Raw genomic sequence first — 57,671 nt, 5'->3', positions numbered from 1 at the left:
GCGCTGCCCGCACCAGTTTTCGGGGCCGTGAGCTCGCGCGCACCCGAGGGCCCGGTCGAGATCGCGATCGCCGAACTGTTCACCCAGATCCTGGGTCTGGAGCAGATCGGCGCCGAGGACTCGTTCTTCGCCGCCGGTGGCGACAGTATTCTGTCGATTCAGCTCGTCTCGCGCGCCCGCAACGCCGGGATCTCGTTCACCCCGCAGGCCGTGTTCGAACATCGCACCGTCGCCGGACTAGCGCGAGTGGCCGTACTGGGTGCGGAGTCCGCGCCCACCCTGACCGAACTACCCGGTGGGGGTGCCGGCGAAATGCCGCTGACACCGGTGCTGGCCGCCGCGCTGGCCGGTGGACGGGTGTTCGCCAGGTTCACCCAGCAGATGGTGCTGACCCTGCCCGCCGGCATCGACCGACCTGCCCTGGTGGACACCCTCACCGCGGTGATCGATCACCACGACATGCTGCGCGCCGGCCTGCGGCAGGTCGACGGGCACTGGGAACTGCACGCGCTGCCGCCGGGTGCGGTGGAGGTGAACGACCTGCTCACGCGCGTCGATGTCCCCACCGGCGCCGACCTCGGTGACTACGCCGACGCGGCCATGGAATCCGTGCTGGCCTCGCTGGATCCGCAGGCGTACCGGATGATCGGCTTCGCCTGGCTCGCGCGCGAGGACGGTCCGGACGGGCTGGTCGTCGCGGCGAACCACGCGGCGATCGACGGCGTTTCCTGGCGAATCCTGTTGTCGGACTTGGTCGCCGCGTGGGCTCAGCACGGTCGACGGGTAACCCTGCCCCCGGTCGGCACATCGTTTCGACGATGGGCGCATGCCCTGACGGATGCGGCCACGACCAGGCGCGCGGAACTGGCCCACTGGCAGCAGACCTTGTCGGTACCCGACCCACTACTCGGCACCCGGGCGCTGGGCGCCGTCGACACCGCATCGACGGTGCGAACCATCAGCGTCGAAGTTCCCGCCGACATCACCCGGGCAGTCCTGACCGACCTGCCGACCATGTACCGCGCGGGCGCCGAAGACGGCCTGCTCGCCGCCCTGGCAATGGCCGTGCGCGCATGGCGGGCCCGACGTGGCGTCGACGCCCCCGCGACCCGCGTCCGCCTGGAGGGCCACGGCCGTGAGCAGTCCGCGGTCGACGGCGCCGATCTGACCCGCACGGTCGGCTGGTTCACCAGCATGTACCCGGTCGCACTAGACCTCGGCGACATCGACAACACCGCCGCATGGCACGGTGGCAGCGCGACCGCCGCAGTCGTCAAGGCGATCAAGGAACAGCTGCGTGCGGTGCCGCACAAGGGCATCGGCTTCGGCATGCTCCGCCACTTGGACCCGGAATCCGCCACGCAGCTCGAGGGTGACCTGGGCCAGATCGGGTTCAACTACCTGGGCCGCATCTCCGCAGGCGACGTCGCCGACACGCTCACCGACCACAGCTGGCTACCCACCGCCGACTGGGGTGAGCCCGTCGCCGAGCAGGACCCTGCCCTGCCCGCTGCCGCCGTCGTCGACATCAACGCCCTCGCCACCAGCACCGACGCCGGTCTGGCACTGCGCGCGTCGTTCTCCTATGCCTCCGAAATTCTCGACGAGGAATCGGTCCGGGAGCTGGCCGACGACTGGACCGCGGCCCTGACGATTCTCGCCGAGCACCTGCGCGACCCCGCGGCAGGTGGCCTCACACCCGCCGATGTCGCGCTGGTCCAGGTCACCCAGCCCGAACTCGACACCTGGCACAGCGAACGCGCGCACCTGACCGATGTGGTGCCGTTGGCGCCCCTGCAGCTCGGTTTGCTCTTCCTCGCCCAGATGTCGCCGACCGACCCCTACCTGGTCCAGCTGGCCGTGGAACTGACCGGCACGGTCGACACCGACCGCCTGCGGCGAGCCGCCCGAGCGGTCCTCGACCGCCACGCGATTCTGCGCACCGCCTTCGGGGCGTCCGCGGCGGGCACACCGGTCGGCTTCGTCACCGAGGGTGTCTCGGTGCCGTGGCACATCGTCGACTCCACCGATCGCGACGCCGACGAGTTCATGGCCGCCGAAGCGCGAATCGGTTTCGACCTCTCGACAGCGCCGCTGCTGCGCTTCACGCTGTACCGCCGCGCCGACGGCATGCACCTGGTGCTGACCGCACATCACCTGCTGGTCGACGGCTGGTCGATGCCGTTGCTGATGCAGGAACTGCTCCTCTGCTACGCCACCGACGGCGCCCCCACCGCCCTCCCACGCGTGCGCCCCTATCGCGACTACCTCGCCTGGCTCGCGGGCCAGGACCGTTCCGCCGCACTGCACAGGTGGCGCGAGGCGTTGTCCGGGGCCACGCCGACCCAGCTGACCGCCGCCGTCCCGTCGCCGCCCGAGCCCGTCCAGGCGCACGGGATGTGCACCGTGGAACTGTCACCGGCCGAGGCCGAGGAGCTGGCGGCCTGCGCCGCGGCCAATGACGTCACGGTCAACACCCTGTTCCAGGCGGCCTGGGGTGTGGTGCTGGCCGGTGCCATCGGACGCGACGATGTCGTGTTCGGTGCGGTGGTCTCGGGCCGCCCACCACAGTTGGACGGCGTCGACGGCATGGTCGGACTCTTCGCGAACACCATCCCCGTCCGGGTCCGCTACGACGCCGCCGCGCCCCTGCGAAACATGTTGTCGCCGTTGCAGTCCGAGCAGATCGCCCTGCTCGACGGCCACCACCTGGGCCTGGCCGAGATCCAGCGGGCCGCGGGCACCGGCGAGTTGTTCGACACGCTCATGGCCTACGAGTCCTACCCCGTCGACACCGAGGGGATGCGTCGCGCGCAAGGCTCGATCGACGGCCTCGAGATCGCCGACGTCCGAGCAGCCAACGCGACCCACTACCCGGTAGCGGTCGGTGTCGAGGTGGGCGAGGGGATCCGCGTCGGTGTGCAGTACCGCCTCGACCTGATCGACACCGGCATCGCCGCAGCCCTCGCCGACCGCCTGCGCACCACCCTCGACGCCTTCGTCCGAACGCCTGACCGCACCGCAGCGCAACTGCTGGACCAGCACGACGATCCGATCTCGGAGTCGACCTACTGGCGCACCGCTCTCGCGGACCTTCCCCGGGACCTGACCCTGCCCACCGATCGCGCCCGCCCCGCGGCTCCCGTAGTCACCGACGCCCGGTTGTCGTTCGACATTCCCGCCGATCTCGGACAGCGCTTGCGTGATTTCGCCGAATCTCATGACACGACGCTGTTCAGTCTCGTGCACACAGTCTTCGCGGTGTTGCTGGCTCGCCTGTCCGCCACCGACGACATCGCGATCGACACCCCCTGCCCGCATTCGCCGGACACCGAGCTGGTGCTCCGACTTCCGGTGCGCGGCGATCACCCTGTCGGGGACCTGCTGACGGAGGCGAACGCGGTCGCTCGCCGGGCATTCGGGCGTTCCGGTGTGTCCCGCACGGCCTCGACGCACCTGACGTCCGGGGCTGTGCCGCAAGCACTCGCCCACGCCACGGCGGATGCGCGGCCGTTGCCGGACGGAAGTTCTCCGGTGTGTGACGAGCATCCACTGGTGCGATTCAGGTTGCGACACCGCGAGTTCACCGATGACGTTCCCTCATCCGGGCCCGTCGACGCTTCGCCCTACGATCTCGTCCTTTCGTTGCACGCCGCGGGCTCCGCAGACCACGGTCGCATCCACACCGAAGGCGCCGACGGTCCGCACCTGGATGTCCGCAGTGACGGGCCGTCTGCCGTTTTCGGCGATCACCGACGGGCCGATCGTCTCGAATTCGCCTACGCCGGCGCCCTGTTCGACCGGGAAACGGTCGAGGTGTTCGCGCAACGCCTGATCCGGCTCCTGACGGACGCGATCGCACACCCCCACACCGCCGTCGGTGACCTCACGGTCCTCAGCGCCGCCGAAGAAGCGACCCTGACCACGCGCAACCCTGACACCGACACCGGCACCGCCCTGTTCCCCGACCTGGCGGGGCGCGGCAGTGCCCTCGGCCACGAGCGAGTCGCCGTGCGGCACGCTGGCAGGTCGACCACCTATGGCGAGTTGTCCGAGCGAACCGCGCGCTGGGCCCGCGCCCTGATCGACCGCGGCGTCGGACCGGAAGTCGCTGTCGCCGTTGCCCTTCCACGATCCTTCGATATGGTCGCCGCCGCACTCGCGATCGCCGCGGCGGGCGGAGTGTATGTGCCGATGGACCCTCGCAATCCCGCCCAGCGACTCCAGCACCTGGTCACCGACTCGGGCGCGACACTCGGCATCACCGCCTCCGCGCACCTCGACGACCTGCCCGACGACCTGACCTGGCTGACGATCGATGACCTGAACCGAGCCGGCGCACCACACCAGCCAACCCCGATCACCGACGCGGACCGCCTCTCGCCCCTGCGTATCGACCACCCCGCGTACATCATCTACACCTCCGGCTCCACGGGTCTACCCAAGGGAGTCACCGTGACTCACGCCGGCCTGGCTGCCTTGGTCGACGAAGCCGTCCGCCGCTACCGCCTCGAGTCGCACCACCGCTTCCTGCACATCTGTGCCCCCTGGTTCGACCCCTCTGTCCTGGAATGGCTGTGCGCCTTCGACACCGGAGCGACACTGGTGGTCGTGCCGTCCGACATCGCGGGCGGCGTCGAACTCGCCGATCTGCTGGCCGCCGAGTCCGTCACCCACGCCATCATCACCCCCGCGGTCCTGGGAACGCTCGATCCGGCCGGTCTCGATGCGCTGGAGTCGTTGTCGGTCGGTGGTGACGTGACCACCCCGGACCTGCTCGCCAAGTGGCAGCCGGGCCGCCGCTACCTCAACGGCTACGGCCCCACCGAAACCACGATCATCTCCTCCTACGCCGAACTCACTGCCGGACAACCCATCTCGATCGGCGCACCCGTGCACGGCACGCACGCGATGATCTTGGATGCCCGCCTGCACCCGGTTCCGCCGGGCGTCACCGGCGAGCTCTACCTGACCGGCCGCGCGCTGGCACGCGGCTACCGCAATCAGCCGACGACGACCGCGGCCCGCTTCGTCCCCGATCCGTGGGGTGCGCCCGGCACCCGCATGTACCGCACAGGCGACCTCGTTCGCCGTCGCGACACCGGCGACATCGACTACCTCGGCCGCGCCGACGCTCAGCTGAAGGTGCGCGGGTTCCGGATCGAGCCGGGCGAGATCGATGCCGTGCTCGCCGGCCACCCTGACGTCGAGTTCGCGGTCACGGTAGGCCGCAAGACCGCAGCGGGATCGACCACGCTGGTGTCCTATGTTCTGGCGGCACAGGATCATCCGGTCGACCCCCGCGCGCTCACCGAGTACGCCGCGGATCACCTGGCCGCCCATGCCGTGCCGTCCGCGATCGTGGTTCTCGACAAGCTGCCCCTGACCTCCAACGGCAAACTCGACCGCAACGCCCTGCCCGAACCCGTCACCGCGACCGAACCCGCCGCAGCCCCGAGCGGTGCGATGCAAACCCTGCTGGCCGACCTGTTCGCCCGCGTCCTCGGTGTACCGGAGGTCGGCGTGCACGATTCGTTCTTCTCGATCGGCGGCGACAGCATCCTGTCGATCCAGCTGGTCTCCCTTGCCCGCGCCGCGGGGATCGTCTTCACCACCCGCGATGTATTCGAACACCGCACCGTGGCAAAGCTTTCCGCGATCGCCGCCCTCGACAGCCCGAGCACACCGGTCCTGGCGGAACTGCCCGGCGGCGGCATCGGCGACGTCGTGTCGACGCCGGTCCTTGCCGATTTCCTGACCACCGGTTCGAGCGACCGCTTCGCCCAGACGATGGTCCTGGCCCTCCCTGAGAACATCGACCGCCCCGGCCTGGTCGCGACCATCGCCGCGGTCCTGCGCCACCACGACATGCTGCGCGCCCGGCTACGACAAGACGGTGATGATCACCGTCTGGAAGTCCTGCCGCCCCACGCTATCGATGTGGACGCGCTGATCACCGAGATCGACGCCGCACAGTCGGCGGCGGCCGCGACATCGCCCGACACCGGCCGCGCGGCAACGAGCACGTCCTTCGATGACGAAGCATCACGTTTCCTCGGCAACGCGGCGATCGCACCAGAGGTACTGACCCGAATCGGCACCGCCGCTATGGATTCGGCCCTCTCGGAGCTGGACCCCGCCGCCGCCCGCATGATCGCCTTCACCTGGATCCGCAGGCACGGCGCCCGCGATGTCCTCGCCGTCGCCGCCCACCATTACGTCATCGACGGCGTCTCGTGGCGAATCCTGCTGCCCGACCTCGTCATCGCCTGGGCACAGCACACCGCGGGCAAGCCGATCACCCTGCCGCCGGTCGGCACCTCGTTCCGCCGCTGGGCGCACGGTCTCGCCGCCGCCGACCGCACTGCCGAACTCGACCACTGGCAGCGGGTTCTGGCCACCCCCGACCCGTTGCTCGGCACCCGCGCGATCGACAGCGCCCTCGACACCGAGGCCACGATGCGGTCGATCACCGTGCAGATCCCCGCCGAGATCACCGAACCCCTACTCACGACGCTGCCCGCGCAATACCGCGCGGGCGCCGACCACCCACTGCTCGCCGCACTGGCCTTGGCCGTGCGCGTCTGGCGCGCCCGCCGCGGCATCGATTCCCCCACGCTGCGACTGCGACTCGAAGGCCACGGCCGCCAGGAAGACGCCGTCCCCGGCGCCGACCTGACCCGCACCGTCGGCTGGTTCACCACCGTCTATCCCGTCGCCCTCGACCTCTCCGCCATCACACCCGCCACCTTCGACGACGAAGCCCTGGCCGCCACGGTGCGCACCGTCAAAGAACAGCTCATGGCCGTGCCCGACAACGGCATCGGTTTCGGTCTACTGCGCCAGGCTCCCCGAACCCGAAACCTGTTGTCCGGCAACATCGGCCAGATCGGTTTCAACTACCTGGGCCGGGCCACCACCGCCGCCGGGCCCGCCGGCGACACCGCATGGCTGCCGACTGCCGACCTCGGCGACATCGAGGTCGAGTACGACCCCACCCTGCCCGCGCACACCGTCCTCGACATCAACGCGATCGCCGTCACCACCGACACCGGCCTGCGACTGCAGGCGAACTTCCGCTATGCCACCGGCATTCTCACCGAGTCCGCGGTTCAGGAACTGGCCGACGACTGGACGAGCTGGCTCACCGTACTGGCCGACCACACCCTGCATCCGTCCGCGGGTGGTCTGACCCCGTCCGACGTTGCGCTGGTACAGGTTTCGCAAACCGATCTCAACACCTGGCGCGATACCCACCCGGGCCTGTCGGATGTGCTGCCCCTGTCGCCGTTGCAGCACTCGCTGCTGGCGCTGGGCGACATGCTCGACGAATCGGTGCACGCCTACGTCATCCAGCTCATGGCCGAACTGACCGGCGACCTCGATATCGACCGGCTGCGCCACGCGGCCGCGACCGTCCTGAACCGGCACGCCAACTTGCGCTCGGCCTTCGTCACCGCGCCCGACGGCACCCCGGTCCAGTTGGTCTCCGAAACCGTCGACGCCCCGTTCCGGATCGTCGACACCGTCGACGCCGAACTGCCCGCCCTGCTCGCCGCCGATCAGCAGGCCGGCTTCGACCCGACGATCGCGCCGCTGCTGCGATTCACGGTGTACACCACCGGTTCCGGACGCAGCCACCTCGTCCTGACCGGCCACCACATCCTGCTCGACGGCTGGTCCATGCCGCTGCTGATGAAGGAACTGCTCGTCCTCTACGCCACCCACGGCGACGCGACCCCGCTGCCGCCGGTGCGCCCCTACCGCGACTACCTCGAATGGCTCACCCGCCAGGACCGCACAGCCGCCGAGCGCGCATGGTCCGAGGTCCTCGACGGGGTGCGCACGACCATGATCGCCCCTGAGCTGACCTGGCCGCCCGCGACGGGCACCGGCTACGGCCTGTGCGAGTTCGAACTCGACGCCGCGCGGACCTCCGCGCTGACCACCTTCGCCGCGGCCGCCGAGGTCACCCCGAACACTGTGTTCCAAACAGCCTGGGGGCTGGTGGTGGCCGCGACCACCGCGCGCGACGACGTCGTGTTCGGTGCCACCGTGTCCGGCCGCCCACCCCAGCTCGACGGTGTCGGTGACATGATCGGCCTGTTCGTCGACGCGGTCCCGGTGCGCGTGCGCATCGATCCCGCCGACACCGTCGGTGCTCTGATCCGCGCGGTCCAAGCCGAGCAGGCCTCCCTGCTCGAGCACCACCACCTCGGCCTCGGCGCGATCCAGCGCGTGGCGGGCCTGGGCGAACTGTTCGACACCATGCTCGCGTTCGAGTCCTACCCCGTCGACGTCGAGGGCCTGCAACAGGCAGGCGGCGCCCTCGACAACCTGAGCATCGACGACCTCCGAGGCGCCGACCACACCCACTACCCGCTCACGGTCCTGGTCTTCCTCGGCGCCCGCACCCAGGTGCAGCTGAAGTACCGCCGCGACCTCGTCTCCGATGCCGTGGCACAGGCGGTCACCGACCGGCTCCGCACCGCCCTCGACAACCTCGTCACCACACCGAACACCCGCGCGGCCGGTATCGCCGACACGCTCGCCGACGACCCGACCGATCCGATCACCCGGTCCCGTTTCTGGCGCCAGACCTTGGCGGACCTGCCTGCTCGACTGATCCTGCCCACCGATCGCCTCGCCTCGCAGGCGGCCCGCCCGATCACACAGCACGGACCCGACGTTCGCACCGCAGCTGAGCGGGGCCACGCCCGTTTCGTGGTTCCCCCGATGATCCACCGGGACCTACGCGAACTCGCCGACACCACGAACGTGAGCTGGCAGACGCTGCTGCGCACCGCCGTGGCAGTGCTGCTCGCCCGCCTCAGCGGCGCCGACGACATCGTGATCAGGACGGTCACCCCGGATCTCGTGCTCCGCACGACGATCGACCCGGCGGCCCGGTTCCTCGACCTCCTCCCGCAGGCGAACCGCCTCGGGGCCCGGTCCATGGCCCACGCCGGAATCCCCCTCGCCGAACTCGCCGATTTGCTCGGCGTCGCCCCCGATTCACTGGGACAGGTCTGCCTGACCTTCGCGCCGAACCCCGACCGCAGTGTCGCGAGCGCCGAGTCCCAGCTCCGTGCGTCATCGATCGAGCTGGACTCGAAACACACACTCCCACAGAATGACTCGCGATCGAAGGACCTGCCCTCCGACGTCGTCGACCGAACCTGTGCCGAGTTCGACACGGATAGCCAAGGCCTCGCCCTGACGGTGACCGAGTCCCGGTCGACCATGTCGATCGAGATGTCCTTCGCCCGCACCCTTTTCGACGAGCACGAGGCCGACACCTTCGGCCGGCGCCTGGTCCGCCTGCTCACCACCATCGCGCAGCACCCGCGGACTCCGGCGGGGGACCTCCCGCTGTCCGACCACGCCGAGTACACCTTCCTGACCCACCTCGGCGACGGCACGACACCGTCGACGACCGGCACCCTGCCCGCACTCCTCGTTCGCGGCACCGGCTTCGGCCAGCACCGAATCGCGGTGCGCGACAACGCGAACGCCTACACCTACGGCACCCTCGACGCCGACTCCTCCCGCCTGGCCCGAGTTCTCATCGCCGAGGGCATCGGTCCGGAAACCGTCGTCGCCTCGGCCATCCCACGCTCCTACGAGTCGATCCTGGCCTTCTGGGCGATCGCCAAAGCCGGCGGCGTGTACCTGCCGGTCGACCCGAACTACCCCGAAGACCGCGTCCGCCACATGCTCGACGACTCCCACGCGACAATCGGTCTCACCGTCACGGCCGAGGCGAACCGCCTGCCCGGTTCCGGTCGCTGGCTGGTCCTCGACGATCCCACCGTCCGGGCCCGCATCGCCACCTACTCGTCGACCCCGATCCGCGACCGCGACCGCCGAGCGCCTCTGCGCCGCGACAACATCGCCTACGTGATCTACACCTCCGGCTCCACGGGCGTGCCCAAGGGTGTCTCGGTCACCCACGCCGGTCTGGGTGCCCTCGTCGCCCACTCAGCGGCCCTGATGCGCCTGCGCCACGACCACCGCATGCTGCATGTCTGCTCGCCCAGCTTCGACCAGTCGATCGAAGAGCTCAGCACCGCGTTCCACCACGGCGCCACCCTCGTCATCGCACCACCGGACACCCTCGGCGGCACCGACCTCGACGACCTGCTGCGCACCGAACAGGTCACCCACACGATCATCACCCCGGCCCTGCTGAGCACCCTGGATCCGGCAGCACTGCCCGACCTGCGCTGTGTCTCGGCAGGCGGCGAAGCCACCACCCCCGAACTCCTGGCCACCTGGCAACCCGGGCGCAACTTCCTCAACGGCTACGGCCCCACCGAGGCAACCATCGGCGCGACCTACTCGGCCCTGCGTGCCGATGACCGCGTCACCATCGGTCGCCCCGTACCGGGCATGCGCGCGGTGGTCCTCGACGCCCGCCTGCACCCGGTTCCGGTGGGCGCCACCGGTGAGCTGTACCTGGCGGGTCCCGCACTCGCGCGCGGGTACCGCGGCCGCAGCGCCGCCACCGCGGACCGTTTCGTGGCCTGCCCCTGGGCCCAACCGGGCGAACGGATGTACCGGACCGGCGATCTCGTGCGCTGGGTGCACGGCGACACCTACGAGCTGGAATACCTGGGCCGCACCGACTTCCAGATCAAGATCCGCGGCTTCCGGATCGAACCCGGCGAGATCGACGCCGTCCTGCTGCGGCACCCGCAGGTGAGTTTCGCCCTCACCCTCGGCACCGAGAACCCGGCCGGTGAAACCGCGCTGGTCTCGTACGTGACCGGCCGCGAGATCGATCCCGCCGCCATCGCACGGTGGTCGTCGTCGATGCTGCCCGCGCACATGGTCCCCGCGGCCGTCGTCGTCCTGGACCGTATCCCGCTGTCGGCCGCCGGCAAGATCGACCGAAAAGCCCTGCCCGCACCGGAATTCACGTCCCGTACCTACCGCGAGCCGGGAACCGGCATGGAACGAGCGGTGGCCGAGGTCTTCACCGAGGTGCTCGGCGCCGAACGGGTCGGCGCCGACGACAACTTCTTCGATCTCGGCGGGAACTCGCTGCTCGCCACCCGACTGACCGCCCGCCTCAGCGCGGCGGTCGACATCCGGGTGCCGGTCCGAGTGCTGTTCGCCGCACCCACCGTCGCCGAATGCGCCGCGGCGATCACCGGATTGACCCGCGCAGCAGCTCGCCCGGCCCTGCAGGCCGGCCCGCGCCCGGCGCAGGTCCCACTCTCGCCTGCCCAGCAGCGGATGTGGTTCCTCAACCGCTTCGATACCGGCACCGCCGCCTACAACATCCCGGTGGTGCTCCGCCTCACCGGCGCGCTCGACACCACCGCGATGCAGCAGGCCTTCACCGACCTCATCGCACGCCACGAGATCCTGCGCACGATCTACCCGACCGTCGACCGCACACCGGCCCAGCTCGTGTTGCCGATCGACCACCCGGATGTCCCGCACCTCCAGATCACCACAATCGCCCGTGGTACCGGCACGGCGTCCGACCCTGCCGACAACGACATCGACGCGGATGTCAGCGACGGCGACGTGACATCCGCAGTGACAGCACTGGTTTCGACAGTCTTCGATGTCACCGCCGAGGTTCCCTTGCGCGCCACCCTGTTCGAACGCGGCCCGAACGATTACGTCCTGGCCATGGCCGTCCACCACATCGCCGGTGACGGCTTCTCCGGTGGCCCCCTCACTCGCGATCTCGTCAGCGCCTACACCGCACGCACCCAAGGGCAAGCCCCGACCTGGGCACCGCTGCCCGTGCAGTACGCCGACTACGCCATCTGGCAGCAACAACTACTGGGCGACGAAACCGACCCCACCGCTATGTCGGCCACCCAGCTCGCGTACTGGCGCCAGGCCCTGGCAGAGCTGCCCGACCAGCTCGAACTACCCCGCGACCGCCCGCGCCCGGCCATCCAGTCCTATGCGGGTGGCCGAGTCCCCTTCACCGTCGACACCGCCACCCACGCCGCGCTGGCCGAACTGTCCCGCACCCATGGCGCGACGCTGTTCATGGCCGTGCACACCGCCTTCGCGGTCGTCCTGGCCGAACTGTCGGGCACTCCCGACATCGCCATCGGCTCCCCGGTCGCGGGCCGTGGCGACGCCGTCCTCGACGACCTGATCGGCATGTTCGTCAACACCCTGGTCTTTCGCACCCGGGTCGACCCCGGCGCGAGCTTCACCGAGCAGTTGATCTGCCAGCGCGAGACCGACCTGGCCGCCTTCGCCAACGCCGATATCCCGTTCGAACGGCTCGTGGAAGTTCTCAACCCCGCCCGGTCCACCGCCCGCCACCCCCTGTTCCAGATCGGCCTGTCCTTCCAGAACCTGGCCGAGGTACGCATGGACCTGCCCGGCATGAGCGTCTCGTCGGTGGAGCTCGACCGTGCACTGTCCCAGTTCGACCTGCACCTGATCCTGGCCGACCGCTACACCGCCGAGGGTTCTCCCGCCGGCATCACCGGCTACTGCACCTTCGCCACCGACCTGTTCGACGCAGCCACGGTAGCAGGCTTCCTGGCCCGCCTCACCCGCCTCATCGCGGCGGTGGTCACCGACCCCGGCGCGCCGCTGCACACCATCGACCTGCTCGCCCCGGCCGAACGAACACAGATCCTCGACACCTGGAATCAGACTGCGCGCCAGGCGGATCCGAGCGCGACCCTCGCCTCGCTCTTCGGCGCCGGCGTCGCCCGCACCCCGGATGCCGTCGCCCTCGTCGCCGACGACATCCGGGTCACCTACGCCGACCTCGATGCCAGGGTGAACCGCCTGGCCCGCTACCTCATCGCCGCGGGCGCGGGCCCGGAAACCCGGGTGGCGCTGGCGATGCGCCGATCGGTCGATCTGGTCGTCGCGATGTACGCGGTCAGCACCGCGGGCGCCGCCTACGTCCCGATCGACCCCGACCAGCCACGATCGCGCACCCGATACATCCTCGACACGGCTACCCCACTGCTCGTCCTCACCGACGCCGATAGCTGGCTCGACGGCAGTGGCCGCCCGAGCTGCACCGTCAGCAGTGCGTCCGGCACCGACCACAGGGCGGCGACAACCTCGGACTACGACACCACGCCGAGGGGCTCGGCTGCGTTCGACACCGACAGTGCCCCCCCGGTTCGATCTGTCGAGCGCCTCGACCTGTCGACCCACAGCCCGGCCCCGGTCACCGACCGCGACCGTCGCGCACCCTTGCGCCCCGCGAACACCGCCTACGTGATCTTCACCTCGGGATCGACGGGCCGCCCGAAGGGGGTGGCCGTCTCGCATGCCGCGATCGTCAACCAGTTGCGCTGGAAGACCACCGAATTCGGCCTGACCGCACAGGACTCGGTACTTCTGAAGACGGCCGCCACCTTCGATCTGTCGGTCTGGGAATTCTGGTCCGCGGCGGTCTGCGGCGGCCGGCTGGTCCTCGCCGCCCCCGACGGACACCGCGATCCGGCCTACCTCGCCGAGCTGATCCGACGCGAGGAAGTCACGACCCTGCACGCCGTCCCCTCGATGCTCGACATCCTGCTCACCGAGCACCTCCCGCCGTCCCTACGCCGCGTCCTGGCCATCGGTGAAACCCTGCCGATAGCCCTCGCCCGCCGATTCGCCACCGCGGCACCGAGTACCGCCCTGTTCAACGTCTACGGCCCCACCGAGGCCGCGGTTTCGATCACCAGCCACCGAGTGAACGCCGCCGACACAACGACCGTCCCGATCGGCACACCGGTCTGGAACAGTCAGGTCTACGTCCTGGACGCCCGTCTGCGCCCGGTCCCCGCAGGTGTCCCGGGCGAGCTGTACCTGGCAGGCGCCCAGCTGGCCACCGGTTACCTCGCCCGCCCCGACCTCACCGCCGAACGCTTCGTCGCCGACCCGTTCCACGCAGGCACCCGCCTGTACCGCACCGGCGACCTCGCCGTCTGGAACGCCGACGGCGAACTCGAATACCGCGGCCGCACCGACTTCCAGCTCAAGATCCGTGGTCATCGCATCGAACTCGAGGAAATCGACGCCGTCCTGACCACCCACCCCGATGTCGCGTTCGCCGTCACCGTCGGCCGCGAGAACCAGGCGGGCGCAACAGTATTGGTGTCCTACGTGGTCGCCACACCGGGCCACGAGGTCGGCGTCGACAACCTCGGGCAGTGGGCGGCCCGAGCCCTGCCCACCCACATGGTTCCCACCACGATCATGGTCCTCGACGAGGTCCCCCTGACCCATGTCGGCAAACTCGACCGCGCCGCCCTGCCCGCACCGGAACTGGCCACCCGCGCCTACCGCGCCCCCGACACCGCCGTCGCGCACACCGTCTGCGATATCTTCGCCGACATTCTGCGCCTGGACCGCGTCGGCATGGACGACCACTTCTTCGAACTCGGCGGCACCTCCCTGAGCGCCACCCACCTGTCCGCCCAGCTCAGCACCGCGACCGCCGCGACCGTCCCGGTCACCTGGATCTTCACCACGCCGACCCCCGCGGGAATCGTCGCCGCGTTGCGCGCCGACGGCACCGACAGTGCGGGCACCGACGCCGCCTTCGATGTCCTGCTGCCCTTGCGCACCGAGGGCACCGGCGAACCGCTGTTCTGCATCCACCCCATCAGCGGCTTGGCCTGGTCCTTCAGCGGCCTGGCCGCCCACCTCGACCGCCCGCTCTACGGGCTCCAGTCACCGGCGTTGAGTTCGGTTGAGCCCCTGCCGGATTCGATCGAGGAATGGGCGCTGCTCTACCTCAAGCACCTCCGTGCCGTGCAACCCGAAGGCCCGTACCATCTGCTGGGCTGGTCGCTCGGCGGCGTCATCGCCCACGCCATGGCGGTGCAACTCCAGGAAGACGGCGAGCACGTCGCGATGCTGGCCATGCTCGACAGCACCCTGACGTCGGCATCGACCGCGATCACGACCACCGTCACCGCCGCCGACCTACTCGGCGGATTCGCCCGCGCCGACGACCTCGACGAACCGGTCGACGTCCGCCGACTCGCCCGCACCCTGTGCCAACTCTCCGCACCGCAGGCCGCACTCGACCCCGCCCGCGTCGACCGAATCGTCGACGCGGCGATCACCTCGATCGCGCTCGACGCCGCCTACCGTCCTCGCCGTTTCGACGGCACCATCACCTATTTCACCGCAGCCAAGGACGATCCGACCGGCACCAACGGCGCTACCTCCTGGTCCGAGGCGGCAACAGGCTCGGTCGACAACCACGCCGTGGACGCAACGCACTGGCGAATGACCGAGGACCGTGCCCTCGCCGTCATCGCCGACGCGCTGTCGAGTGACCCAGATCACGCTTGCGGTTGACCTTGGGTCAAGGTGGACGCTCATGTCATGACTTCGAACACGAACAACACCGCGACCACTACCGAATCCCTTGCCGCACCGGCTCACTCGAACCTGCAGCAGACCATCGAGGAGATCGTCGAGACCGGTTTCGTCGGCCTGCAGTTGCGGGTCGACGACGAGCACGGTGCGTGGGTCGGCAGCGCCGGGCGCAGCGAACTGGGCGAGCCCGCCGCGCCTGCGCTCAACGGCCGCGTCCGGATCGGCAGCAACACCAAGACCTTCGTCGCGACCGTGGTCCTGCAACTGGTCGGTGAGGGCCGGATCGCGCTGGACACTCCGGCCGTCGACTACCTGCCCGGGTTCGCGCTGGATCCGCGAATCACCGTGCGGATGCTGTTGCAGCACACCAGCGGGATCTTCAACTTCACCGGTGAGGTCTTCGAGGACGGGACGACCGCACCGGGCGTCGTCGCCTGGAGTGGCAAGGCCTGGGTCGACAACCGTTTCCGGACCCACCACGCCGACGAGCTGGTTCGGCTGTCCCTGGCCAAGCCTGCCCGGTTCGAGCCGGGCACGGACTGGAGCTATTCCAACACCAACTACGCACTGGCCAAGCTGCTGATCGAGGCGGTCACCGGTCACTCGCTGGCCGAGGAGATGCAGCGGCTGATCCTGGGACCGCTCGGGCTGTCGGACACCGTGGTGCCGGAGACCTCCACCGATATCGGCGGACCGCACGCCCACGCGTACTACCGCTACGACGACGCGGGCGTGGAGAAGACGGTCGATGTGACCGTGCAGAACCCCTCCTGGATCTCCAGTGGCGGCGACATGATCTCGACCAGCAAGGACCTGCACACCTTCATCTCCGCGCTGCTGAACGGCACGCTGCTGCCCGCCCCGCTACTGACCGAGATGCTCACGCCGGAAGCCAAGGTCGGCTACGGACTCGGGGTGTTCATCCAGCAGACCGAGAACGGCACCGTCATCAGCCACAACGGCGGCCACGGTGGTCACGGGGCACTGATGTACGCCACAGCCGACGGCACCACAACCATGACCGCGGCACTGAACTACGTCGACGACGCCGACCTTTCCCTGGCCACGGTGTTCCAAGCCGCGACGCAACGGCTCGTCCGGGAGGTGTTCGGCGCACCGGCCTGAGCGCGTCACGGTCCGGGCCGCACCCACCCGAACGCGGCCCGGACACTTGACCTCGCCCCCTGATCAAGGTCAACTTTCCCGGTAGGAATACCCCGAGCAGGGCGGACTGAGCAGATGAACAACGGTGTCACGATCGGCCAGGCCGCGATATTCGCCGGCGTCACGATCAAGACCGTGCGGCACTACGAGAAGAACGGTCTGCTCGACGAGCCTGCCCGCGACAGCTCCGGGTACCGCCGGTACGGCTCGGCCGAGTTGCTGCGCCTCGTACAGGTGAGAACCCTTGCCGCCGCCGGGGTACCGCTGGCCGAGATCGGCCCCCTGCTCGACGCGGACGCGGACTCGTTCGCCGCCGAGCTCGCCGACGTCGAGCGGCGTCTCACCGAACGCATCGAGGAGTTGATCGCCCGTCGCGACACCCTCCACCGTCTGGCCGACGGCGACCGCACGTTGCTGCCCGACCGCGCGGTGGCGTTGCTCGCCCGCTTGCCCGACCTCGGTATCTCCGCAGCCGACGTGGCCGCCGCGAGGGAGGGCTGGGTGCTGGCCAAAGCCCTTGTCCCGGAAGGCTTCGACGACTACCTCGCCGGCGTCGAGAACGCCATCGAAGACCCCCAGTTCCTCGCCGTGTACCGAGACGCCTCGGTGGCGATGAGCTGGGCGCCCGACGACCCCCGCATCGACGACGTCGCCACCGCGGTTGCCGATCACTATCTCGCCAACCCTGACCATCTCGAGATCGTGACCGGCCTGCAAGCCCGCACAGAGGCCGCGACACGCTACAAACTGATCCGCCACCACGGTGAGGAGCCGGAATCGACCGCGGCCCGGATGTCGGCACTCGTCGAAGCGAAACTGCGGGCAGCGGGCGTCCGGATCCCCGGACCGAACTCCCGCTGAACGCCGCCACCGGTCAGATCTGGTGCACCCACGCCACGAAGAACAACGAACCCGCCGCGGCGAGGGCCACGGCGGCCGGAATCGCCCACCACGACCGGTCACCACCGAGCACGGTCCGCGTCAAACGCAGCTGCAACCGGCCGAACACCGCGATCATGACAACGATCACCGGCGCGATCAGCACGCCCAACGCCGCGTGCACCGCCCACGCTCCCGCCAAAGTGGGTCCACCCCACGAGTTCTCGTAACCGTCGGCGGCCATCAGCGGGTAGGCGAGGCCGCGCACCAGAACCAGCACGCTGAGCATCGCGAGAAACCAGCCGAGCAGCCCGACACCGCCGGACAACACCGATTGGATCAGGCAACGCACCGGCGAAAGCTTGTGGGCGCCAACGGGTTCGCTCAGCAGTCGACGCGGTACCCGCAGCCGGGTCCGCACCCGGGTGAATGCCAGTGGCAGCGCCAGCAGTTCATAGGCCGCCGACCGTGCCACCGCGCCGATCACCGCAGGGACCCGGCCGCCGCGAGATCGTCGAACAGCAGCTGGTCGACCGGTGGCACCAGATCGCGGTCGCCGAACCCGAACCAGGCCAGCGCCTCGATCTCACTGCTGGCCGTGAGCACCCCGCGATAATCGGCGGTGTAGCACGCCATCCGCACGACGGTGTCGTGCCCGTCGGCGACGGCGGCTTCGTAGGTACCGACGTGTTGGGCACTGTCCGGCGCGAGTTCGACGGTCAGTTCCTCGAAGACCTCACGAACCAAGGTCTGTAGGTCGGTTTCGGCGCCTTCGCGTTTGCCGCCCGGGATGAAGAACACGTCCTTCCCGCGCGGGCGGGCACACAGAATGCGACCGTTCTCGATCAGCACCCAGGCCACCGTATCGACGAGCTGCTGTTGCGCAGGTTCCACCACGGCCCGCAGCTTAACGGCCACGGGCCCGGCAGTGCCGCCCAGTCCCTCGGGCGCCGGGCGGTCAGTGCCCGGGCAGCACGCACACAGTGTCCAGGCCGAGGACCCGATTGAGCCGCCCGAACGCCAGCCAGGAACCGATGCTCATGCTCAGCTCCACCACTTCGGCCTGGGAGTACTGCGCGAACATCCTGGCCCAGAATTCCTCGTCGAGACCGTGATGGTCGGTGGCGTAGCGCTCGGCGTATTCGGCGGCCAGCCGGGTACGTTCGTCGAACCGGTCGGTGGTGCGCCAACTCGTGACAGCGTCGGCGAATTCCGCTTCGACCTTCTGCCCGTCGCGTTCGGTGCGCCAGTCCTGACAGAACAGGCACCCGTTGATCTGGGCGATCCGCAGCCGGGCCGCTTCGAATTCGCGCAGGCCGAGGGTGGAGTGCTCGTAGACCGACAGCGAGAACGCCGCCGCGGCGACGCCGATCCCGGGCACCATCTCGCCCCACACGTAGCCGATGGGATCTTTGCCCTCGGGAATGTCGATGATCATCGTGGTGTCCTTCCGAGTTTGCCGACCGCGGCACGCAGCGGCACATCGAGTGCGTCGTAGAGGCCGGGCTGTGCCGCGACCAGCCAGTCGATGGCATTGACCAATCTGCCCACCGCCGTGGCATTTCCGCCCGCCGCGCGATTGCCACCTTCGTCGGTCGCCTCGACGCTGACCTCGATGCGTGGCGTACCTTCGATGATCACCCGGTGGGCGCCGTCACCGTCGGGTGGCGTCGGCCAGTCCGGTGCGCAACTCGGATGGATGCGGGTGACGTGCTCGATCACGATGCGCGCCTGCCCCTCGACGATGCCCTGCACCTCGAATCGCACCGCCCCCTGCGTGCCGGCGTCGAACGTTCCCATCTTCGCGGTCTGCACCGTCTCATCGAGGGCGCGCCGGTCCACGGTTTCGGCGATCTCGTCGAGTTCGACCCCCAACGCCCTGGCCATCAATCGAATCTGGCCGCCCCACACCATCGTCGGCACGCTCGCCATCAGCATCGGCGGCTGGTAGTCCATCGGCTGCCCCATCCCGACGAGATAGCGCACCGAGTCGGGCTGGTCGTAGGTGGAGTAGTCGAAGATCTCCTGGCAGCGCACCACATCGACAGTGCTGCCGAGCCCGCTGATCAACAGCGGCAGCACATCGTTGCCCCAGCCGGGATCCACCCCGGAGACGAACAGCGAACCACCGCCCGCGGCAATGGCTTCCAGCACAGGCTCGCGCATTTCGGGTGGTGCGTTGCGCGGGTCGTAGAGGGCGTAGAGCGCGGGCGTGACCACCACGGCCCCGGCGCGGATCGCCCGCACGATATCGGCGAGCGCGTCGTCGGGGCGGATATCACCGGACGCCGCGTACACCACCGCCCGCGGGCCTGCGGCCAGGAGCGCGTCGATGTCGTCGCTGGCCGCCACCCCCAATTCGGTGTCGAGGCCCGCGAGCACGCCCGCGTCACGGCCGACCTTGTCGGGATTGTGCACGAGCACTCCCGTGAGAACCAGCGCCGGATGGGCAGCCACGGCACGGATGGCCGCGCGGCCGACATTTCCGGTGCCCCAGACGATCGTGGGGATCATCGAGCCACCGTAGCAAGCGCTTGGTTCGCCGTCCGGCGTATCAGAAATCTCAGCCCGCGCGCAGTCCGAGCCCGCTCCCACCGAGCGCCTCGGCGAGCCGTTTCACCGCCGCCGACAGCTCGCGCTTCGAGAGCTTGTGCGCGTCGAACATCGTCGGCACGACCTGGTCGTCGACCTGTTCCCAGGTGCCCGCTATCCGGCCGTCGACCAGCACCAGCGGAGAAATCCAGCCCGCCGTCCTGCTCACCTTCGACCGGTGTTCGGCCGGCAGCAGCGCGGTGTCGGCGGTGCCGGGTCCCAGCACGTACTGGTCGAACGGGCCGAGCAGATGGACGTGACCTTCGAGGGTCGCCGCGGCGAGATCGTCGACGAACTCGCTCGGAATCCAACCGGTCCGGCCGTCGACATCGACTTCGGTCAGCGCGTCACCCATGGTCGCGAACCACGCGCGCAGGACGGTTTTGCGCACACTGTTGCGGCTGAGCCAGGCATCGAACGCCGCCGGTGTCGCGGGACCGTACGCCCCGAGATAGGCGCTGATCAGCAGCGGTGCGGCGACGTCCGGATCGGGAAGGCCCTTCCACCCGGGAGCGTGGTCGGCCGGTGCGGTGAAGGTGACCTTGGTGCCGCGCGCCGGCCCGTGACACAGCGCGCCCTGCCAGGCCAACGGTTTGAGCACCGCACCCCAGCCGGACCGCAACTGCTCGCCGAGGTGGGCGAAGCCGGGTTCGGCGAGGACCGCGGCGACCAGTTCGTCGCGGGTCAGTACCTGACCGGCCAGCACACCCGAGACCACCTCCACCAGTGCGGCCACCTGCTCAGGAGTCGCACCGAAAGTCTTCTGCCACGACGGTTTCTCCCAGGTGCGCGCCGATCCGATCAGCGACAGCGCGGCCGCGGCCTGCTCGGGAACCATCGCGTGCAGCGTGCCGCGCATCGCCCACGTCTTCATCAGCGTGCCCGCGGCGAGCGCATCCCCCACGCCGGTCGGGCGAGAATCGGAACTGCGCACCGCGACGGCGATGTCCGCCGCGGACGCCACTTGCGCCTGCACCCCGGCCAACCTCGTCGCGATATCGTCGACGGACCCCGCGGTCGGTGCCGAAACGAACTGACGACCCAGCCGCCAAGCGAACACCTGATCCCACCCGACACTCAGCATGGCGCCCATCAGATCAGATCCCTCCGACAGTTTTCGAGCTAGCTCGCCTCGGTCCGTCGGGTGGCGACACGGCGCAGAGCTGCCCGCAATCCCGCGAATTCGTCGTCACTGATCCGGTCGACGAAAAAGTTCAGAACCAGATCGGACCGCCCGCCCACACCGAGCGCTTCGTGCATGAGCTGAGCGCTGTGTTCCTCGCGGGTCACCGTCGGCCAGTACCGGTAGGCGCGCCCCGCGCGGTCTCTGGCCAGCCACCCTTTGCGATGCAGATTGTCCATGGTCGACATCACCGTCGTGTAGGCGATATCGCGCTCGGCGACGAGTTCGTCGAACAGTTCACGCACCGTCGTCGCGTCGTCGTCGCGATTCCACAGCCGATCCATCAGCACCGCCTCGAGATCCCCGAAACCACGCACCGCCGACCGACTCCTTCACCTTGCCCGAACCGGCTTCACCCTACCGCCACGCCCGGCGCCCGCCGACGAGCTGGGCGAACACAGCACCCGGCTGGCAGTACTCGCCGAGAATCGCCGGTACCTCCCGCGCCTGCGTATGCTTGCTCCCGGTGTCCACAAGGTCGAGTTCGCGATGGTTCTGGCCCGTCCTCACGCTCGTGACGTGCGGAGCGCTCCTGTGGGGATGCGCTGCTGCCGTCGTCATGCCGAAACTGGAGAAGAACCTCTCCGTCGACGAGGCGCGAAGGGTCATGGAACGAAACAAGATCCGGATACCCGGCACGTTCGACTTGGTCAGCATGCGGCGATTCGGCTGCCCGCCGTTGGCGGGCATGTGCGGCTACGTGGGGAGCTACGCCGGGCCTGCAGACCGGTTCCCGCACCCCCGGTCGATCTACTCTGATCCGACGTATAACCGGCCGCTGCAGAAGGTGACCTGCGCCGAGCTGACGAAGCGGCTTGGATTCGACCCGACGACCATGCGCGGCGACAACGACTGGAAGTTCGATTGCACGAACACAATCGAATTGTTCGCCAGCGCACCCTATGGCGGCATCAGCCCCGACTACCCCGAGGTCACGATCGCACGGGACGCCCGGACCGCCACGATCTACTTCTATTCCCGCCCATTCTGAGGCGACCGGCGCTTCGACGGAAACAGGAGCCGATTCATCGCCTCGCTGCCGACCGGGCAGCACGGCAAGGCGTTCGTGTTCCGCACCAGCGGATTCCCGGAAACACCGCTTCGCCGCTACGTCACCCACCTGACCCGCGACATCGAAGCGAAGGGCTTCGACGTGGTCGACGCCTTCGACTGCCGCGGCTTCGACACCTGGCTACCGCTGCGCATCGTCGGCGGGATCCAGAAGGGCCACCCCGATGCCACCGACATCACCGCCGCCCGCGCGTTCGCCGGAAAACTGCAGGCCAGGATGACCGCCAAGCCCTGACGCCCCGAACTCGTCAGACCTCGATGCGAACATATGTTCGTGTCCGATTCCGCCGCCCCGCGCCGCCCGCGGATCCAGTCCCGCACCGAGGCCTCGATCCTGCACGCCGACCTCGACTCGTTCTACGCCTCGGTCGAACAGCGAGACCAGCCGTGGCTGCGCGGCAAACCGGTCATCGTGGGCGGTGGGGTGGTGCTGGCGGCCAGCTACGAGGCCAAGGCGTTCGGGATCCGCACACCGATGAACGCGGGCCAGGCACTGCGATTGTGTCCGCACGCGATCGTCGTGCCGCCGCGAATGTCGGCCTACGCGCAGGCGAGCAAGGCGGTGTTCGAAGTCTTCCACGACACCACCCCGATCGTGGAGGGCATCTCGATCGATGAGGCGTTCCTCGATGTCAGCGGGTTACGCCGGATCAGTGGCGAGCCGATCGAGATCGGCCACCGGTTACGCGCGCAGGTGGCCGATCGGGTCGGCCTGCCCATCTCGGTGGGCATCGCCTGCAACAAATTCCTCGCCAAGGTTGCCTCCGCCGTCGCCAAACCCGATGGGTTACGCCTCGTCGAATCCGGCCGGGAACTCGACTTCCTGCACCCCCTGCCGGTGGAGCGATTATGGGGCGTCGGCAAAGTCACCTCGGCGACCCTGCACGCCAACGGCATCACCCGCATCGGTCAGCTCGCCGAACTCGGCGAACCCCACCTGCGCGCGATCCTCGGTCCCGCCGCCGCGCGTCACCTGTTCGCGCTGTCGTGGGCTCGCGACCCACGCCGCGTGGAAACCGGCAAACGCCGACGCTCGATCGGCGCCCAACGCGCCCTCGGCCGCCGCCCCCGCGAGCCAGAGGAGATCGCGGCCTACCTCGACGGCCTCACCGACCGTCTCGGCCGCCGCCTGCGCGCCGCCGACCGTGTGTGCCGAACAGTGGTGCTGCGCTTGCGTTTCGACGATTTCACCCGCGCCACTCGTTCGCACACCCTCGTCGAGGCCACCGATGCCTCCGCCGCCATCCGCCACGCTGCCCGCCTGCTCCTCGACACCGCCCAACCGCTGATCAGCGAACGCGGCATCACCCTGATCGGCCTCTCGCTGACCAACCTCGACGACGCCGACACCATGCAACTCACCCTGCCGCTGGAGGCCCGCGCCGAGAACACCCTCGACGCCACCCTCGACGACCTCCGCCGGCGCTTCGGCTCCTCCGCCGTCACCCGGGCCGCGCTCCTGCGCAGCGGTGAAGGGATCTCGGTCCCGCTGCTGCCTGATTGACCCCGGATTCGCGTGAAAGCCGCAGGTACGGCATCCTGACTGCCCGGGGGCTTCGGCGACAGCTGTCCTCCGACCATCGACCCCCGAAGAGGACAACCGCGATGCCCTACGCCGTCATCGGCTTCCTGACCCTCGCCCTGTGGGTGTATTGCCTGGTCGACATCGTCACCAGCCCCGACGCGGGCATCCGGCACCTCCCGAAGATGGGCTGGATCATCGTCGTCGTCCTGGTTCCCACGATCGGTGCGCTGCTGTGGTTGTTCGCCGGCAGGCCCGCCGGTGAGTCACGGCCGGCCTCGAATACCCGCTTCGGCGAATACGACCGCCCCGGCCGCCACGTCGCGTCGAATCCCGACGACGACGAGGACTTCCTGCGCGGCCTGCGCGAGCGCGCGGAGCAGCAACGTCGCGAGGCCCGCAGACAAAAAGAAGAGCGCGAAGAGGACTGAGCGTTAGGTGCGCTGGTCGTGTTTGGCGGGCCGGAACAGCGACCGCGTCCCGAACAGCGAGCTGTCGAACCGCTTGCCCGCGTCCGGTTCCCGGTGATAGCGCTCGATGCGCAGCACCTCGGTGCGGGAACCGAAGATGAACGGCACCCGCTGATGCACGTCGACCGGTGCCACCTCCATCATCCGTTCGTGACCGGTGCTCGCCGCCCCGCCTGCCTGCTCGACGATGAATGCGATCGGATTCGCCCCGTAGAGCAGCGAAACACGTCCTGGCCGGGCGGGATTGCGCGTATCGCGCGGATAGAGATACACCCCGCCCCGAGTGAGAATGTGGAAGGTGTCGGCCACCAGCGACGCCACCCACCGCATGTTGAAATCGCGCCCCCGCGGCCCTTCCACTCCCTCCAGGCACTCGAGCACATACCGGCGCACCGGCCGCTCCCAGAACCGTTCGTTGGCGGCATTGATCGCGAAACCTGAAGTGTCCTCGGGGATACGCATCTGCGGATGGGTCAGCACGAACGCCCCGATCTCCCGGTCCAGGGTGAACCCGTCCACCCCGCTCCCGGTGGTGAGTACCAGCATGGTCGCGGGCCCATACAGCGTGAACCCCGCACACACCTGCTCCACGCCTGATTGCAGGAAGTCGGCCTCGGCTGGTTCCGCCTTGCCGGTGACAACGTCGTCGGGCGCTCGCAGAATGCTGAAAATCGAACCGACAGGAAGATTCACGTCGATATTGCTCGACCCGTCCAACGCGTCGTAGGCCAGAAGGTACTTTCCCCGCCGCTGCGCCGCGGGCAACACCGACGCATGCTGCTCGGACAGCAACCCCGACAGCTGCCCCGACCACTGCGTCTGTCCCACCATGATCTCATCGGTCAGCACATCGAGGCGCCCACTCACCGACTCGTCCTCGACCCCCGACCCGACAATCGCCCCGCGCGTCACCTGATTGGCGATGATCTTCGCCGCCGTCGACACGACGTTCACCAGCGCGGAGAACTCCCCCGACGAACCGGGATGCCGATGCTCTTCCTCGATCGTGTAGCGGGTCAGCGTTTTCAGTCCATTGGGCATTCGGCCACATCCCCCTGCGAATTCCGGTGCGTCCCTTGCCCGTTCCAGAATGGCTCACGACACGCGCGCAAGCAATGTGAACTCTTCCCACATCACCAGCGTGCGGCCGCCACCTCGACCACAGGTGCTCCGCGCATAGATCGGCCGCCACGCTTGACCTTGTCCCCGGGGGCAGCGTTTACATTCGCTACATGAGGATCGGAGAGCTCGCGCGGCTGGCTCAGCTCAGCCCCAAGGCCATCAGGCGGTACGAGGCGTTGGGGCTGGTCGCACCGGGACGCCACCCCAACGGCTTCCGCGAATACGACGAGCACACCGTTCGGCTGGTGCAGGAAATCCGAACCCTCAATCGCCTGGGAATCCCGGTCGAGGAGACCCGCCCGTTCCTGGACTGCCTGGCGACCGGCAGCGAACACGTCGACGACTGTCCCGCCTCCCTGGCCGAATACCGGCGGACCATCGACGCACTGACCACAGAGATCGAAGCACTGACCGCCCGCAGAGACGCCCTCACCGATCGCCTCCGCGACGCCGCCCACCGCACCACTCGAATGCTCCCATGGCCGGAGACGGTCTCTGCGCGACAGCCATCAGGTCGAGCCGGGGAGATCGAAACGCCTGCCGAGCCGACCGAATTGAAGCAAACATGATGACCCAGAGTTCTGCGATCGCCGGCACCGTGGCGGTCACCGATGAAACATTCGACGACGACGTCCTCGCGCACTCCGGTCTCGTCCTCGTGGACGTCTGGGCCACGTGGTGCCCTTCGTGCAAGATGATCGCTCCCGTGCTGGCCGACATCGCCCGCGAACGCGCGCACACCCTCACCGTTCGCACGCTCAACGCCGACGAAAACCCGCTCACCACCCGCACTTACCAAGTGATGGCGGCTCCGACGCTGTTGCTCTTCCGCGACGGCCAACTCCTGCGCACCCTCGTCGGCGCGCGCTCCAAGGCCCGCCTCCTCGCCGAATTGGATGATGCCGTGTGCAGCTGATCCCGGTAGACGGGTGTCGACGCCGTCGGTACGGTCGTCACAGGGGGCGTGATCGCTGCCTGCGGACAGGCCGATGAAGGGGTGGGACATGGCAACTGAGGTGAAGCTGTCGGGAGGCGCGCTCGAACTGCCGGGTGGTGTTCGGGTGACGTTCGTGCGGACGTTGCGGCTGCCGGAGACGGGCACCTATCCGTTGCCGCCCGGCCTCGGCACCTTCCCGCTGCGACGAGTCGCCGACTATCCGGAGACGGTGCCGGAGGAATGGCGCGAACGCGGCGGGGTGATGCTGCCGGTGTATCAGCGCGAAGCGATGTGGTTGCGGTTCTCGGCGACCACGCCGACCGCGCTGAAAGTCGCGGTGGGCAAAGTCTGCGCCGTCTCGGGCAAGCCATGGAACGACGCGCTCACGAAGGATCCGCAGAACTATCTCGCACTGCCCGAGCAGCCGTGGCTCGACGGCATCAACTCCGGTCAAGGAACCGTCCGCCAGTTCGTCGCGGTCCCGATGGGTCTCGGAGCGACTGTCGAAGGTCAGGTCACCGGGACCGAACAGTGGGGTGGGGTGCAATTGGCCGTGCACGGGCTCACCGAGACGGCGCGGGAAGAGTGGAGCCGACAGGAGCGCGAGCGGCGTCAGCGCATGCCGGTCGCGCCCACCCCGGTCGGCGAGCCGCCGTGGGCGGCAGTCGCTTCCGGCGCACCACAGTACGGCGGGCCGATGCCCGTCAGCGCACCCGCGGGTATGCCGACGCCCGGTGCACCCCCGCCGGCGGGTGGTCCCGCTGCCCGGAAAATGGGCATGGGCGCGGGCGGCACCATGCGCCAGGAGATCTACGCCGGCAAACGACCCATCGACGACTACCAGCCCGACGCCGACGGCCGCGTTTTCGTCCACCTCACCTCCGCCGCCGAATGGCAGCAGATCACCGGCGAACCCGCACCGCCGACCCCGATCACCGCCACGGCGTATGCCGCCAACGGCCTGCCATGGTTCGACTACTACGCCGCCGATTCCGACGACCTCCCGCCCGCCACCGAACTCGCCGACGTCAAACCGACCGGCAACTGGCTCGCCGACGAACACCCGAATCCGCCCATCGGATACGGCCTTCCGACGATTCCGCTGGGCGACAACACAGTCCAGGACGGCACCTGGTAGCTCCGCCGGGCCTGCGGCGGACAGCTCTGCGCCGCAGGCCGACTGCCGGATCCGCCGAACCCGCCCGGCGCGCACCCACACCGACGTACGATCCGAGCGTGGCCGAATCGAATGGTTCCACCCCGCTGCGTGTGCTGGTCTACAGCAACGATGCCGATACCCGTCAACAGGTGATCCTGGCGCTGGGACGTAGGCCGCGTGCCGATCTACCGGAGCTCGACTTCTTCGAGGTCGCCACCGCACCGGTCGTCATCGAACAGATGGATGCCGGTGGGATCGATCTGGCGATCCTCGACGGTGAATCCGCCCCGACGGGCGGGCTCGGGATCGCCAAGCAGCTCAAGGACGAGATCGCGCAGTGCCCGCCGGTGGTCGTGCTCACCGGCCGTCCCGATGACGCCTGGCTGGCCAACTGGTCGCGCGCCGAGGCCGCGGTCTCGCACCCGATCGACGCCATGCAGCTCACCAACGCGGTCGCCGGCGTCCTGCTCGCCCGGCAGTAGACCCGGTACGGGCATCGTCCCGAACCATCGGATAGTCCGTGTCACTCAGTTCTGTCTATCACCACTGGTAACACCTGTGGTTCGCAGCGGCATGCCCGGAATGGATTACCCCCGTTTCGCTCATGAATCGCGGTGCCGATATCGATCAAACCCCGCCCCGGAAACGTGCGGCGGACCCCCGAAACGGCGGTAGTCTGTGCTCTAGCTCACACGAGCACGGGCTCTTGTATAACGCTCCGCCATCGCTGCACAGCCTTGCGCGAGCCCCGGTTCGGCGGACAACGTTGTCGGCCCCGTCTCGCCGAAAGCTGCCGTCCGCGGCCGGGCCACACGGCTCGGCCTGCTCCAGCGAGGAGGGGAAGTGCAGTCGTGAATATCGAGGTGCCCGCACTCGTACTCGGCGCCATCGCCGCGGCGTTCGCGGTGTTCTCCGTCATCATGGCGTCGCTGATCGGCCCGAAACGCTACAACCGGGCCAAACTCGAACCCTATGAATGCGGCATCGAGCCGACCCCGCACGCCATCGCAGGCGGCCCGGGAAATACAGCAGGACAGCGCTTTCCGGTGAAGTACTACCTCACGGCGATGCTGTTCATCATCTTCGACATCGAGATCGTGTTCCTCTACCCGTGGGCCGTGCATTTCGACACGCTCGGGCTGTTCGGTCTCGCCGCGATGGCGCTGTTCATCGTCAATGTGTCTGTCGCCTACGCCTACGAGTGGCGTCGCGGCGGCCTCAGCTGGGAATGAGTGGGAAATAATGGGTCTCGAAGAGAAACTGCCCAGCGGATTTCTGCTGAGCACGGTCGAGGATTTCGCCGGCTACCTGCGTAAGGGCTCGGTCTGGCCCGCCACGTTCGGGTTGGCGTGCTGCGCGATCGAGATGATGGCCACCGGCGCCGGACGATTCGACATCGCTCGCTTCGGCATGGAAGCGTTCCGCGCCTCCCCACGCCAAGCCGACCTGATGATCGTGGCGGGCCGGGTGAGTCAGAAGATGGCGCCGGTGCTGCGCCAGGTCTACGACCAGATGACCGAACCGAAATGGGTGCTGGCCATGGGGGTCTGCGCGTCCTCGGGCGGCATGTTCAACAACTACGCCATCGTGCAGGGCGTCGACCACATCGTCCCGGTCGACATCTACCTGCCCGGCTGCCCGCCCCGCCCGGAGATGCTGCTCAACGCGATCCTGGCGCTGCACGCGAAAATCGCCGAGATGCCGATGGGCGTCAACCGCGAGGAAGCGATCCGCGCCGCCGAGCAGGCCGCGCTCGCCAGCACGCCGACCATCCGGATGGAGGGCCTGCTGCGATGACCTTCGACTCCCCCGACAACACCGACAGCCCTGCGGGACAGGAAGTTCCGGAGGAATCGCCCGCGCAGACGCCACCGAAACCACCTCAGAACGAGGTGATCGGCACCCGGCGCGGCATGTTCGGCGTCAGCGGCACCGGCGACACCTCCGGCTACGGCGGCCTGGTCACCCCGGTCGCCCTGCCCGCGGGCACCCCGCCCCCGTACGGCGGTTGGTTCGACGCCTTCATCGGCACGTTGCGCGCCGCACTCGTGGGCCGGGTCATCGCCTTCGACACCGTGATCGAGAAGATCGTGGTCTTCCGCGACGAACTCACCCTGCACGTCAAACGCGAACACCTCGTCGCCGTCGCGAGCACACTGCGTGACGACAGCTCCCTGCGCTTCGAACTGTGCCTGGGCGTCAACGGGGTGCACTACCCCGACGACACAGACCGGGAACTGCACGCCGTCTATCACCTGAAGTCGATCACCCACGGCCGCAGTATCCGGCTGGAAGTGTCGGCGCCCGATGCCGATCCGCACATACCGTCGCTGTTCTCGGTCTATCCGACCAATGACTGGCACGAACGCGAAACCTACGACTTCTTCGGCATTCTCTTCGACGGGCACCCCTCCCTGACCCGCATCACCATGCCCGACGACTGGCGCGGGCATCCGCAGCGCAAGGACTACCCGCTCGGCGGGATCCCGGTGGAGTACAAGGGCGCGCGCATACCGCCGCCCGACGAGCGGAGGACCTACAGCTGATGACCGACACCGACTTCCGCCGCGACGACCCGGTAGTGACGGTCGCAGGCCAGGACTGGGACCAGGTCAGCGAAGTGATCGACGGCGGCGCCGAAGAACGCATCGTGGTGAACATGGGCCCCCAGCACCCGTCCACACACGGGGTATTGCGCCTGATCCTCGAGATCGAGGGCGAAACCGTCACCGAGGCCCGTTGCGGCATCGGCTACCTGCACACCGGTATCGAGAAGAACCTGGAATTCCGGAACTGGACCCAGGGCGTCACCTTCGTGACCCGGATGGACTACCTGTCGCCCTTCTTCAACGAAACCGCCTACTGCCTCGGCGTCGAGAAACTCCTCGACATCACCGACCAGATCCCCGAACGCGCCACCGTGGTGCGGGTGCTGCTGATGGAGCTCAATCGCATCTCCTCGCACCTGGTGGCGCTGGCGACCGGCGGCATGGAACTGGGCGCGCTCACCCCGATGCTGTTCGGCTTCCGCGAACGCGAACTCATCCTCGACGTCTTCGAGACCATCACCGGCCTGCGGATGAACCATGCCTACATCCGTCCCGGCGGCTTGGCCCAAGACCTTCCCGACGACGGCGTCACCAAAGTCCGCGAGCTCCTCGATATCCTGCCCGGTCGCCTGCGCGACATGGAGCACCTGCTCAGCGCCAACCCGATCTGGAAGAAGCGCACCCAGGACATCGGCTATCTCGACCTCACCGGGTGCATGGCGCTCGGCATCACCGGCCCCGTCCTTCGCGCCACCGGCCTGCCGCACGACCTGCGTAAGTCGGACCCCTACTGCGGTTACGAGAACTACGAATTCGACATCCCGACCACCACCGGCTGTGACTGCTACGGCCGCTACATCATCCGGGTCGCCGAGATGACCGAGTCGATCAAGATCGTCGAACAGTGCCTGGACAAGCTGCGGCCGGGACCGGTGATGATCGACGACAAGAAGATCGCCTGGCCCGCCGACCTGGAACTTGGCCCCGACGGTCTCGGCAACTCGTCCAAGCACATCGGCAAGATCATGGGAACCTCCATGGAATCGCTGATCCACCACTTCAAGCTCGTCACCGAGGGCATCAGAGTGCCTGCGGGACAGGTGTATTCAGCGGTGGAGTCCCCGCGCGGGGAACTGGGTGTGCACATGGTCAGCGACGGCAGCACCCAGCCCTACCGGGTGCACTACCGCGACCCCTCGTTCACCAACCTGCAAGCGGTGGCCGCGATGTGCGAGGGCGGCATGGTCGCCGACGTCATCGCCTCGGTCGCCAGCATCGACCCCGTCATGGGCGGAGTAGACAGATGAGCAAAGAACACCGTCCGGGCACTGACCTCACAGTGGGAGGTGTGGACCGATGAGTAGCGAAACCCCCACCAGCACACCGATTCTCCTGAGCCTCAGTACTCGTCCCGAACCGTATCCGCCGCACGTGCGCGAACGCCTCGAGCTGGACGCGAAGGAGATCATCACCCGCTATCCCCACCCCCGCTCCGCGCTTCTTCCGCTGCTGCACCTGGTGCAAGCCGAGGAAGGTTATGTGACCGGCACCGGCATCGACTTCTGCGCCGATCACCTGAACCTCACCGGCGCCGAGGTGACCGCGGTCGCCACCTTCTATTCGATGTACCGGCGCACCCCCACCGGCGACTACCACGTCGGGGTGTGCACCAACACCCTGTGCGCGGTCCTCGGCGGCGACGCCATCTATGAAGCGCTGCAACGACATCTGAACCTCGAGCACGGCCAAACCACCCCCGACGGTGCCATCACCCTCGAACACATCGAATGCAACGCCGCCTGCGACTACGCCCCGGTGATGATGGTGAACTGGGAATTCTTCGACAACCAGACCCCCGACTCGGCGGTCGCGATCGCCGACGCACTGCAGGCGGGCCACCAGGTCCGCCCGACCCGCGGCGCACCACTGTGCACGTTCCGCGAGACGGCCCGCATCCTCGCCGGCTTCCCCGACGAACGCCCCGGCGCTCTCGAAGGCGCACCCGGCGCTCCCACTCTGGCAGGGCTTGAATCCGCCGCGGCAGAAGACGAGTCGAACGGGGGATCACGATGACGACCCTCACCCCGGTCCTCAGCGAACACTGGGCCACCCCGCACTCCTGGACCCTGGACAGCTACCGCGCGACCGGCGGCTACGACGGACTCCGGGCCGCCCTGCGGCAAACCCCGGACGAAGTAATCCACACCGTCAAGGACGCGGGCCTGCGCGGCCGCGGCGGCGCAGGCTTCCCCACCGGCATGAAGTGGTCGTTCATCCCGCAGGGCCCCGGCCCCGACGGCGCGACGAAACCGCACTACCTCGTCGTCAACGCCGACGAATCCGAACCCGGCACCTGCAAAGACATCCCGTTGATGCTGGCCACCCCGCACACCCTCGTCGAAGGCATCGTGATCGCCGCGTACGCGATCCGCGCCGCGACCGCGTTCATCTACGTCCGCGGCGAAGTAGTTCCGGTACTGCGCAGACTCCAAGCCGCCGTCGCGGAGGCATACAACGCGGGCCTGCTCGGCCGCGACATCCTCGGCTCGGGTTTCGACCTCGACCTCATCGTGCACGCAGGCGCGGGCGCCTACATCTGCGGCGAGGAAACCGCCCTGCTCGACTCGCTCGAAGGCAGAAGGGGCCAGCCTCGACTGCGCCCACCGTTCCCCGCCGTCGCAGGCCTCTACGCCTGCCCCACGGTCGTGAACAATGTGGAATCCATCGCCAGCGTGCCCTCGATCCTGCGCAACGGCACCGAATGGTTCCGCTCGATGGGTAGCGAGAAGTCCCCCGGCTTCACCCTGTACTCCCTGTCCGGACACGTCGCCCGCCCCGGCCAGTACGAGGCACCGCTCGGCATCACCTTGCGTGAGCTGCTCGGTTACGCGGGCGGCGTTCGAGCCGGACACACCCTCAAGTTCTGGACCCCCGGCGGCTCCTCGACTCCGATGTTCACCGACGAACACCTCGACGTCGCCCTCGACTACGAAGGCGTCGCCGCCGCCGGATCCATGTTGGGCACCAAGGCCTTACAGATCTTCGACGACACCACCTGCGTGGTGCGCGCGGTCCTGCGCTGGACCGAGTTCTACGCCCACGAATCGTGCGGAAAATGCACACCGTGCCGCGAAGGCACCTACTGGCTCGTGCAGTTGCTGCGCCGGCTCGAAGCCGGCCATGGCACCGAAGCTGACCTGGACAAGCTCGCCGACATCGCCGACAACATCAACGGCAAATCGTTCTGCGCGCTCGGCGACGGCGCGGCCAGCCCGATCTTCTCCTCGCTGAAGTACTTCCGCGACGAATACCTCGCCCATCAGCGGCTCGGCGGTTGCCCGTTCGACCCGGCCGCCGCGACCGTGTGGGCACCAGGAAAAGAGGACCGATGACGGCCATAGCCCCAGGGAACAGCAGCGGTGTGGTGCCCACCGACATGGTGAGCGTCACCATCGACGACACCACCATCGAAGTCCCCGTCGGCACCTTGGTGATCCGCGCCGCCGAACTGATCGGCGTGCAGATCCCCCGCTTCTGCGACCACCCCCTGCTCGACCCGGTCGGCGCGTGTCGTCAGTGCATCGTCGAAGTCGAAGGACAGCGAAAGCCGGTCGCCTCCTGCACGATCCCCGTCACCGACGGCATGGTCGTGCGCACCCAGATCAGTTCCCCGGTCGCCGAAAAGGCTCAGCGCGGCGTGATGGAGCTGCTGCTCATCAACCATCCCCTGGATTGCCCCGTCTGCGACAAGGGCGGCGAATGCCCGCTGCAGAACCAGGCGATGTCCACCGGCAGCGCCGAATCCCGGTTCGAAGGCGAAAAACGGACGTACCCGAAGCCGATCCCGCTGTCCACGGCGGTGCTGCTGGACCGGGAGCGCTGCGTGCTGTGCGCCCGCTGCACCCGGTTCTCCCAGCAGATCGCCGGTGACCCGTTCATCGAACTGATGGATCGCGGTGCGTTGCAACAGGTCGGTATCGCTCAGGCCGAACCCCTCGACTCCTATTTCTCCGGCAACACCGTGCAGATCTGTCCCGTCGGCGCTCTCACCGGCACCTCGTATCGCTTCCGCGCCCGACCGTTCGACCTGGTCTCCACACCGAGTGTCTGCGAGCACTGCGCCTCCGGATGCGCACAGCGCACCGATCATCGTCGCGGAAAAGTGTTGCGCCGCTTGGCCGGTGACGACCCCCAGGTCAACGAGGAATGGAACTGCGACAAGGGCCGCTGGGCGTTCGCCTACGCCACCGAACGCGACCGCCTCACCACCCCGATGGTGCGGGGCTGGGACGGCGTTCTCGCCCCGGCCTCCTGGCCCGAAGCCCTCACCGCCGCCGCCGCGGGCCTGAGCGCCGCGATCGGCAACGCCGGCGTGCTCGTCGGCGGCCGCGTCACCGAGGAAGAGGCCTACGCGTACAGCAAGTTCGCGCGAATGGTCCTGGCTACCAACGACATCGACTTCCGCAGCCGGGTGCATTCGGAAGAGGAAGAACGCTTCCTCGCCGCCCGCGTCGCCGGACGTGGCCTGCAGGTCGATTTCGCCGCACTCGATCGAGCCCCCACCGTGCTGCTGGTCGGGTTCGAGCCGGAAGAGGAATCGCCCATCGTCTACCTGCGGCTGCGCAAGGCCGCACGCACCCGCGGGCAACGAGTGGTGTCGCTGGCCCCGTTCGCCTCCCGCGGTCTCGAACGCATGTCGGGCACACTGATCCAAACCCCGCCCTGCGGCGAAGCCGATGTCATCACCTCGATCATGGCCGAAACATCCGCCGATGCCGGCGAACTCGTGACAATGCTGGCGACCCCCGGCGCGGTCATCATGGCCGGCGAACGCCTCGCGGGCAGCCCCGGTGCGCTGTCGGCCGTGACCCGCCTGGCCGACACCACCGGTGCCGCGCTGGCTTGGGTGCCTCGTCGCGCGGGCGAGCGTGGCGCGTTGGAAGCGGGCGCACTGCCCGGTCTGTTGCCCGGCGGCAGGCCGGTAGTGGATCCCGCTGCGCGCCAACAGGTTCGGCACCGGTGGCAGTCCGGAGAACTTCCGGTCACCGTGGGCCGCGATGCCACCGCGATCCTGTCGAACGCCGCCCAGCTGGGTGCGCTCGTCATCGGCGGCGTCGACCCGGCCGACATGGCCGATCCGGCCGCCGCACTGGCCGCCATCGACGCGGCACGGTTCGTCGTCAGCCTCGAGATGCGGCACAGCGCCGTCACCGAACGCGCCGACGTCGTCTTCCCGGTGGCGACCGCGATGGAGAAGTCCGGCACCTTCCGCACCTGGGAAGGCCGCCCGCGGCCCTTCACCGCGGCCTCACTCGACACCACCCGCCGGGTCGCCGCCCCGCTGTCGGACCTGCGGGTACTGCACTCGCTGGCCGGGCAGATGGGCGTCCCGATCAACCTGCCCGATACCGCGGCCGCCCGCACCGAACTCGACGGACTCGGCACCTGGACCGGCGAACCCATCCCGGCTCCGGAGCTGACCAGCCAGACCCGCCCCGCACCCGGCCCGGGAACGGCCGTGCTCGCCGGGTGGCGAATGCTGCTGGATGCCGGCCGGATGCAAGACGGTGAACCCAATCTCGCCGGCGTCGCCCGCCCGCCGGTCGCGCGGTTGTCGGCCGCGACAGCCGCCGAGATCGAAGCCGACGACGCCGATCACATCATCGTCTCCACCGCCCGCGGTGAGATCTCGGTGCCGCTGATGATCACGGACCTGCCCGACCGGGTGGTGTGGCTGCCGCTGCACTCGCCCGGGTCGACGGTCGCCGCCGAACTCGGTGTGACACCCGGTGCCGTGGTGCGCCTGCGTCGCGCCGACGACAGGATGAAGGAACACCGTCATGAGTGATCGAGTGCTATTCCTCGCGGCCGAGGGCGGACCTGTTTTCGGCACCGACCCGCTGTGGCTGGTCGTGGTCAAAGCGCTGGGCGTGTTCGTCTACCTGATGCTGGTGCCGTTGATCGCGGTCTACGCCGAGCGCAAAGTCGTCGCGTGGATGCAGATGCGAATCGGTCCCAACCGGATCGGCCCTGGCGGCATGCTCCAATCGATCGCCGACGGCGTGAAGATGGCGCTCAAGGAAGACATCATCCCGGCGATCGTGGACAAGCCGATCTTCGTGCTCGCCCCGATCATCTCGGTGATCCCGGCGTTCATGGCGTTCGCGGTGATCCCGATGGGCACGGAGGTGTCGATCTTCGGCACGCGCACCGCGTTGCAACTCACCGATATGCCCGTCGCCGTGCTCTACATCCTCGCCATCACCTCCATCGGCGTGTACGGCATCGTGCTGGCAGGCTGGTCCTCGGGTTCGACATATCCGCTGCTCGGTGGCCTGCGCTCGACCGCGCAGGTGATCTCCTACGAGATCGCGATGGCGCTGACCTTCGCCACGGTATTCCTGCTGTCGGGAACCATGGCGACCTCCGAGATCGTGAGCGCGCAGGAGGGGACCTGGTATGTCTTCCTGCTGTTGCCCTCGTTCCTGATCTATTGCGTGGCGATGGTCGGCGAAACCAATCGCGCGCCCTTCGACCTGCCCGAAGCCGAAGGTGAGCTGGTCGGCGGTTTTCACACCGAGTACTCGTCGCTGAAGTTCGCGATGTTCATGCTCGCCGAATACGTCAACATGGCAACGGTTTCCGCGCTGGCGACCACCCTGTTCCTCGGCGGCTGGCGGGCACCGTTCCCGATCAGTCTGTGGGAGGGCGCCAACTCCGGGTGGTGGCCGCTGCTGTGGTTCACCCTCAAGGTGTGGACGTTCCTGTTCGTGTTCGTCTGGCTGCGCGGCACCCTGCCGCGCTTGCGCTACGACCAGTTCATGAACCTCGGCTGGAAACTGCTCATCCCCACCTCGCTGGTGTGGGTGATGATCGTCGCCGCCGCCCGCGTGCTCGACCTCGAAGGCCTCCCCGGCCAGAACCTGATCCTGGTCGGTGTGGGTCTGGTGATCACCGCGGCGATGATCGCGATGTTCCTGCGCGCGGGCCGCAGCCAGGGACTGCCGCCGTTGCCGCCGCAAGAGCCCGCGACATCGTCGGTGTTTCTCGGCTTCCCGGTCCCGCCGATGCCGGCTCGGCCCGCGAACGCCGAGCCCGAGTTCGGGTTGTTCGACCCGCTCGCCGGTTTCGCGGTCACCGCGGCCACCATGTTCAAAAGGCCCAACACCGAGTCCTACCCCGAGGAGAAGGTGCCGACCGCGCCGCGCTATCACGGTCGCCACCAGCTCAACCGCTACGACGACGGTCTCGAGAAGTGCATCGGCTGCGAACTGTGCGCGTGGGCGTGCCCGGCCGACGCGATCTTCGTCGAAGGCGCCGACAACACCGAGGAGGAACGCTTCTCCCCCGGTGAACGGTACGGCCGCGTCTATCAGATCAACTACCTGCGCTGCATCGGCTGTGGCCTGTGCATCGAGGCCTGCCCGACGCGCGCGCTGACGATGACCAACGACTACGAGCTCACCGACGACAACCGCGCCGACCTCATCTACGAGAAGGACCAGCTGCTGGCCCCGCTGCAGCCCGGTATGACGCCTGCCCCGCACCCGATGGCACCGGGCACCGACGCGGCCGACTACTACCTGGGCCGGGTCGGTCCCGCACCGTCGGATCAGGAGGTACTGCGATGACCACCGCACACGTTCTCGCCGCCGAAGTCGCGAACACCTCCACCGGTGAAGGGGTGCTGTTCTGGGTACTCGCCCCGATCGCGGTGCTCGGCGCACTGGGCATGGTGACCGCGGCCAAGGCCGTGCACTCGGCACTGTGCCTGGCCTCGACCATGATCTCGCTCGCCGTGTTCTATATCGCCCAGGGCGCACTGTTCCTCGGCGTCGTGCAGATCGTGGTGTACACGGGCGCGGTGATGATGTTGTTCCTGTTCGTGCTGATGCTGGTGGGCGTCGACTCCGCGGAATCGCTGCGGGAGACGTTGCGCGGGCAGCGCATCGCCGCCGCGATCGTCGGGGTCGGATTCGGGTTGCTGTTCATCGGCGGCATCGGCGCGGCCCTGCGCGACAGCGGAACCAGCTTCCCCGGCCGCGGCTTCGGCGACCGTGACGTGATCGCCGAACTCGCCGAGCTGATCTTCCTGCGCTACGTGTGGGCCTTCGAACTCACCGGCGCACTGCTGATCACCGCCACGATCGGTGCGATGGTGCTGGCCCACCGCGAACAGTTCACCCCGAAACGCGGGCAGCGGGAAATGTCGCGCGATCGCTTCCGCAATGCCGGCGAACGGGCCACTCCGCTACCGACACCGGGTGTCTACGCGCGGCACAACGCTGTCGACAGTCCCGCCCAACTCCCCGACGGCTCTTTCGCCGAACTCTCGGTGAGCACGATCCTGCGTCACCGCCGCAACCGCGCCCACACCGAAGCCGCTGTGCTCTCGGTCGGCGCGGTCCGCGACGACAACCCGACGGCCGACGAGGAAGGCAAGCGGTGAACCCCCAGAACTACCTGTTCCTGTCTGCGCTGCTGTTCACCATCGGCGCCGCGGGAGTGTTGTTGCGCCGCAACGCGATCGTGGTCTTCATGTGTGTGGAGCTGATGCTCAACGCGGTGAATCTGGCGTTCGTGACCTTCGCCCGGTTGCACGACAACCTCGACGGGCAGGTGATCGCGTTCTTCACCATGGTGGTCGCCGCCGCCGAGGTCGTCGTCGGCCTTGCCATCATCATGACGATCTTCCGTGCCCGCCGGTCGACCTCGGTCGACGACGCCAACCTGCTGAAGTTCTGACATGGGTACCGCAACGCTGTGGCTGCTGCCCGCACTCCCGCTCGCAGGCGCGATCGTCCTGCTCCTGTTCGGCCACCGCACCGATCGTTGGGGCCACTACCTCGGCACCGCGACCGCAGTGGCCTCGTTCGTCGTCGCCCTTGTCGCGTTCGTCGGCATGCTCGGCCGCGCCGACGCCGACCGTGCCGTGCACGAAGAACTGTTCAACTGGGTGCCCGTCGGTGATCTACAGGTCGGATTCAGCCTGCAGCTCGACCAGCTCTCGATCTGCTTCGCCCTGCTCATCACCGGTGTCGGGTCGCTGATCCACCTCTATTCGATCGGCTACATGAGCCACGATCCGGGCAAGCGCCGGTTCTTCGGCTACCTCAATCTGTTCCTCGCCGCGATGCTCGTGCTGGTCCTCGCCGACAACTTCCTCGTGCTGTACCTGGGCTGGGAAGGCGTGGGCCTTGCGTCCTATCTGCTGATCGGCTTCTGGTACGAAAAGCCCTCCGCCGCAACGGCAGCCAAGAAGGCCTTCGTCGTGAACCGGGTCGGCGACATGGGCCTGGCCATCGCGATGATGGTCATGTTCGCGACCTTCGGCTCCTTCGACTTCCAGACCGTCTTCGCGGCGAGCCCCGGCGCGAGCGAAGGCACACTCACCGCGATCGGTCTGCTGCTGTTGCTGGCCGCCTGCGGCAAATCCGCCCAGGTGCCACTGCAGTCGTGGCTCGGCGACGCGATGGAAGGCCCGACTCCGGTCTCGGCGCTCATCCACGCCGCCACCATGGTCACCGCCGGTGTGTACCTGATCGCCCGCTCCAACCCGATCTACGACCTCGCGCCGAACGCACGCACGGCGGTGATCGCCGTCGGTGCGGTGACCTTGCTGTTCGGCGCCATCATCGGCTGCGCCAAGGACGACATCAAGAAAGCACTCGCGGCCTCGACGATGAGCCAGATCGGGTACATGATCCTGGCCGTCGGCCTCGGCCCCGCCGGCTACGCGTTCGCGATCATGCACCTGCTCACCCACGGCTTCTTCAAAGCCGGCCTGTTTCTCGGTGCCGGTTCGGTGATGCACGCGATGGACGACGAAACCGACATGCGCCGCTACGGCGGCCTGCGCACGCTGATGCCGATCACCTTCATCACCTTCGGTCTCGGCTATCTCGCCATCATCGGAGTGCCGCCGTTCTCCGGGTTCTTCTCCAAGGACAAGATCATCGAGGCGGCCTTCGACCACGGTGGATCCATCGGGATCCTGCTCGGCGTGGTCACTCTCGTCGGTGCCGCACTCACCGCGTTCTACATGACCCGCGTCATGCTGATGACCTTCTTCGGCGAGCGCCGTTGGAAGCCCGACACCCACCCGCACGAGTCACCCACGGTGATGACCGGGCCGATGATCCTGCTCGCGTTCGGATCGGTCTTCGCCGGCGGGGTGTTCGTGTGGGGTTCGTCGCTGGTGAACTGGCTCGAACCCGTCGTCGGCTCCCATCACGCGGAGCCCGTGGTGCCCGCCGCGGTGGTCACCGCACTGGCGTTGACCGCCGTCGCGATCGGTGTGGCCATCGCCTACCGCAAGTACGCCGAAGCCCAGATCCCCGAGGTCGCACCGGAGCAGGTCAGCGTGCTCACCGATGCCGCGCGTGACGACCTCTACGGCGACAAGATCAACGAAGCCGTCTTCGAGCGGCCCGGCCGCCACCTCACCAGAGCACTGGTGTTCCTCGACGCGAAGGGCGTCGACGGGATCGTCAACGGAACCGCCGCCTCGATCGGCGGGCTGTCGGCGCGAATCCGCAAGGTGCAGACCGGTTTCGTGCGTTCCTACGCCCTGTCCATGTTCACCGGCGCGGCCCTGGTGGCCGCTGCCCTTCTCGCGGTGAGGTTCTGGTGAACTCGTTTCCCTGGCTGACGACACTCTGGCTCGCCCCCGCGATCGGGGCGGGCGTGGTGCTCGTCCTGCCCGCCGCCCGCCGGACGGTGGCGCGTGGCGTGGCGTTCGCGACGTCGATCGGTGTCCTCGCACTGGCGGTCGTCCTGACGGTACGGTTCCAGCCCGGCGGCGCGCAGTACCAATTCGTCGAATCCCACGAATGGATCCCGGCATTCGGTGTCGGCTACACCCTCGGTCTCGACGGCATCGCCACCGCGTTGGTCCTGCTGACAGCAGTGCTCGTGCCGCTGCTGATCCTGGCAGGCTGGAACGACGACACCGCCACCGGCGAGGGACCCAAGACCATCCACATCTACATGGCGTTGATGCTGCTGGTCGAGTCGATGGTGCTGATCTCGTTCCTCGCCCTCGACATCCTGCTGTTCTATGTGTTCTTCGAAGCGATGCTGATCCCGATGTATTTCCTCATCGGCGGTTTCGGCACCCGCACCACCGACGCCGCGATCCGCGCCCAACGCTCACGCGCGGCCGTGAAGTTCTTGCTCTACAACCTGTTCGGCGGGCTGATCATGCTCGCCGCGGTGATCGGGTTGTACGTGCTGACCGCCCAGGCAGGCCTCGGCGAGGGTTCGGCGGGCACCTTCGATCTGCGGGTCGTGGTCGCCGCGGCCAACAACGGTGAACTCGGCGGCAGCACAGCCGTTCTCAACGCACTGTTCCTCGGCTTCATGTTCGCCTTCGCGGTCAAAGCGCCACTGTGGCCACTGCACACCTGGTTGCCCGACGCAGCGGTCTCGGCCACCCCGTCCAGCGCGGTGCTCATGATGGCGGTCGTCGACAAGGTCGGCACCTTCGGCATGCTGCGCTACTGCGTGCTGCTGTTCCCCCTCGCCTCGGACACCTTCGCGCCCTTGGTGATCACACTGGCCGTGATCGGCATCGTCTACGGTGCGCTGCTCGCGATCGGCCAAACCGATGTGATGCGACTGATCGCCTACACCTCGATCTCGCACTTCGGGTTCATCATCCTCGGCATCTTCGCGATGACGAGCCAGTCGCAGTCCGGTGCGACCCTGTACATGGTCAATCACGGATTGTCCACGGCCGCACTGTTTCTCATCGCCGGATTCCTCGTCTCCCGCCGCGGTACCAGGATGATCGCCGAGTACGGCGGCGTGCAGAAGGTCGCGCCCGTGCTGGCAGGCACGTTCTTGATCGCAGGCCTGGCCACTCTCTCGCTGCCCGGTCTGGCGCCGTTCATCAGCGAATTCCTGGTCCTGGTCGGCACCTTCCCCAAATACCAGGCGGCGGCGGTGATCGCGACCGGTGCGCTGGTGCTGGCCGCGATCTACGTGCTGTGGCTGTATCAGCGGTTGATGACCGGTCCGCTGAAGAAGGGCAACGAGCATCTGCGTGACCTGGTGCCGCGTGAGCTGGCCGTGGTGGTGCCGCTGCTGGTCGCGCTGCTGGTGCTCGGCTTCTATCCGAAACCGATCCTGGATCTGGTGGATCCCGCAGTGGGGCACACCCTCTCGACGATCGGTAAGCACGACCCCGCCCCAACGGTCCCGGCCCCCGAAGCAGGTGCGGCCACCCCGCCCGCAGGCGGCCACAAATGAGGACGGACTCCGTGACCATCACCGAGCTCGCGGCCATCGCGCCCGCACCGAGCATCGAATACCACCTGCTCGCCCCGATGCTGATCGTGTTCGCGGTCGGCGTGGTGGGTGTGCTCGTCGAAGCGTTCGTGCCGCGGCCCTACCGGTACCTGACACAGTTGGTGCTCGGGTTGGCCGGCGTGGTGGGCGCATTGGTCGCCGTCGTGTTGCTCGCCGGGTCCGAGGGCACGGCGGTGGTCGGCGCGGTGGCCATCGACGGGGTCACCCTGTTTCTGCAGGGCACGATCCTGTTGGTCGCGTTGCTGGGTCTGCTGCTGATCGCCGAGCGCGGTGCGGTGCCGCGGGCGCGCAGCGGTCCAGGGACGTGGAGCCGGGCGGCCGCCGCGCTGGATCGTGGGGTCGACGCGTTCACCCCGCAGGCTTCCGCAGTGCCCGGCAGCGCGCACGAACTCGCCGCGGTGCGCTCGGGTGTCTCGACCACCGAGGTGTTCCCGCTGACGATGATCGCGGTCGGTGGTCTGCTGCTGTTCCCCGCGTCCAATGATCTGCTGACGATGTTCGTCGCGCTCGAAGTGCTGTCGCTGCCGCTGTATCTGCTGTGCGGGCTGGCTCGCCGCAGGCGGTTGCTCTCGCAAGAGGCGGCGATGAAGTACTTCCTGCTCGGTGCGTTCTCGTCGGCGTTCTTCCTCTACGGCATTGCCCTGCTGTACGGGCAGACCGGCACGGTGTCACTGCCGGGAATCGGTGCGGCACTGGACAAGCAGCCCGAGAACGCCACCCTCGGTCTGCTCGGCATCGGGATGCTCGCCGTCGGTCTGCTGTTCAAGATCGGTGCCGTGCCATTCCAAGCCTGGGTGCCCGACGTCTACCAGGGCGCGCCGACACCGATCACCGCTTTTATGGCCGCGGCCACCAAGATCGCCGCCGTCGGCGCGACCATGCGGGTGCTGATGGTGGGAGTCGGCGCGCTGAGCTCTGATTGGCGTCCGGTGCTCGCCGCGGTCGCCGTCGCGACGATGGTCGTCGGCGCGATCATGGCGATCACGCAAACCGACGTGAAGCGCATGCTCGCCTACTCGTCGATCGCCCACGCCGGGTTCCTGCTCGTCGGCATCGCCGCCGCCGACACGGCCGGTGTCGCCGCCGTGCTCTTCTATCTGCTGGCCTACGGCCTCGGCACGGTCGGCGCGTTCGCGGTGGTCAGTCTAGTCCGTGACTCCTCCGGTGACGAAGCGACCGCGCTGTCCCAATGGGCGGGCCTCGGCCGCCGATCCCCCTGGCTCGCTTCGGCTTTCGCCCTGTTGCTGCTTTCCTTCGCCGGTCTGCCGCTCACCAGCGGGTTCGTCAGCAAGTTCGCCGTCTTCGCGGCCGCCTCCGGTTCGGGTTACACCGCGTTGGTGATCGTCGGTGTCCTCTGCAGCGCCATCGCCGCCTTCTTCTACGTCCGCGTGATCGTCCTGATGTTCTTCACCGACCCCCCGGCCGACGCGCCCATCGTGACCGCCCCCTTCGCGACCACCCTGGTCGTGGCGTTCAGCGCTGGTGCCACCGTTCTGCTCGGCCTGTTCCCCCAACCGATCCTCGACCTCGCCGACCGCTCCGCGGAATTCATCCGCTGATGTCGTCGATTCCCCAACCCGACTCGCGCCCACCGACCAGCCACGAACGCCACGTCGGCCAACCGTGGAACGCCTCCTACCTCGACGGCCCCGCACCTTGGGACATCGGCGCCCCGCAGCCCGCTGTCGTGCGGCTGGCCGAAGCGGGTGGGTTCCGCGGACCGGTCCTCGACGTCGGCTGCGGCACCGGCGACAACGCGCTGTTCATCGCCGCCCGCGGGCTACCGGTGCTCGGTGTCGACGTAGCCGAGGCAGCGCTGGCCACAGCCCGGCGAACCGCCGACGACCGCGGGATCGACGCCGGCTTCGCGATGGCCGACGCTCTGCACCTGCAGCGTCTGTATCGCCGCTTCGAAACAGTCCTCGACTGCGGCCTGTTCCACACCTTCGACGTCACCGAACGAACCGAGTACGTGGCGAGTCTGGCCTCGGTCACCGACTCCGGCGGCACCCTGTACGTGCTGTGCTTCAGCGACACCGGCCCCACCATCGGCCCGCACCCGGTCACCACGCAAGCCCTCACCGCGCCCTTCACCGGCAATCCCGCCTGGCGCGTCGCCACCATCATCCCGGAGCACCTGCGAACACGATTCGCCGACACGACCTCCGCCTGGCGCGCGACGATCGAGCGACTGTGAACGGCGGGCTCGGGAACTCCAGCAACGGGGTCACGGTGCTCCCGCCCCCGCGGCTGCTCGCGGACGGGCTGATCATGGTCGAATCCGGACGCTGGCACGACGGCCGGTTGTGGTTCGCCCACTGGGGCAGCGGCGACGTGGTCGCCGTCGACCTCGACGGGCAGACCGAAGTGGTCGCGCCCGGCCGCGACACCATGGGGTGGTCGATCGACTGGCTGCCGGATGGCCGGCTTCTGGTCTCCGGGCAAGAGCTGACCCGAGTGGAACCGGATGGATCGACCGTGCGGCACAGCGCTCAGGGCGGCAACGAGATCGTTGTCGACGCGGCCGCTCATGTCTATGTCAACGGCGCTGATTTCGACTTCGTCGGCGGCGGCGCACCCGAACCTGGCTGGATCCGTCTGGTCGCCCCCGACGGATCCACCCGCGACGTCGCGGGTGACATCGAGTTCCCCAACGGAATGGTGATCACCCCCGACGGCTCGACGTTGGTGGTTGCGGAATCCTTCGCCGGACGGCTCTCCGCGTTCGACATCCAGGACGACGGCTCGTTGTCGGGCCGACGTACCTGGGCCGAAGGGCTGGGACCGGACGGAATCTGCGTCGACGCCGCCGGAGGCATCTGGAGTCAAACTGCTGATATGCCCGATCCCGACGACGCGAGCGCCCCCGCGGGAGCAGTGGTTCGGGTACTCGATGGTGGCAAGATCACCCATAGTGTCGAGACCGACCTCCCGTGTTTCTCCTGCGCGCTCGGCGGGCCGGAAGGCCGGCATCTGTTCCTCTTGTGCAACGAGTTCGAGGGGATCGACCGACTCGAAGCAGTGCTGTCTCGCCGGAGCGCGCGGATCTACGTCACCGAGGTGCCGAGTTGGACCTGACCGAGCGTCCATCAACGTCCGACCGCAGATCAGTCCCCTCCCGTCTCGGCACCCTGGCGATCGTGCTCGGTGTGGCCGTTGCGATTCCGGTGCTCGCGACCCTGGCCTTCGCCGCCATCGGCCACCCCGAGTGCGACCCGCGCTTTCGGGCCTTGACCTGAAGAGTGGTTGAGCTCCTAATGTCCGTTTCATGAGTGGACACGAGAACGCACAAGCAAAGGCAGTCGCGGTTCTGGGGTTGGGTGAGATGGGGTCGGCACTGGCCACCGCCCTTCTGGACGGCGGTCATCGCGTCACCGTGTGGAACCGGTCGCAAGACAAGGCACATCCGTTGGTGGCCAAGGGCGCACGGTTGGCCGCGACGCCGACGGAGGCCGTGGGCACAGCCGAGGTGGTGATAGTCAATGTCAAAGGTGGCGCTGTCGCGGCGGACCTGTTGCGTGCGTCGGGGCCGGAGTTGACGGGACGAACGGTAGTCGACCTGACCGACGGCTCATCCGAACAGTCCAGAGCCACCGGGCAATTGGTGACCGAGCTCGGCGCGGACTACCTCCACGGCCAGATCATGACCATCGCCCCGGCGATCGGCTCACCGGACGCGGTGGTGTTCTACGGCGGCGCGCGCATCGCGTTCGACCGATACGAACCCCTGCTCCGAACCGTCGGTGGCCGCGCCACCTTCGTCTCTCCCGACCCCGCCGTGCCCGTGCTGTACGGCATGGCTGTCCACGACATCATGTGGGGTCTGCTGAACGGATTCCTCCACGCCTCAGCACTTCTCGGCAAAGCCGGCCTCCAGATCGGCGAGTTCGCTCAGCAGGCCGAACCGTCTCTGGCGGCGCTGTCGTCACTGTTCCCGATGCTCGCGAAAGAGATCGACAGCACCGAATTCGCCACCCCCTACGGCGCCCTCCAACATCACCTCCCCTCCCTCGACGACTTGCTCTCCGAAAGCAGCGCCCGCGGAATCGATACCGACCTCCCCGCCTACACCAGAAACCTCGTCGCCACCGCCATCACAGCAGGCCACGGCCACGACAGCTACTCCCGGCTGGTCGAACACTTCAGCCGTAAATAACCACCTCGTGGAGGGGCGCCGAGTACCGCCCCTCCACTTCCCCAGCGCCCGGTCCGGGCCCGACGGGAGAGCCGCTGAGAATCAGCCGGGACCCCCGATACCGCCCACGATCAGGTCGGTCAGGGCCGAGATCGCTTCCTCGGCAGACGTCGAGCCCAGGTTCAGTTCCGCGGCCAGCGTTTCGGCCGCACCTAACACGCCGACACAGCGCAGGCGAAGTGCTGCGGCGGTGAGGGGCGAGAACGGCAGCAGCGTGACCGCCATCCAGTCCCGGTAGCTGTCGAGCATGTCGTGCTGGATTGCCTGGACATCCGGATTGCCCTTCAGGGCAGCGGAAATGGCATCGAACTCCGGCATTTCGGTCGCGCAGGCGAAGTAGGCGGCGCTCATGACCCGGGCGATTTCCTCGACGCTGGGGGTGGCGTCGCGGACGGCCTGTTCCGACGCGAGGCGGTGGCGTTCGTCGAGTTGCCGGTACAGCGCCAGCAGCAGGTCGGGTCGGGTGCCGAAGTGGTCGTAGACGATCGGCCTGCTCACCCCTGCGGCCTCAGCGAGGGTGGCGAGCGTCAGGCCGTCGGTGCCGTGCTCGCGCACCAAGGTCAGGGCGGTGTCGAGCAATTGCTCGCGTCTGGCGGGCTTGGCCAGCCTGCCCGATCGTGCGGTCATCTTCCCTTGCGCCATGGCCCCAGTTTAGCTACAAAGAGTAAGTTACAAACTGTAGCTTTATTGCGGGAACGGAGTTCACCATGGACCGATCAGTACTGATACTCGGCGGATCGGGGCAGGCGGGGTCGGACACCGCCGCCCTGCTGCGCCTCTGGTATCCGACCTTGCCGTTGACCATCGCGGGCCGTGACCTCGACCGCGCGCAGCGGGTCGCCGACGAACTCGGCACCGCCACAGCGGTGACGATCGATCTGTCGCGCCGCGATCTCGGCCTCGCCGAAACGAACCACTCCGCGGTAATCGCCACACTGTGGGACGACCGGCTCAACGGCCTGCACTACGCACAAGATCACGGACTGCCGTACCTCAGCATCTCCAGCGGTCTGCTCGACATCGGCCCGGAAATCGTTGCCGGTGCGCAAAGATCCAGTGCGGCACCAGTTCTGGTAGCCAGCCACCTGATGGCGGGGATTGCCGTTCTCGCCACGCTGGATTCCGTGCGCGAGTTCGCGAGGGTCGACACGGTCCGGGTCGGCGTCGCGCTAGATGACACCGACACCGGCGGACCAGCCGGGATCGCCGATCTGGAGCGGTGGTCCGCCGTCACGTCGGCAGGACTGGTGCGTCGCGACGGCGTCTTCACCTGGCTCGCCGAAGCCGACGCCCAAGCCGATGTGTCCACCGTCGACGGCACCGCCTTGCCCGGTCAGAGCATCCCGGTCCTCGATGTGCCGAGCCTGGCCCTCGCGACCGGGGCACCGAATGTCCGGGTCGACTTCGCGGTCGGCGAGACGCCGAGCAGGCGACGCGGCGAACCCGCCTCGATCGACATCAGGATCGACCTCGACGGCACCGACCAAGCGGGCAATCCAGTCAGTCGCACGCACCACGTCGTCCACCCGGACGGGCAACGGCCACTGACCGCTCTCGGCATCGCCCTCGGCGCAGAACGACTCCTCGGCCTCAACGGCACCCGGCCGACGCCCGGCATCCACACGCCGGAATCGCTGATCGATCCCGCCTACGCGATGCGGCGGATGCGCGAAGCGGGCGCGAGCCTCGGGTAGCGATCTCCCCGAGTCCGGCGCTGTCGAAGTACGCCGAGCAGGAACTGTCGGACCCGGCAGATACGGTGGCCGACATGAAGGGTACGGGGAGAGCCTTGTTGGACGACGTTGCGGGAATGTCCATCCCGCGGCGGATGCGGACGTTGGCGATGGCGGCTCGACGCTCGGCCGGCAGTGCCGAGCTGGCGCGCCTGCTCGGCGAGATCGCCGCGGAGGGGCGATCCGGGCAGCGGACCGCGAACTATCTGGCTGTCGTCGGCGAAGAGCGCGGTTACCTGCTGTCGCAACTCGATTCGACGGATCAGGAGATCGCGGGCACGGCGCTGTCGGGGCTGATCCGCCTCGGCGTCGATCCCGCGGTGGTCGTCGACAGATTGCCGGACGCCGCGCAGCGAACCAGGAGGCGCATCCGCCGCGCGCTCGCACGCGCGGATCGTCCGGAGATCGCCGACGCGCTGGTTCCCGCGCTGCAGATATCGTTCGGGGACGTGGAGGCGGCGCGTGTGTTGCCGTCGTGTTCGGCGGCTGTCGTGGCCGAATGGCTGCCGTCGCTGGCGTACGCGGTGCCGAGCTGGACTACCTTGTCCAACAAGCACATCGATGTGGTCTTCGATTTCGTCGAGACGCGGTCGCGGGGAGCGGGCCGCGCCGAGTGGCGGGAACTCTGGGCATCGCTGACCGCCAGCCCGGTCACCGCAGGCGAATACGCCCCTGATCGATTGCTCGCATTGGCCGCGGTGGCCGTCGAGTTCGTGCCGGTGACAGCATTGAATCCGGTCGCGGGAAAACTGGCGCGCCACGACCCCGGGGCGATGCTGCGGCTGATGCTGCATCCCAGTGGGAACGGCCGCGCGCTGGCAGGCCCGGCGTTGTGGCGGGCGATGCGGTCGCTGCCCGACGACGAACTGCGCCAGCTCTACCTCGCCGCCCGCCCGAAACTCGAGATCCTGCGGGCTGTTCCGCCGTCGCGGCGCCACGCGATCGCGGGGGCAGACCTCGCGCGCCCAGGATCGGCGCCGGCCGCGGTCGACCTCGCTCTGCTCGACACGATTCCCGGTCCGGCCCGTGCGCAGATCGCCCGCGAACTCCTGTCGCGCCCCGGCGGCACGGACCTTCCCGACGTCACCGACCGTCTCACCGCACGACTCACCTGGGCCGAAGCGAAACCGGCACTCACAGAGGCGATCCGGCGCCCCACGGCCGACGAGCGCGCCATCGCCTACCCGCAACTCGTCACGGCGGCAGTGGGTAGCCGCGATCCGTTGGTCATCACCGAGCTGTTGTCCCTGATGACGCGGTTGCGCAACGAACAGGATCCGGTCCGCACCAGCGCACTGCACGCGGTCGCAGCCATCCCGATGTCGCTGCTCGTCACCGACCACCTGCCCGGTCTGGAACAACTCGCCACCGACGCACTGCAAGCGCGCGACCGCTCGTGGAACACGTCGAACACGGTCGCGACACTCGCCCGCACCCTGCTGCTACACGGCGGCACCACGTCCGAGGTGGCGTTCACCGCGACCGCACTCCGGATCATGGGCATGCTCGCCGAACTGTCGATCGAGCCGAATCTGTCGGGGCTGCACCGCAATCTGCCCCGCGGCGCCGAACAGCAGATTCTCGCGACGCTGCTCCCCCGGCTCGAGTCCGACGCGGATCGTGACCGCTGGGACCTGTGTCTGAGCTTGGCCGACGGACTCGGTCACCGCGCCTTCGACCTGCCCGCGCTGCAACGGCTGATCGTGCGTGCCTGCTTCGCGTCCTCGGATTCGACTGTCCGCCAGGCTGTTCGGCTCGCACTCGCCGCACCGGCCACCCGCGACGCCCACCTCGACGAACTCCTCGCCCGCGATCGTTCCCTGATCACGCTGCCGCTGGTGCAATCGCTGATCGGCGACCGTCGCACCGACCTGCTCGATGCCCTGCTGAACACCAAGACGCCGGGCCGGTTCCTGTCGGCGAAGGTGGTGTTCGTGCCGATGTGGGTCACCGGATTCCACCGGTGGTCACCGCGGCACGTCGACCGTTACGCGCGTCTGCTGTACGACTACGCGCGCGGCCGCAAGACCACCCCGTATGAGCGAGCCTCGGCGATCCGCCAACTCGGTCGTCTGCCGGGCAGTTTCGCGCGGCTGATGTGGTTTGTCGACAACGGCGAGCTCGTCGACATCGAGGCCGCGCTCACCGCGCTCGGTACCAGCGACGAGCCCGAAGCGGCCATCGGCGTGCTCGCGCGGCATGTGGGTGACGATCGCGCTCGGGTCGCGGTCAGCAGTATCGCGACCTGTGCCAAGTGGATCGCGCCTGCTCGGTTGTCGGGAACCGTTGCGCCGCTGCTGGAGTCACCCAAGGTCACCGCGCGGAAAGAAGGTATCCGGCTCCTCGCGGAGTTGCGTGCTCCCGATGCGTTGCCGATCATCGCAGCGCTGGCCACCGGCCCCGGCGCCCATCGCGATGTGCGCCGCGCGGCCGTGTTCGCCACCAGATTCCTCCTCGACCACGACCCCACGTGGGCGCTGCTCGGCGAAGCGGCGGCCGATCCCGAGGTGGCCGGCGCGATCCTCGACATCCGGCCTGCCATGTTGCCCGTCGCGCAGCGGCAACGGTTCGCGACGCTGGTGCGCGACTTGGCCGCCGATCCCGATCGTCGCTTGGCCACCCCCGCGCTCAACGCACTGGGCTCGTGGCAGCGATGGTGGGCGCCGGGCACCTACGAGGTGATCGTCGACCGGCTCACCGACCTCGAATCGCTCGGCATGTGGACTGCCGCGATGCGCGCAGTGTTGACCGGTGTCCGGGCAGACGGCGACCCGGCGGCCGTGGTCGAGATCGTCCACCGGTTACGCAGCGCCGAGTTCTCCGCCGTCGGCCGGGATCTTCCCGCACACCAACGTCTTTCGCTGCTGCTGCACTTGTACATGACCATTGTGCGCAATCACCCCACGAGCCCGCGGGCGTTTTCCGCACCGGTCGTCGCCGCCTTGGCCGACGACGCGATCTGGCACGACCAGGTCATCGAACTCACCGTGGTGGCGGTGCGCTGGACCGACCCCGACGGTGTCATCGCAACCTTCGACGAGGTCGCCCGCTACGCCACCGGCGCCCTCGTCACTCGCCCCGCTCATCACCTCGGCCAACGCCTCAACGCCGAACTCGACACCACGCCACCGACGACCTTTCACACGATCAGCGCCGAACTCGCCCGCAGCCCAGCAGCTTCCACCGCGCTGGCCGCACTCACCATTGTCAACCGCTGTGCCGGCAAGTTCGGCTGGTCACCTGAGTGGGCTCAGGTGCTGACGGCGTTGCGTGCACACGCCGACCCCGATGTCCGCCGTGCTGCCCATACCGTGTTCATGGCATCGGAGTAGTCCCGGCTCGCGGGCGTCCTCGGGAGCGTCAACGCAGGTCGCCAGGAGCCGGACCGGTCGCGAACGGGTTCGGCTCCCCCTCGGCCAGCACCCCCACGAAGGGGTCCCCCTCGCCCGCGAAAACATAGGCGCCGCTGTCGATCCGCTCGATCAGGCTGTTCGTCCACGCCGCCTCGCTGTCGGCCGAGTGCAGCCACATGTTCATGATCTCGCCGATGTGGCCGAGCTGTTCCGGACCGTCCTCCGGGGTGTAGTACTCGGTCACCGAGCCGCGCCACTGCCCCAGCCGCGCGACGCGCTCCCTGAGCAGTGCGACAGCCTCGTCCCGTGGTAGATCGACCATGAACCCGATACCAGCCGACAGCATGTCCATCTTCTGGTCATAGGAGGTGAGGGCCTGGCGCAGCAGAGCGAGGTACTCCTCGGTGCCCTTGTCGGTGATCTCGTATTCGACCCGCGGCGGACCGCCCACGGTGCTCGGCGCGACCTCATGGGCGACGAGGAGATCTTGCTTCGCCAGTTGCTTGAGCGCGTGGTAGATCGACCCCGGCTTGGCGTTGGACCACTCGTGGGCGCCCCAGAACTCCAGGTCGTTGCGCACCTGGTAGCCGTGTGCCCGGCCGTGTTGACGGACCGCGCCGAGCACCAGCAGCCGAATGGCCGACATGTACGCCTCCTTCTAGGCAACCTTGACTAGAGCATCTCGAAGCTAGCTTAACCAGGTGCCGCGGTGGCAGGCATCCAGCAAGTAATCAAGTTTGACTAAACGGCGAAATGTTCGTACCTTGGTTCTCCTAGTCAAGTTTGATTACTGACTGAAGGAGAGCATTGTGACTGACCACGATCTGGCGATCGTCGTCGAAGGCCTACGAAAGAGGTACGGGGACAAAAATGCCCTCGACGGCCTCGATCTCACGGTCCGCGCCGGGACCGTCCAGGGAATTCTCGGCCCGAACGGCGCAGGCAAGACCACGGCCGTGCGGATCATGTCCACCCTGCTACGCCCCGACGCGGGACGCGTCGAGGTGGCGGGCATCGACGCCATGACCAGGGCAGAGGAGGTGCGCTCGCGCATCGGGCTGCTCGGCCAGCACGCCGCCGTCGACGAGGAGCTCAGCGGCCGCCAGAACCTCGAGATGTTCGGCCGGCTCTACCACCTCGGCGCACGCCGAGCGGGCACCAGAGCCGATGAGCTCCTGCACCGATTCGGGCTCGCGGACACCGGCACCAAGGCCGTCAAGCAGTACAGCGGCGGCATGCGCCGGCGCCTCGACCTCGCGGCTTCGCTCATTTCCCAGCCGCAGGTGCTGTTCCTGGACGAGCCGACGACCGGGCTCGATCCGCGTGGCCGCACGGAGGTGTGGAACGCCGTGCGCTCGCTGGTCGACGGCGGCACGACCGTGCTGCTGACCACCCAGTATCTGGAGGAAGCCGACCAGCTGGCCGACCAGATCGCCGTGATCGACCACGGCAGGGTCATCGCCGAGGGCACGGCCGACCAGCTGAAGTCCAAAACCGGGGGTGACCGCATCGACGTGGTCCTGCACGACACCACGCAACTCGCTCTCGCGGCCTCGCTCCTCCCCGGCGAGGCGGTGGTCGACGAGGACCGGCGGATGGTCAGCGCCACGGTCGCCGACCGGATGGCCGCGCTCACCGAGACCGTGCGGGCACTGGAAACGGCGGGCATCGAGGCGCAGGACATCGCCTTGCGTAGGCCCACGCTCGACGAAGTCTTCCTGCACCTGACGAAGGAGACTGTGTGAGTACGACATTCGACACCCGCTCGACGCTGAGCTGGGCGGCCGCCGATTCCTGGACGATGACCAGACGCGAGCTGGCGCACTGGGCGCGCCAGCCCGTTCAGGTGGTCATCGGGCTGGCGTTCCCGGTGATGATGCTGCTGATGTTCACCTACTTGATCGGTGGTGGACGGGGCGTCGACGGGGACTTCGCGGCATTTCTGGTCCCCGGCATGCTGACCATGACGATGGCCTTCGGTCTCGAGGCGACGATGCTCTCGGTCACCCAAGACCTCGGTAAAGGTGTCATCGACCGGTTCCGCTCGATGCCCATGAACTCCGGTGCCGTGCTGGTCGGACGCAGCGTCGCGGACATGCTGCAATCGGTCGTCGGACTGACGGTGATGATCGCGGTGGGCTACGTGATCGGCTGGCGGTGGCACGGCGGATTCTCCGCGTTCCTCGCCGCGGTGGGACTGCTGTTGCTGCTCCGGTTCGCGATGCTGTGGATCGGCATCTATCTGGCGATGGTCGCGGGCAAACCGGAACTGGTGCAGGCGGTGCAGATCCTGGTCTGGCCGATCACCTTCCTGTCCACCGCCATCGCCTCGCCCGAGTCGATGCCGTCCTGGCTCGGCGCTGTCGTGGAGTGGAACCCGATGTCCGCGACGGCAACCGCGGTGCGCGGCCTGTTCGGCAATCCAGGTGCCGATGGCGACTCCTGGGCCGCGACCCACGCGGAGTTGCTCGCGGTGGCCTGGCCGCTGGCGCTGATCGCGGTGTTCTTCCCGCTGGCGGTGCAGCGCTTCCGCGACCTGAGCAGCTAGTCGAGGTGTGGTGTGCCCCCGGCCGTAGCCGGGGGCACACTCGTCTACCGCACCGTCCGGAAGAACGCCCGCACATCCTCGACCAGCAGGTCAGGCGCTTCCATGGCAGCGAAGTGCCCGCCTCGGTCGAATTCGGTCCAGCGCACGAGGTTGTTCTGCTTCTCGGCGATCCCCCGAATCGTGGTGTCGCCGGGGAAGACCGCGACAGCGGTCGGGACGCCCGAGCTGGGCAGATCAGCTCCCCACTGCTGGGATTCCTTGTACAGGCGCATCGAGGAACCCGCCGTGCCCGTGAACCAGAGGATCGCGATCTCGGCGAGCATGGCGTCGCGGTCGAGGGAATCCTCGGGCAAGGCGGCGGCGGGGTCTTTGTAGGTGTTGACCACGTCGACGATCCAGCCGAGCAGCCCGGCCGGTGAATCAGCGAGGGCGTGGGCCAGGGTGTGGGGGCGGGTGCTGTGCACGCTCGCGTACGCGGAGGTCTCGTTGCTGCTCCAATCCTGGAGTGCGGCAAGCTTTTCCTGATCCTGGGCGGTGTAGCCCGCACCGTCGTCGTTCCAGGCGGGGATGGTGATCGCGGCATTGAGATGCACGCCCGCGACTCGCGCGGTGTCGACGCGACCCAGCTGCGGGGCGATGAACGAACCCGCGTCGCTGCCCTGCGCGCCGTAGCGTTCGTAGCCGAGCTCGCTCATCAGCCGAGCGATCAGCTCGGCGGATCGCTCGGTCGCGGCCTGGCCGGGCTGGTGCGTGGGTCCGGAGAAGCCGAAACCGGGCAGCGTCGGGATGATGACATCGAAGGCGTCGCGCGGGTCGCCGCCGTGCGCGCGCGGATCGGTCAGCGGTCCGATCATCGCGCCGAAGTCGGTGAACGGCCAGCCGTGGACCAGGACCAGCGGCAGCGCGTCGGATTCAGGTGAGCGGACGTGGGTGAAGTGCAGGCGCTGACCGTCGATCTCGGTGACGAACTGTGGGTGCGCGTTGCGTGCGGATTCGGCGGCACGCCAGTCGAACTCGGTTCGCCAGTAGTCGGCGAGGTCGCGCAGATACGAGGTGGGCAGCCCGTAGGTCCAGCCGGTGCCGGGCAGGTCCTGCGCCCAGCGGGTGCGGGCGAGCCGATCGCGCAGGTCGTCGAGGTCGGACTGCGGGATGTCGATCCGGAAGATTTCGCTCATAGGAACAACCCTAGGAACGGCTTAGGTCAGAATCGTTCCTAAGGAAACGGCAGAATGACGACATGGCCGAAACCTCCGCCCGGTTGCTCCGACTCCTGTCGATGCTGCAGACCCACCGCGCCTGGTCGGGTGCCGAACTCGCGACCAGGCTCGATGTCACCCCACGCACCGTGCGCCGCGATATCGACCGGCTGCGCGGGCTGGGCTACCCGGTGCAGGCGTTGCAGGGAACCGCGGGCTATCGGTTGGGGGCCGGCGCGTCGATGCCACCGCTGCTCCTCGACGACGAGGAAGCCGTGGCCGTCGCGGTCGGCTTGCGCACCACCTCGGGCGGTACCGTCACCGGAATCGAGGACGCGTCGTTGCGCGCGCTCGCCAAGCTGGAGCAGGTACTGCCGTCACGGCTGCGGCATCGGCTCACGACCTTGCAGCAGTCGATGGTGCGGGTCGCCGCCGACTCACCGCGAGTGTCATCCGAGACCCTGCTGACGATCGCCGAAACCTGCCGCCGCCACGAGCGTCTGCGGTTCGACTACACCGACCACGCCGGTCGCGTCTCTCGCCGCGATGTCGAACCCGATTCGCTGGTCAATCTGAGCAGGCACTGGTATCTGGTGGGGTGGGATGTCGACCGAGCGGATTGGCGGTCGTTCCGTATCGACCGGCTGCACCCCCGTGTCCCGACGGGCCCGCGCTTCACCCCGCGCCCGCTACCCGACGGTGACGCCGCGACGTATCTGTCGCGCAGGCTGTCAGCCGAGTCGTGGCCGTGGCGCACTGTGGTCACGCTGCACGGCTCGGCCACCGAGCTGGCCGAGCGGGTCTGGCCGGGAATGGGTGTCCTCGAAGCAGTCGACGACCTCAGCTGCCTACTGCATCTGGGCGCCGACTCCCCCGCCTCGCTGGCCTGGATGATCACCGCCCTCGACATCGGATTCACTGTCACCGACCCACCAGAACTCATCGACGCCTTGCGGACGGTGAGCGAGCGCTGCCATGACGCGATCGTGCCACCTACCAGCTGACTGAGCGGCTCTCACTCAGCGGCGACGAGACGGTTACTCGCACAGTGCGTGAGTGAGCAGGCCCGCGAGATCGACCGAGGAGGGTGTGCCGGTGTAGGCAACGGTGACCGCGCGCCCGCCTGCCGTGGCACCCGCGACGGTGGAGAAGCCGCGGACACCGCCGAGGTGGCCGACATACCGCACACCGCACGGCAGTGGGGTGTAGCCGAGACCCAGACCGTAGAACATGCCGTCACCGTTACCCATGTCGACACCGTCGAGCATCTGCCGGAGTTGGGGCTCGGGCACGACCCAACCGGCCACCAGCGCGAGGAAGAACCGGTTCACATCAGCGCCTGTGCTCACCAGGGCGCCGGATGTCCACGGCACCGACGGCTCCATTCGCGTTGTGTCGGTGACGGTTCCGTCGACGCTGGTGTACCCGGTGGGATGAGGGTGGCGCAGACCGGTTTCGCCGGTGCCGGGCAGGTAGGTGTTCGACAACCCGAGTGGAACCACGATGCGGTCGCGCAGTTCGTCGGTGTAGCGATTCCCGGTCACCGCCTCGATCAGCATGCCCGCGACGATGTAGTTGATGTTGGCGTACTCGAATCGGGTGCCCGGCGCGAACTTCGCCGGGTGCGCCAGGGCCAGCGCGATCTCCTGGCCGGGGGTGAACGTGCGGCCCGCCTTCGCGGCTTCGTGTTCGTCGAGCTCCGGGGTTCGGGCAGGTTCGGGCAGGCCACTGCGGTGGCCCAGGATCTGACGGACGGTGATCGCGCGGCCGTCCACCCCGTCGCCGGTGAGCAGACCGGGCAGATACGTGTCGACGGAACGGTCGAGGTCGATGCGGTGTTCGGCCACCAGTTGCAGCACGATCGCGGCGGTGAAGGACTTGGTGATGCTGCCGACCCGCACATGCTGGGGGATGTCGGTTCCGATCGGGGTCGACGTGGCCGTGTCGGCCAGGCCGGAGCCGACGACGGTGCTCGCGCCGTCCTCGGTGAGCGTGGCGACGGCCCCCACGGCGCCCGCGCCGACCATCGCGTCGAGGTCGGCGCGCACAGCGGCGACGCGAGCTACCGGCTCGGCCGCGCTCGTCGTGATGGCAGTCAGCATCAGCGCAGCGGTGAGGATCGGGATGGTGACGGTTCGAAAGCGCATGTTCGAACGGTAGAAAGCCAAGGCCCGCACCCACATTGGACTGCGGTACTACCTGTACCCCCGACGGGGGTAGCGGGGCAGGGCGGTCCGGTCGCCCTGCCCGCGACATTCGGGTCAGGCCCGTCGCAACCCCAGCACCGCCATGGTGCCGATCCCCTTCGTCTTTTCCTCGTACCCGGCGAAACCGGGACAGCGTCGCGCCTGCCCGGCGC

44 protein-coding genes (1 of these 44 only partly in view) are annotated in these 57,671 nt (G+C 68.1%); 33 read left to right on the top strand and 11 right to left on the bottom strand.

From position 1 onward, the window contains the following. The 3 genes from ACQHI0_RS11285 to ACQHI0_RS11275 form a co-directional block, all read left to right on the top strand. Nucleotides 1-15,306, top strand: partial view of an amino acid adenylation domain-containing protein gene (locus ACQHI0_RS11285; RefSeq protein WP_427907883.1) — the 3' portion only. 1,554 nt of this gene lie to the left of the window's left edge; only the last 15,306 of its 16,860 coding nucleotides appear in the window; its start codon lies off the left edge, out of view; the stop codon is at nucleotides 15,304-15,306. Between the two features lie 27 nt (nucleotides 15,307-15,333). Then, a complete protein-coding gene (locus ACQHI0_RS11280) occupies nucleotides 15,334-16,452 on the top strand; it encodes a serine hydrolase domain-containing protein (RefSeq protein WP_427907882.1) in 1,119 nt (372 codons plus the stop codon). Nucleotides 16,453-16,566: 114 nt separating this feature from the next. Then, nucleotides 16,567-17,352 carry a MerR family transcriptional regulator gene (locus tag ACQHI0_RS11275; protein ID WP_427907881.1) on the top strand — a complete coding sequence of 262 codons (786 nt, stop codon included), beginning with the start codon at nucleotides 16,567-16,569 and terminating at the stop codon, nucleotides 17,350-17,352. A 13-nt stretch (nucleotides 17,353-17,365) separates the two neighbouring features. Here the strand turns inward: ACQHI0_RS11275 and ACQHI0_RS11270 are convergent, their stop codons facing one another. From ACQHI0_RS11270 to ACQHI0_RS11245, 6 genes are all read right to left on the bottom strand, one after another. Continuing rightward, a complete protein-coding gene (locus ACQHI0_RS11270; RefSeq protein WP_427907880.1) occupies nucleotides 17,366-17,845 on the bottom strand; it encodes a hypothetical protein in 480 nt (159 codons plus the stop codon). Nucleotides 17,846-17,853: 8 nt separating this feature from the next. After that, nucleotides 17,854-18,267: an NUDIX hydrolase gene (locus ACQHI0_RS11265; protein WP_427907879.1), complete on the bottom strand. Its 414-nt coding sequence runs from the start codon at nucleotides 18,265-18,267 to the stop codon at nucleotides 17,854-17,856. 61 nt (nucleotides 18,268-18,328) lie between these two features. Beyond that, the gene (locus ACQHI0_RS11260) at nucleotides 18,329-18,808 is read right to left on the bottom strand and encodes a carboxymuconolactone decarboxylase family protein (protein ID WP_427907878.1); all 480 of its coding nucleotides are present in this window, start codon (nucleotides 18,806-18,808) and stop codon (nucleotides 18,329-18,331) included. Next, on the bottom strand, nucleotides 18,805-19,884 hold the full coding sequence (locus ACQHI0_RS11255; protein WP_427907877.1) for a dihydrodipicolinate reductase: 1,080 nt from the start codon (nucleotides 19,882-19,884) through the stop codon (nucleotides 18,805-18,807). The genes ACQHI0_RS11260 and ACQHI0_RS11255 overlap by 4 nt, the downstream gene beginning before the upstream one ends. A gap of 49 nt (nucleotides 19,885-19,933) precedes the next feature. Then, the gene (locus tag ACQHI0_RS11250; protein ID WP_427907876.1) at nucleotides 19,934-21,055 is read right to left on the bottom strand and encodes a winged helix DNA-binding domain-containing protein; all 1,122 of its coding nucleotides are present in this window, start codon (nucleotides 21,053-21,055) and stop codon (nucleotides 19,934-19,936) included. A gap of 29 nt (nucleotides 21,056-21,084) precedes the next feature. After that, nucleotides 21,085-21,462, bottom strand: a complete 378-nt coding sequence (locus ACQHI0_RS11245; RefSeq protein ID WP_427907875.1) for a BlaI/MecI/CopY family transcriptional regulator — start codon at nucleotides 21,460-21,462, stop codon at nucleotides 21,085-21,087. Nucleotides 21,463-21,704: 242 nt separating this feature from the next. Between ACQHI0_RS11245 and ACQHI0_RS11240 the strand changes: the two genes are divergently transcribed. The 4 genes from ACQHI0_RS11240 to ACQHI0_RS11225 all read left to right on the top strand — a co-directional run bounded on the left by ACQHI0_RS11240 (nucleotide 21,705) and on the right by ACQHI0_RS11225 (nucleotide 24,169). After that, a complete protein-coding gene (locus ACQHI0_RS11240) occupies nucleotides 21,705-22,136 on the top strand; it encodes a hypothetical protein (protein WP_427907874.1) in 432 nt (143 codons plus the stop codon). A 75-nt stretch (nucleotides 22,137-22,211) separates the two neighbouring features. Beyond that, nucleotides 22,212-22,451 carry a hypothetical protein gene (locus tag ACQHI0_RS11235; protein ID WP_427907873.1) on the top strand — a complete coding sequence of 80 codons (240 nt, stop codon included), beginning with the start codon at nucleotides 22,212-22,214 and terminating at the stop codon, nucleotides 22,449-22,451. 33 nt (nucleotides 22,452-22,484) lie between these two features. Next, the gene (dinB, locus tag ACQHI0_RS11230; protein WP_427907872.1) at nucleotides 22,485-23,720 is read left to right on the top strand and encodes a DNA polymerase IV; all 1,236 of its coding nucleotides are present in this window, start codon (nucleotides 22,485-22,487) and stop codon (nucleotides 23,718-23,720) included. A 101-nt stretch (nucleotides 23,721-23,821) separates the two neighbouring features. Then, nucleotides 23,822-24,169, top strand: a complete 348-nt coding sequence (locus ACQHI0_RS11225) for a PLDc N-terminal domain-containing protein (RefSeq protein WP_427907871.1) — start codon at nucleotides 23,822-23,824, stop codon at nucleotides 24,167-24,169. A 3-nt stretch (nucleotides 24,170-24,172) separates the two neighbouring features. Here the strand turns inward: ACQHI0_RS11225 and ACQHI0_RS11220 are convergent, their stop codons facing one another. Then, a complete protein-coding gene (locus ACQHI0_RS11220; protein ID WP_427907870.1) occupies nucleotides 24,173-25,249 on the bottom strand; it encodes a class 1 fructose-bisphosphatase in 1,077 nt (358 codons plus the stop codon). 191 nt (nucleotides 25,250-25,440) lie between these two features. On the opposite strand from ACQHI0_RS11220, the gene ACQHI0_RS11215 reads away from it, so the two are divergent. From ACQHI0_RS11215 to ACQHI0_RS11115, 21 genes are all read left to right on the top strand, one after another. Next, the gene (locus ACQHI0_RS11215; protein WP_427907869.1) at nucleotides 25,441-25,899 is read left to right on the top strand and encodes a MerR family transcriptional regulator; all 459 of its coding nucleotides are present in this window, start codon (nucleotides 25,441-25,443) and stop codon (nucleotides 25,897-25,899) included. Next, on the top strand, nucleotides 25,899-26,246 hold the full coding sequence (locus tag ACQHI0_RS11210; protein WP_427907868.1) for a thioredoxin family protein: 348 nt from the start codon (nucleotides 25,899-25,901) through the stop codon (nucleotides 26,244-26,246). The genes ACQHI0_RS11215 and ACQHI0_RS11210 overlap by 1 nt, the downstream gene beginning before the upstream one ends. An 88-nt stretch (nucleotides 26,247-26,334) precedes the next feature. Beyond that, on the top strand, nucleotides 26,335-27,405 hold the full coding sequence (locus tag ACQHI0_RS11205) for a hypothetical protein (RefSeq protein ID WP_427907867.1): 1,071 nt from the start codon (nucleotides 26,335-26,337) through the stop codon (nucleotides 27,403-27,405). A gap of 98 nt (nucleotides 27,406-27,503) precedes the next feature. Continuing rightward, complete coding sequence (locus ACQHI0_RS11200) at nucleotides 27,504-27,908, top strand: hypothetical protein (protein WP_427907866.1); 405 nt, start codon at nucleotides 27,504-27,506, stop codon at nucleotides 27,906-27,908. A 369-nt stretch (nucleotides 27,909-28,277) separates the two neighbouring features. Further along, complete coding sequence (locus tag ACQHI0_RS11195; RefSeq protein WP_266288656.1) at nucleotides 28,278-28,658, top strand: NADH-quinone oxidoreductase subunit A; 381 nt, start codon at nucleotides 28,278-28,280, stop codon at nucleotides 28,656-28,658. Between the two features lie 10 nt (nucleotides 28,659-28,668). Then, entirely contained in the window at nucleotides 28,669-29,223 is a 555-nt protein-coding gene (locus ACQHI0_RS11190; RefSeq protein ID WP_019047013.1) for a NuoB/complex I 20 kDa subunit family protein, read from the top strand. Then, nucleotides 29,220-29,972: an NADH-quinone oxidoreductase subunit C gene (locus tag ACQHI0_RS11185; protein ID WP_427907865.1), complete on the top strand. Its 753-nt coding sequence runs from the start codon at nucleotides 29,220-29,222 to the stop codon at nucleotides 29,970-29,972. Before ACQHI0_RS11190 ends, ACQHI0_RS11185 begins: the two co-directional genes overlap by 4 nt. Next, a complete protein-coding gene (gene nuoD, locus ACQHI0_RS11180) occupies nucleotides 29,972-31,282 on the top strand; it encodes an NADH dehydrogenase (quinone) subunit D (RefSeq protein WP_427907864.1) in 1,311 nt (436 codons plus the stop codon). The genes ACQHI0_RS11185 and nuoD overlap by 1 nt, the downstream gene beginning before the upstream one ends. A 49-nt stretch (nucleotides 31,283-31,331) precedes the next feature. After that, nucleotides 31,332-32,048, top strand: coding sequence for an NADH-quinone oxidoreductase subunit NuoE (gene nuoE, locus ACQHI0_RS11175; protein ID WP_427907863.1), 717 nt, complete (start codon nucleotides 31,332-31,334; stop codon nucleotides 32,046-32,048). Next, nucleotides 32,045-33,367: an NADH-quinone oxidoreductase subunit NuoF gene (gene nuoF, locus ACQHI0_RS11170; RefSeq protein WP_427907862.1), complete on the top strand. Its 1,323-nt coding sequence runs from the start codon at nucleotides 32,045-32,047 to the stop codon at nucleotides 33,365-33,367. The genes nuoE and nuoF overlap by 4 nt, the downstream gene beginning before the upstream one ends. Continuing rightward, the gene (locus ACQHI0_RS11165; RefSeq protein ID WP_427907861.1) at nucleotides 33,364-35,823 is read left to right on the top strand and encodes an NADH-quinone oxidoreductase subunit G; all 2,460 of its coding nucleotides are present in this window, start codon (nucleotides 33,364-33,366) and stop codon (nucleotides 35,821-35,823) included. The genes nuoF and ACQHI0_RS11165 overlap by 4 nt, the downstream gene beginning before the upstream one ends. Beyond that, nucleotides 35,816-37,606, top strand: a complete 1,791-nt coding sequence (nuoH, locus tag ACQHI0_RS11160; protein WP_427907860.1) for an NADH-quinone oxidoreductase subunit NuoH — start codon at nucleotides 35,816-35,818, stop codon at nucleotides 37,604-37,606. Before ACQHI0_RS11165 ends, nuoH begins: the two co-directional genes overlap by 8 nt. Then, the gene (locus ACQHI0_RS11155) at nucleotides 37,603-38,424 is read left to right on the top strand and encodes an NADH-quinone oxidoreductase subunit J (RefSeq protein ID WP_427907859.1); all 822 of its coding nucleotides are present in this window, start codon (nucleotides 37,603-37,605) and stop codon (nucleotides 38,422-38,424) included. Before nuoH ends, ACQHI0_RS11155 begins: the two co-directional genes overlap by 4 nt. Continuing rightward, nucleotides 38,421-38,720, top strand: a complete 300-nt coding sequence (gene nuoK, locus ACQHI0_RS11150) for an NADH-quinone oxidoreductase subunit NuoK (RefSeq protein ID WP_056819797.1) — start codon at nucleotides 38,421-38,423, stop codon at nucleotides 38,718-38,720. The genes ACQHI0_RS11155 and nuoK overlap by 4 nt, the downstream gene beginning before the upstream one ends. A 1-nt stretch (nucleotide 38,721) precedes the next feature. Next, the gene (nuoL, locus tag ACQHI0_RS11145; protein WP_427907858.1) at nucleotides 38,722-40,608 is read left to right on the top strand and encodes an NADH-quinone oxidoreductase subunit L; all 1,887 of its coding nucleotides are present in this window, start codon (nucleotides 38,722-38,724) and stop codon (nucleotides 40,606-40,608) included. Continuing rightward, complete coding sequence (locus tag ACQHI0_RS11140) at nucleotides 40,605-42,227, top strand: NADH-quinone oxidoreductase subunit M (RefSeq protein ID WP_427907857.1); 1,623 nt, start codon at nucleotides 40,605-40,607, stop codon at nucleotides 42,225-42,227. The genes nuoL and ACQHI0_RS11140 overlap by 4 nt, the downstream gene beginning before the upstream one ends. Then, the gene (gene nuoN / locus ACQHI0_RS11135; RefSeq protein ID WP_427907856.1) at nucleotides 42,224-43,846 is read left to right on the top strand and encodes an NADH-quinone oxidoreductase subunit NuoN; all 1,623 of its coding nucleotides are present in this window, start codon (nucleotides 42,224-42,226) and stop codon (nucleotides 43,844-43,846) included. Before ACQHI0_RS11140 ends, nuoN begins: the two co-directional genes overlap by 4 nt. Then, nucleotides 43,846-44,484, top strand: coding sequence for a class I SAM-dependent methyltransferase (locus ACQHI0_RS11130; RefSeq protein ID WP_427907855.1), 639 nt, complete (start codon nucleotides 43,846-43,848; stop codon nucleotides 44,482-44,484). The genes nuoN and ACQHI0_RS11130 overlap by 1 nt, the downstream gene beginning before the upstream one ends. After that, complete coding sequence (locus ACQHI0_RS11125) at nucleotides 44,481-45,365, top strand: SMP-30/gluconolactonase/LRE family protein (RefSeq protein WP_427907854.1); 885 nt, start codon at nucleotides 44,481-44,483, stop codon at nucleotides 45,363-45,365. Before ACQHI0_RS11130 ends, ACQHI0_RS11125 begins: the two co-directional genes overlap by 4 nt. Beyond that, nucleotides 45,356-45,526, top strand: coding sequence for a hypothetical protein (locus tag ACQHI0_RS11120; RefSeq protein WP_427907853.1), 171 nt, complete (start codon nucleotides 45,356-45,358; stop codon nucleotides 45,524-45,526). The genes ACQHI0_RS11125 and ACQHI0_RS11120 overlap by 10 nt, the downstream gene beginning before the upstream one ends. Before the next feature lie 29 nt (nucleotides 45,527-45,555). Beyond that, entirely contained in the window at nucleotides 45,556-46,443 is an 888-nt protein-coding gene (locus ACQHI0_RS11115) for an NAD(P)-dependent oxidoreductase (protein ID WP_427907852.1), read from the top strand. Nucleotides 46,444-46,524: 81 nt separating this feature from the next. Here ACQHI0_RS11115 and ACQHI0_RS11110 read toward each other — a convergent pair whose 3' ends face one another. Further along, nucleotides 46,525-47,124 (bottom strand): TetR/AcrR family transcriptional regulator, encoded by a 600-nt coding sequence (locus ACQHI0_RS11110; protein ID WP_427907851.1) that lies wholly within the window; start codon nucleotides 47,122-47,124, stop codon nucleotides 46,525-46,527. Nucleotides 47,125-47,189: 65 nt separating this feature from the next. Here ACQHI0_RS11110 and ACQHI0_RS11105 point away from each other — a divergent pair, with 65 nt between their 5' ends. Continuing rightward, on the top strand, nucleotides 47,190-48,176 hold the full coding sequence (locus ACQHI0_RS11105) for a saccharopine dehydrogenase (protein WP_427907850.1): 987 nt from the start codon (nucleotides 47,190-47,192) through the stop codon (nucleotides 48,174-48,176). Between the two features lie 116 nt (nucleotides 48,177-48,292). After that, nucleotides 48,293-51,547 carry a hypothetical protein gene (locus ACQHI0_RS11100; RefSeq protein WP_427907849.1) on the top strand — a complete coding sequence of 1,085 codons (3,255 nt, stop codon included), beginning with the start codon at nucleotides 48,293-48,295 and terminating at the stop codon, nucleotides 51,545-51,547. Nucleotides 51,548-51,575: 28 nt separating this feature from the next. On the opposite strand, the gene ACQHI0_RS11095 is transcribed toward ACQHI0_RS11100, so the two are convergent. Next, a complete protein-coding gene (locus ACQHI0_RS11095) occupies nucleotides 51,576-52,214 on the bottom strand; it encodes a PadR family transcriptional regulator (RefSeq protein ID WP_427907848.1) in 639 nt (212 codons plus the stop codon). A gap of 163 nt (nucleotides 52,215-52,377) precedes the next feature. Here ACQHI0_RS11095 and ACQHI0_RS11090 point away from each other — a divergent pair, with 163 nt between their 5' ends. Beyond that, complete coding sequence (locus tag ACQHI0_RS11090; protein ID WP_427907847.1) at nucleotides 52,378-53,313, top strand: ATP-binding cassette domain-containing protein; 936 nt, start codon at nucleotides 52,378-52,380, stop codon at nucleotides 53,311-53,313. After that, nucleotides 53,310-54,116, top strand: a complete 807-nt coding sequence (locus ACQHI0_RS11085) for an ABC transporter permease (RefSeq protein WP_427907846.1) — start codon at nucleotides 53,310-53,312, stop codon at nucleotides 54,114-54,116. Before ACQHI0_RS11090 ends, ACQHI0_RS11085 begins: the two co-directional genes overlap by 4 nt. Nucleotides 54,117-54,160: 44 nt before the next feature. Here ACQHI0_RS11085 and ACQHI0_RS11080 read toward each other — a convergent pair whose 3' ends face one another. Further along, nucleotides 54,161-55,291, bottom strand: coding sequence for an epoxide hydrolase family protein (locus tag ACQHI0_RS11080; RefSeq protein ID WP_427907845.1), 1,131 nt, complete (start codon nucleotides 55,289-55,291; stop codon nucleotides 54,161-54,163). Between the two features lie 62 nt (nucleotides 55,292-55,353). On the opposite strand from ACQHI0_RS11080, the gene ACQHI0_RS11075 reads away from it, so the two are divergent. Continuing rightward, on the top strand, nucleotides 55,354-56,316 hold the full coding sequence (locus ACQHI0_RS11075; RefSeq protein ID WP_427907844.1) for a helix-turn-helix transcriptional regulator: 963 nt from the start codon (nucleotides 55,354-55,356) through the stop codon (nucleotides 56,314-56,316). A gap of 33 nt (nucleotides 56,317-56,349) precedes the next feature. Here ACQHI0_RS11075 and ACQHI0_RS11070 read toward each other — a convergent pair whose 3' ends face one another. Further along, nucleotides 56,350-57,459: a serine hydrolase domain-containing protein gene (locus tag ACQHI0_RS11070; RefSeq protein ID WP_427907843.1), complete on the bottom strand. Its 1,110-nt coding sequence runs from the start codon at nucleotides 57,457-57,459 to the stop codon at nucleotides 56,350-56,352. Between the last annotated feature and the right edge of the window lie 212 nt (nucleotides 57,460-57,671).

Origin of the sequence: Nocardia sp. FBN12, from assembly GCF_050320175.1 — a bacterium.
Lineage (GTDB): Bacteria > Actinomycetota > Actinomycetes > Mycobacteriales > Mycobacteriaceae > Nocardia.
The sequence above is the reverse complement of the archived record's forward strand: the minus strand, read 5'-3'. Positions and strand labels throughout refer to the sequence as shown.

What these genes read in the sequence shown, in the direction of transcription:
- ACQHI0_RS11110 (WP_427907851.1), bottom strand. Translation starts at nt 47,124, where the DNA reads ATGGCGCAAGGGAAGATGACCGCACGATCGGGCAGGCTGGCCAAGCCC.
- ACQHI0_RS11205 (WP_427907867.1), top strand. Translation starts at nt 26,335, where the DNA reads ATGGCAACTGAGGTGAAGCTGTCGGGAGGCGCGCTCGAACTGCCGGGT.
- ACQHI0_RS11260 (WP_427907878.1), bottom strand. Translation starts at nt 18,808, where the DNA reads ATGATCATCGACATTCCCGAGGGCAAAGATCCCATCGGCTACGTGTGG.
- dinB (WP_427907872.1), top strand. Translation starts at nt 22,485, where the DNA reads ATGTTCGTGTCCGATTCCGCCGCCCCGCGCCGCCCGCGGATCCAGTCC.
- nuoF (WP_427907862.1), top strand. Translation starts at nt 32,045, where the DNA reads ATGACGACCCTCACCCCGGTCCTCAGCGAACACTGGGCCACCCCGCAC.
- ACQHI0_RS11250 (WP_427907876.1), bottom strand. Translation starts at nt 21,055, where the DNA reads ATGGGCGCCATGCTGAGTGTCGGGTGGGATCAGGTGTTCGCTTGGCGG.
- ACQHI0_RS11210 (WP_427907868.1), top strand. Translation starts at nt 25,899, where the DNA reads ATGACCCAGAGTTCTGCGATCGCCGGCACCGTGGCGGTCACCGATGAA.
- ACQHI0_RS11100 (WP_427907849.1), top strand. Translation starts at nt 48,293, where the DNA reads ATGTCCATCCCGCGGCGGATGCGGACGTTGGCGATGGCGGCTCGACGC.
- nuoD (WP_427907864.1), top strand. Translation starts at nt 29,972, where the DNA reads ATGACCGACACCGACTTCCGCCGCGACGACCCGGTAGTGACGGTCGCA.
- ACQHI0_RS11130 (WP_427907855.1), top strand. Translation starts at nt 43,846, where the DNA reads ATGTCGTCGATTCCCCAACCCGACTCGCGCCCACCGACCAGCCACGAA.
- ACQHI0_RS11280 (WP_427907882.1), top strand. Translation starts at nt 15,334, where the DNA reads ATGACTTCGAACACGAACAACACCGCGACCACTACCGAATCCCTTGCC.
- nuoN (WP_427907856.1), top strand. Translation starts at nt 42,224, where the DNA reads ATGAGGACGGACTCCGTGACCATCACCGAGCTCGCGGCCATCGCGCCC.
- ACQHI0_RS11275 (WP_427907881.1), top strand. Translation starts at nt 16,567, where the DNA reads ATGAACAACGGTGTCACGATCGGCCAGGCCGCGATATTCGCCGGCGTC.
- ACQHI0_RS11255 (WP_427907877.1), bottom strand. Translation starts at nt 19,884, where the DNA reads ATGATCCCCACGATCGTCTGGGGCACCGGAAATGTCGGCCGCGCGGCC.
- nuoE (WP_427907863.1), top strand. Translation starts at nt 31,332, where the DNA reads ATGAGTAGCGAAACCCCCACCAGCACACCGATTCTCCTGAGCCTCAGT.
- ACQHI0_RS11105 (WP_427907850.1), top strand. Translation starts at nt 47,190, where the DNA reads ATGGACCGATCAGTACTGATACTCGGCGGATCGGGGCAGGCGGGGTCG.
- ACQHI0_RS11185 (WP_427907865.1), top strand. Translation starts at nt 29,220, where the DNA reads ATGACCTTCGACTCCCCCGACAACACCGACAGCCCTGCGGGACAGGAA.
- ACQHI0_RS11165 (WP_427907861.1), top strand. Translation starts at nt 33,364, where the DNA reads ATGACGGCCATAGCCCCAGGGAACAGCAGCGGTGTGGTGCCCACCGAC.
- ACQHI0_RS11095 (WP_427907848.1), bottom strand. Translation starts at nt 52,214, where the DNA reads ATGTCGGCCATTCGGCTGCTGGTGCTCGGCGCGGTCCGTCAACACGGC.
- ACQHI0_RS11070 (WP_427907843.1), bottom strand. Translation starts at nt 57,459, where the DNA reads ATGCGCTTTCGAACCGTCACCATCCCGATCCTCACCGCTGCGCTGATG.
- ACQHI0_RS11225 (WP_427907871.1), top strand. Translation starts at nt 23,822, where the DNA reads ATGCCCTACGCCGTCATCGGCTTCCTGACCCTCGCCCTGTGGGTGTAT.
- ACQHI0_RS11240 (WP_427907874.1), top strand. Translation starts at nt 21,705, where the DNA reads ATGCCGAAACTGGAGAAGAACCTCTCCGTCGACGAGGCGCGAAGGGTC.
- ACQHI0_RS11115 (WP_427907852.1), top strand. Translation starts at nt 45,556, where the DNA reads ATGAGTGGACACGAGAACGCACAAGCAAAGGCAGTCGCGGTTCTGGGG.
- ACQHI0_RS11215 (WP_427907869.1), top strand. Translation starts at nt 25,441, where the DNA reads ATGAGGATCGGAGAGCTCGCGCGGCTGGCTCAGCTCAGCCCCAAGGCC.
- ACQHI0_RS11190 (WP_019047013.1), top strand. Translation starts at nt 28,669, where the DNA reads ATGGGTCTCGAAGAGAAACTGCCCAGCGGATTTCTGCTGAGCACGGTC.
- nuoH (WP_427907860.1), top strand. Translation starts at nt 35,816, where the DNA reads ATGAGTGATCGAGTGCTATTCCTCGCGGCCGAGGGCGGACCTGTTTTC.
- ACQHI0_RS11220 (WP_427907870.1), bottom strand. Translation starts at nt 25,249, where the DNA reads ATGCCCAATGGACTGAAAACGCTGACCCGCTACACGATCGAGGAAGAG.
- ACQHI0_RS11075 (WP_427907844.1), top strand. Translation starts at nt 55,354, where the DNA reads ATGGCCGAAACCTCCGCCCGGTTGCTCCGACTCCTGTCGATGCTGCAG.
- ACQHI0_RS11080 (WP_427907845.1), bottom strand. Translation starts at nt 55,291, where the DNA reads ATGAGCGAAATCTTCCGGATCGACATCCCGCAGTCCGACCTCGACGAC.
- nuoL (WP_427907858.1), top strand. Translation starts at nt 38,722, where the DNA reads ATGGGTACCGCAACGCTGTGGCTGCTGCCCGCACTCCCGCTCGCAGGC.
- ACQHI0_RS11155 (WP_427907859.1), top strand. Translation starts at nt 37,603, where the DNA reads ATGACCACCGCACACGTTCTCGCCGCCGAAGTCGCGAACACCTCCACC.